Origin of the sequence: Stenotrophomonas sp. 169 (assembly GCF_014621775.1) — a bacterium.
Classification (GTDB): domain Bacteria; phylum Pseudomonadota; class Gammaproteobacteria; order Xanthomonadales; family Xanthomonadaceae; genus Stenotrophomonas.
Map to the genome: position 1 here is coordinate 115,344 of NZ_CP061204.1, position 57,414 is coordinate 172,757.

Here is a 57,414-nt window from a genome sequence, read left to right on the forward strand (position 1 = left end):
GGCTGCGAACTGGCCACCATCACGCCCAATGCCGGTTGCTGGCGACGCCCGGCGCGGCCGAAGCGTTGCCAGGTGGCTGCGACACTGCCCGGGTAGCCGTTGAGGATCACCACGTCCAGGCTGCCGATATCCACGCCCAGTTCCAGCGCGGAGGTGCTGACGATGCCGTCGATCTGCCCGGCGCGCATGGCCCGCTCGGTCTCGCGGCGCTCGGTTGGCAGGTATCCACCGCGGTAGGCGCGGATGCGCGCCGGCTTGCGCGGATCGTGGTCGAAGATGTCCTTGAGGTACTTGGTCAGCACTTCGACCATCAGCCGGCTCTGCGCGAACACCAGTGTCTTCAATCCGGATTTGATCGCGATGCGGGCGATACGGTTGCTCTGTGAGCGTGCCGATGCCCGCAGGCCGAGATCCGGGTTGACCACCGGCGGGTTCCACAGCAGTACCTGCTTTGGCCCACTGGGCGCCCCGGATTCGGTGATGGCGGTGACCGGGGCCTCGATCAGTGCCTCGGCATGCTGCTGCGGATTGCCGATGGTGGCCGAGCACAGGATGAACTGCGGTTGCACCCCGTAGAACGCGCAGATGCGCTTCAGGCGACGCAGCACGTTGGTGACGTGGCTGCCGAACACGCCCCGATAGGTGTGCACTTCATCGATCACCACGTAGCGCAGGTTCTCGAAGAACTGCGCCCACTTGGTGTGATGCGGCAGGATGGCCTGGTGCAGCATGTCCGGGTTGGATACCACGATGTCGCCGTGCAGGCGGATCGCCTGGCGGGCATCACCCGGTGTATCGCCGTCGAAGGTAAACGCCTTTACGCCCAGGTCACCGGCGCGGTTGAGCTCCAGCAGGTCGGCCACCTGATCCTGCGCCAGCGCCTTGGTCGGGAACAGGAACAGCGCCTTGGCCTTGTGCTGCATGGCCGCGCTGATCACCGGCAAGGTGTAGCACAGTGACTTGCCGCTGGCGGTGGGGGTGACGATGGCCACGTGCTCACCGCGTTGCGCTGCCTCCCAGGCCTGCGCCTGGTGGCTGTAAAGCTGGTCGATGCCGCGCGCCTTCAAGGCCGCAGCCAGTGCAGGCGGCACGCTGTCCGGAATGGGCGCGTAGCTGCCTTCGCGGCCGGGGATGGCGAAGCTGCCGGTGATGCGGTCGTGGTAACGGCGCTGCAGGCGGGTGCTGAGCAGGGCGCCATCGCGCGCCGGCAGGCCGTCGCGGGTGGCGAGCTGGTGCTCGGCGTCGGCGGTGCGCTTGGCGAGTTCGTAGGCCATGGGAACACAGATTACAGGGGGTGACATGGCACCACAGACGGGTCTCAGCGTGTGAGACACCGTGACGGAAGGGCGTGAATCATTCAGCGCAGTGCGACCCGATACGCCGTGCAGCGCGCCGGCCACGCGGACGCGCATCAACGAAATCTGAAGCCCCATGACCGTATCCTCGCCCGTTGGACACAGGCGGCACGGGGGGAGGGCGGTGGCACGACGTGCAATGCAGGGCGCAATGCTGGCGGTCTTGCTGCTGGCAGGGGGCGCGCAGGCGCAGCAGGCCGCACCGGTGGCCGCGTCCGTGCCTGTGGATGATCCCGCGACGGCGCCGGGCGCTGTGGAACGGGTCGGCGGGTCGGCCGCACAGAACGATGTCACCACCTTGGGCGAAGTGCGCGCGCTCCGGCCTGATGACGAGCAGCCACTGGACCTGTATCGCTTCAAGAACCCGATGCGCGCGGAGGACAACCGCTTCAGCCGTAACTGGAGCGAGCCGCCGTCGCCCGAGCAGGTCAGCATGAGTGGTGGCTACCTGATGATGGGTGTGGTCAAAGGGGTGGCCGCAGCGGCCAAGGGCTTGAACAAGATCACCGGCGGGCCGGACCAGATCCAGGCGGCCATTGCCCGGCCGCCGCCGGAACTGAGCGCTGAGCAGCAACGGCGCGCGCTGCAGTTCTGCGCGCAGCAGGAAGGGTGCGGCGCACCGCCACAGGAATAGGCAGTGTCCGTCGTGCCTTCACCATGAGACGACCGGAGCGCGCTTACGCCGAAGGGGCCGGCCGCCGTTCCAACCACCACAGCAGCGACGTACAGGCGACGAACGCGAGCCACCACGGCCAGCGCGGCCCCGGCACGCGTTGGCTGGCCTGCACCGGCGCCGGTTCGGTCGTGGCCAGCCGGTGCGCAGTGGCATCCATCACCGCCTGTCGATGCAGCGCACGGGCCTGATCCGGATCGAACACATAGCGCCATTGCGTGCGATCGCCGTGCTGCAGCCGCTGCCAACCGGGCTGCCGTGGCCACCAGCCCGCACAGCGCGCGTCGCCCGTCGCCGGATCAACCCGCAGCGGCACCGCCACACCCTCGCGGGTCAGCGACCGCAAGGGGGCCTGCACGCCGCACAGCGGCTGGCGCTCACCGGCCCACGCCAATGTCTGGGGCGACCACAGGCTTGCACTGCCGGCCTGCGCACGGGCGAGCGTGGCCATGACCGTGCTCCACACCTCACCGTGGCGATCCTCGCGACCGGCCAGCACCCAACGCCAGCTGTCGGTGATCGGCAGCATCCCGATGCGGCCCTTGCCGACAGCGAGCCAACCGCCGATGGCCTTGCCCTGATGGTCCTGCAGCAACGCGTGACTGCCAGGTGCCTGTAGCGCCAGAGACTCCAGCACCGGCAGCGCCGCCGTGTGGGATTCGCGGTCCGCCTCTTCGCCATCACGGGTGGGCAGGGTACCGGCGGCGACGGGGCCGCGGCGCGCCTGCCGCATGGTCGCATCCCCATCGCCGGGCAGCGTCGCCGACTGGCTGGTGGCATCGCCGCGCACGGGCAGACCCAGCTCACCCAAACGTTGGCGCGTGCTGGCCGACGGCGCGCCGGTACTACGTACCAGCACGCCCAGCCCATCGCGCAACGCCGCCCGCACCGCGGCCAGCTGAGGCGCGCCCAGCGCAGCCAGGCTGCGTTCGTCGAGCAACAGCACGTCGCTGCGCGCCAGCGTGGCCGCGTCCAGTGCCACGCTGCCATCGCCCAGGCTGACGCCCGCACCGGCGTCCGCCTGCACCTGCACCTGGATGCCGGCGTCGGTCGCCCAGCGCCGCAGGTACTTCAGTTCGGCGCCGGGCGCGCCGGCCCGCACCAGCAGCCGCAGCGGTGCCGCGGCCAGCGTCTGCTGCGGCACTGGAACGGTGTCGGCCACATGGCCCTGCGCATCGAGCAGGCGCAGCTGGAACACGCTTCGACCCTCGGCGCGGGCAACGCCGCTGAGCTGCACGCGGCCATCCGCTGGCAGCGCGGCGCGATCCACCACGGCACCGGCCGGATCCAGCAGTTCGGCCCGCGCGGCGGCAACGCCGTGTGCCCGTGCCTGCAGCTCGAAACGTGCGCCGGGGCTGGTGTCGGCGGGAGGCTGCAGTGACACCCACCCCGTAGGGGCAGGCGCAGCCTGCCAGCGCGTGTCGGCAGGCAGCACGGTGTCGCGGTCACGTGCAGCCAGGCCCGCACCGACCAGGGTCACACGGGAAGAAGGATGAAGGCGCAGCGCGGTGGCCAGATCAGGAACGCGCGCTGCACCGGCCACGTCATCGGCTTCCGGCAGCACCACGTGCGTGCCGCCGGTAGGCCGTGCGCCGGCGCTGCCAGCGTCTGCACCGATCACGACCAGCCCCCTCATGGGCACGCGCTGCGTCGGGGGCAGCAGGCAGGCGTACAACAGGGCAGCAGCCAGCACCTGCAGCGCGATGACGGCGATCTGGCGGCCGCGGCGGGCCGCGGGACGGCGCAGCTGACGCACGCTGGCGACCAGCACGATCAGCGCCAGCGCGACAGCGACCCAGGTGTTCAACGCGGATGCACTCATTGCTGCGCCTCCAATGCATCCAGGTAACGCTGGCCCATCGCATCGGCGGCGTTGCGCCGTGTCACCTGGGGTAGCGGACGTTGCACCGCACGCCACAACTGCGCACGCAGGCGCTGCCGGCATGCGTCACAGCCCGGTTCGATGCGCAGCTGTTCAATGGCAGCGGCCAAGTCGAGGGCGTCGGGCAGGAAGGCGCTGTTGCGCTGCTGCCACGCCGCCAGTGCATCCAGATCCGGCGTCTGGTCGCCGTCGCCAAGTCGCTGCCAGGCCTCCACCACCACCGGATCCGGTGGCGTGCGCGCGGTCAGCGGCAACGCCCGGCTGGCCAGCCCTGCGCGATCACCGCCCAGCCGCCGGCCCTCGTCGATCGGCGGCAGTTCCGGGCCGACGCGGGCCAGGTAGATGCGCTCGGCCTGCTGCACCTGCTTGATGAAACCGAGTGCCTTGTAGGCATGCGGCAGGGCCTGCTCGGGGCGGCCTTGGCGCAGCTCGCCCTCGGACGACCACATCTGGTCAAGCGCTGCCTTCAGCGTGGCGCGGGTCTGCGGGTCCAGCAGGGTCGCCGCTTCCGCATGGTCGTGGGTATGGCCGTACTCGGACAATACGTCGGTGGCACTGCCGAACACCGGCGGCGCTTGCGGTACGGCCGCGGCACCGCCGTGATCATGGCCATGATCGTCATCAGCGCCGGCCTGGGTGTCGTGATCGTGCGCGTGATCGTCGTCGTGTGTGTCCGCAGCGGGCACATCGCTGGTGGGCAGGTCGCTGGTTGGCGGGGCCTTCGGCGCGCCCTCGCTTTCCTCGCCGAGGAACTGGCCGTAACGCATGCGCAGGATGCGCTGGTCCACGCCGATGGCATCGCTGCGCGTCATGAAGCCGTCCGCGGCCAGGCGGCGCCGCTCACGGATCAATGCTTCGGCATCGATGATGATCTGCCGCTGGCTGCGGAAGTAGGCCGGCAGCGTCTTCTTGATGCGACCCTCAAGTTCGGCACCGCGCACGGCTTCGGTGCTGGGCAGGCGCAGGATCACACTGTTGCTGCGGCCGATCTGCGGCGCCGGTGCGTGGTTGTCGCGCACTTCCAGCTGGGCGATCACATCGTTGCCTGGCTGTGCGCCGAGGGCCGCCAGGTCGAGGGTGTGGGCAAAGCGCCGGGCCGTAGGTTCGCCCGTGCCGGTCAGCGCCACGCTGCGCCGGGCGAAGGTGATGTTCTCGCCACTGCCTTCGGTGGTGGTGATCGACAGCGTCGCCCGCGCGGCGACGCCGTGGTCGTCGCTGGCCTCGAAGCGCAGCGTCCACTGGCGCTGCCCAGGCGTGCCCAGCACCAGGCTGGAAGGCGGATCGATCACCCGCACCGTGGGCGCGCGGTCGGCGACCACGTCGAGTCGATGCAGCCGGGCGTCGGCCAGTGCGGGCTCGCTGACTATCCGGTACAGCACCGGCGTGCGGGCAACGTCCTGTGCCTGCCACTGTCCTTCGTGCTCGCGCAGCGGTAGGCGGCGGCCATCATGGAACTGCAGCCACGCGGTGCGCGGCGCCCGGTCGAAGCGTACGGACCAGGACAGGCGACTGTCGGCGGCGACCTTGGCATCGAGCGCGTTCTGCGTGCGCGCAGGTTGGCCGGTATAGGCCGGCGCTTCGATGCGCAGGCGGGTGGACTGCAGGCGCAGCGGGCCTGCTGTGGTGGGGAGCGCCTGCGTGGCAGGGACCGCCACCGGCGACGGTCCCGCGTGTGGCCAGCCCAACGCGAGCAGGGCCGTGGCGCCGCCGCCGATCACGCACAGTGCGATGGCAGCGCGCGGCCAGCGTGGGCGCAGCTCAGGCACGGCGCGTTCAAGCGTGGCCAGCACATGCGCGCGCTGGCGCCGCTGCAGGGGATTGAGCGCGGTTTCGTCGGCGAACAGCAGGTCGGCGCTGTCCTCGCTGGCACCGCTGCCGTCGAGCTGGCGCTGCAGCCAGCGTCTGTCCAGACGGCGCGCGCGGGTAATGGCCACGCCCGCGGTGACCAGCAATGCGACCGTTGCGATCACGCAGGCGATATCGAACCCGGCCACGCGCAGCGCCAGCGCGGTGGCCGCCGCGGCCCAAGGCAGGCCAAGCGACAGGGTAATGACCACGCGGCGCCGACGCGCGCGCTGCCAGGCCTGTTGCAGCGTCTTCATGCGGGTCGCCTCCGTCGCGCACTGCTGGCCATCCAGCGCTCCAGTGCGAACAGCAGCAGGATCACCAGCATCAACCAGGGGGCAAGTTCGCGCGCCGGCGGCACGGTCGGGGGCAGGGACGCGCGCTGTGGCGCCTGGTCCAGCGCATCGCCCAGGCGGGGCGACGCAGGCGGCTGCAAGGCCTGCAGCAGCTGACGTGGAAGGTGATCGTCGCGCAGCGCCAAGGTGCGGCCCGCGTCCCATTCCCCGGGCAGATACAGCACGTGTCCGCGACCCGAGCGCTGCTCCCACAGCAGCGGCGCGCCCTGTGCATCGCGGAGCAGCAGGCGGGCGCCTGCCGGGTGCGCGGCACGTGACAGGATGCTGCCCCCTTGGTCCACCCAGGCCTGCCATGTGGTGGGCAATGGGTCGGCACTGCTCCATACCCCGGTTTCACCAGGCTCCGGCAGCGCGTCAGCGGATAGCGGTGCTGCCAACGGCTGCGCCCCCCACGCGCGCTGCAGGGCCGTCAGCCAGTGTTGCGCCGCTGCGGGTGCATCGCTTTTGACGCGCAATCGAGGCGGCGCCGGAACCGCTTGTGATGTACGAGTGGCCAGCGGCTGCGGACGCCACTGCACCGGGCGCGACAGCTGCAGGCGCGCCCCGTCGAGGCCGGGCAAGGGGTCGGGCACATACACGGTCAGGGCTGTGCCGGTCGGCAGTTGGGCGTCGAGTTCGCGCAGCAGGCTGGGCAGCGAGGCATCGCCTGGCGGCGCTGGCTGTCCGATAGGGGGGAATCCGGGCGCCAGCCAGTGCCAGTTGCGCAGGTCTTCCGTGCTGCGCAGGGCGGCTGCATCCAGTCCGGGCGCAACGACGGTCCACGCGGCCGGCGCAGGTTCTGGCCCGGTCAGCGCCGGTCGCGCCAGCAGCAGGGCGAGCGCGGCCAGCAGTAACAGGCGCACCAGCAGCAGGGGCCAGTCATCGAAGCGGATACGTTGGCGCGGGCGAATCCGTGCGCGCAGCCAGCGCAGTGCGGCAAAATCCACCGGCGTGTAGGGATGGCGGCGGGCGAGGTGGATCAGCAACGGCAGCAGCCAGGCCGCGACCGCCAGCAGGCCGAGTGGGAACAGCAGGCTCACGCGGTGATCCCGCGGCCGAACAACGCCTGCAGAGGCTGGTCGAGCGGCTGGTCGAGCCAACTGGTGGCGGATGCGATGCCCCCTGCCTGCAAGCGGGACTGCAGGGCAGTGCGCGCTTCGGCGAAGCGCTGCAGGTAGTCGCTGCGGATCGCGGCACCATCACCCCGCACTTCCTCGCCGGTCTCCGGGTCGCGGAAGCGATGTCCGGCGTCGAACGGAAAGTCGCGTTCGTCGGCGGTCAGCACCTGCAACAGCACCACGTCGCGGCGCGCACGCGCCAACTGCTCCAGCAACACGACACCGGTCTCGTCGAAGCCATCGCCGATGCACAGCAGCAGGTCGCCGGGACGAACGCGTTCCCACAACGGCCGCAACCGTTCCGCGGCAGGCCATTCCCCGCGCGCGCGCAGGGCCTGCAGCTGCAGATAAACGCGATCGCGCTGGCGCGCGCCGTGGCCGGCCGGAACCAGTTGCAGGCCCTCACCGTCGATGGCCAGCAGGCCGAAACGATCGCCTTGCTGCAGCGCCAGCTCGACCACGCACGCGGCCAGCAGGCGCATGTGATCCAAGCGGCTGCGGCCGGGATCGACACGGTCGGTCTGGCCGGCCGAGGCCGTGGCATCGAGCAGCAACCAGACCGTGATCGGACTTTCGCGTTCGGACTCGCGCACGAAGAAGCGGTCCGAGCGCGCGTACAGCTTCCAATCAACCTGGCGCAGCTCATCGCCGGGTTCATAGGCACGGTACTGCGCGAATTCCAGGCCCGCGCCACGGCTGCGGCTGGCATGCTGTCCGATCCCGCTCATGCCGCTGGCCAGCCGCGGCCGCAGGCGCAGCGCACGCAGGCGCGCACGCAGGTCCGGTGGCAGCAACAGGGGCAAGCCGGTGCTCAAGTGCGGGTCAACCGGGGAATGGAACGGCCTGCAGCAGCGCGGCGACCACGTCGTCGGCACGCTTCTGCTCGGCCTCGGCGGCGAAGGACAGCACCAGCCGATGTCGCATCACCGGCGCAGCCAGTGCGAGTACGTCTTCGCGGGTGGCGGCAAAGCGCCCCTGCAACAGGGCGCGCGCTTTCGCGGCCAGTACCAGCGATTGCCCAGCGCGCGGTCCCGCACCCCATTTCACCCACTGGTTGATGGCGGCCGGCGCACCATCGCCCGGTCGGCTTGCGCGCACCAGGCGGGTGATCCAGGCAAGCACGTCGGCGCTGACATGCACCTGCCGCACGGCCGCCTGCAGGGCGAGCACTGCCTCGGCATCCATCACCTTCGGTACGCCGGCGGTGGCGCCGCCAGTGGTCTGTTCCAGGATCTGCCGTTCTTCGTCTTCGCTGGGATATTCAACCAGGACGTGCAGCAGGAAACGGTCCAGTTGTGCCTCTGGCAGGGGATACGTGCCGGCCTGTTCAATCGGGTTCTGCGTGGCCAGCACGAAGAAGGGCTGCGGCAATGTGTACGTGGTGCCGGCATAGCTGACGGTGCGTTCCTGCATGGCTTCCAGCAGGGCGGCCTGGGTTTTCGGCGGCGTGCGGTTGAGCTCGTCGGCCAGCAGCAGGTTGGTGAAGATCGGCCCTTGCTGGAAGCGGAAATGGCGGTGGCCGGTGCCGTGGTCTTCTTCCAGCAGTTCGGTGCCCAGGATGTCACTGGGCATCAGGTCAGGGGTGAACTGCACGCGCCGGAACTGCAGCTCCAGGGCGTGGCCAAGCGAGCGCACCAGAAGGGTCTTGCCCAGTCCGGGCGCGCCTTCCAGCAGGCAATGCCCGCCCGCCAGCAGGCCGATCAGCAGTTGCTCTACTACGGTGTGCTGGCCGACCACGGCGTGGGCGAGCGCGCTGCGCAGCTCATGCAGGCGCGGCAGCAGGGAATCGAGGTCGGGGGTGCTCATGGGAATGCCTGTCCTATCAATGGTTCAACGCGTACATCACGATGTTGACGCCGAAGCGGGTGTTGTCTTCGGCCAGGAAGCGTTTGTTGCGCCAGTCATAGTCCCACTCGCAGCCGTAATCCTTGTTGCTGTAAAGCAGGCCCAGCCGACCGTCCACCTCGATGCCCTTCAGGTAGTCGTGCACCAGGTCGTCACCCCAGCCGTTGAGCTCGAAGCTGGTGGCCGGTGGCCCCTCCGGAAACTGAAAGAAGCTGCGATAGAGCGCATGGGTGTTGGGCAGCTTCTTCAGGGCCTTCGGCCCGAACAGCCGCGCCATCTGCGCCTCGAACGAGGTGGCGAACAGACCGTCGATATCGTGGTTGCAGTCATCGACGAACACGAAGCCGCCATTGCGGACATAGCGCACGAAGTTCTGCCGCTCGGCGGCGTTGAATTCGACCAGCGTGTGGCCGGCGAGGTAGCAGAACGGTGCCTCCATCATGCGCGGATCGGCAAGCGCGACCACACGTTCCTGCGGGTCCACCCGCAGCGAGGTGTAATCGATCAACGAGGTGATCAGGTTGGATGGCATGCGTGCATCCACGTCCCAGTCGCCGGAGTCGTACTGCAGGCGGGTGAACCAGAAGTCGTAGCGTGAGCTGCGCGGGCCTGCCTGCGCCCATGCCGGGACCGCTGCCGCAGAAGCGGCGGCGGCGAACCAGCGCAGGCAGGCCCGGCGATCCATCAGACTGCGTCGGACAACGAGGTGAACGTGAAGTCGCGCAGGCGCATCGGCGGGATCATCATCACGAAGCTGGACTCATCACCGGCCACGCGCACCGGCTTGCCCAGCTCGTCGATGTTGTTGAGCATGATCACCGGCGACTCGTTGAAGCGGAAGTTCTTCACGGGGTGCTTGATCTGCCCGTTCTCGATGTAGAACGTGCCATCGCGGGTCAGGCCGGTCAGCAGCACGGTCTGTGGATCGACCATGCGGATGTACCACGTACGGGTGACCAGGATGCCCTTCTGCGTGCCGCGCACCAGGTCGGCGGTGCTCTTGTCGCCACCGCTCATCAGCAGGTTGCCCGGCCGCGCGTTGGCGGTCTTGCCCTGCTTCTGCGCCCAGAAGCGCGAATAGTCCAGGCTGGCGATCTTGCCGTTCTCGATGATCGCGATCTTCTCGCGCGGCATCCCGCTTTCGTCCCACGGCAGTACCGGCGCTTCCGGGTGCCACGGGTCGGCATGCAGGCTCACCCGCGAATCGTAGACCTGCTCGCCCAGCTTGTTGCCGCCGCCCTTCTTGGACAGGAAGCTGCGGCCTTCGTCTGCAGTGCGTGCGTCGAAGAACCGCATCATGAAGCTGATCAGGCCAGCCGCTGCGGCCGGTTCCAGGATCACCGTGTACTTGCCCGGTTCCAGCGCCTTGGCTTCAGCCGATTCGGTGGCCTTGCGCATGGCGATGCGCACGTCCTGGTCGGCCTTGAAGTCCGCTGCGTCCTTCAGGTTGCGGCCGACCCAGCCCGAACCACGGCCGTCTTCGGTGCGCACCGTGCAGGTGTAGTCGAAGTTGCTGGTGCGCTGGTAGCCGAAGTTGCCCTTGCTGTTGGCGGTGGCGGTGAAGCCATGGCCATCTTCGAGGAAGCCGGCGGCGATCACCCCGGCCTGGCGGCAGGGCAGGATGGAATCGGCGGCGACCTTGGCCCGGAACGCCGGATCGATCGCACCGGTGGATTCACTGAAGGTCGGCGTCGGGCGGTATTCCTGCTTGCCGATGGCCGGGATGAACTCCGGGTTTTCCGGCGCCAGGCGGGCCAAGTCTTCGGCACGGCGGACCACGCGCTCCAGCGCGGCGTCGTCGAACTCGTTGATGGAGGCAGTGCCGACGCGCTTGCCGAACGCCACTTCGACGGCCAGCGACGCATCGCTGACGATGCCGCTGGTGGAGATGTTGTTCAAGGCGAAGCGGATGTTGCCGTTGATGGATCCGGCCAGGGTGGCCGTGCACTCATCGGCCTTGGACAGGGCGATGACCTTGTCGAGGATGGCCTTGGCCTGCTGTTCGGTGAAGATGCTCATGGGTATCGGGCTCCAGACCGGTCAGCCGAGGCTGCGTGCGGTGTTGATGACGTTGATGCCATTGAAACGGGCAGTGGACGAACCGTGCGAAACCGCCGAGACCTGGCCCGGCTGGCCCTTGCCGTCGAAGAACGAGCCGCCCAGGCGGTAGTCGCGCTCATCGGCAACGGCGGTGCAGGCGTTCCAGAACTCCGGCGTGCGGATCTGATACGCCACGTCCTCCAGCATCCCGGTGATCTTGCCGTTCTTGATCTCGTAATACAGCTGGCCACCGAACTGGGCGTTGTAGCGCTGCTGGTCGATCGAGAACGAGCCGTCACCGATGATGTAGATGCCGTTCTCCACGTCCTTGATCAGTTCATCGACGCTGAGCGGCTTCTTGCCCGGCGCCATGGACACATTGGCCATGCGCTGGAACTGCACGCTGGACCACGAATCGGCGTAGCAGCAGCCATCGGACTCGGTCTTGCCCAGGATGTGGGCCTGGTCGCGGATGGTCTGGTAGTCCACCAGCTTGCCGTCGCTGATCAGGTCCCACCGCTTGCACTTCACGCCTTCGTCGTCGTACGCCACGGCGCCCAGGCTGCCTTCCTGTGTCTTGTCGGCGAAGATGTTGACCAGCTCGCTGCCGTACTGGAACTTCTGCTCGCGCTTGTCCAGGGTGGCGAAGCTGGTGCCGGCGTAGTTGGCCTCGTAGCCGAGCACGCGGTCAAGCTCCAGCGGATGGCCGACCGATTCGTGGATGGTCAGCCAGGTATGCGACGGATCCAGGACCAGATCGTACTTGCCCGGCTTCACCGAAGGCGCCTTCAGCTTCTCGCGGGCCTGCTTCGCCGCGGCGATCGCATCTTCCTTCATGTCATACGAGCTGGAGTAGTTGACCACGCCGTTGGGCGTCATGACCTTGCCCGCCGCAGCACCGTCCAGGTACTCGTAGCCCATGCCCATCGGCGAGGACAGCCCTTCGCGGGTGCGGAACTTGCCGCTTTCCTTGTCGATGGCGGTGATGGTCATCGGCACCCAGATGCGGTGCACGTCCTGATCGATGTACGACCCATCGGTGGAGGCGAAATACTTCTGCTCGTTGACCAGGAACATCATCGAATTGACGAAGCTGGCACCGGCGTTGATGGCGGCCGCATTGACGTCCAGCAACAGATCGACCTTGTCCTTGATCGGCACGTCCATGGCGTTGCGACGGATCGGCGTGCGCCAGCTGACCTCGCCCACGCCAGGCGCCGCAGCGAGCTGCACCGGGGCGGTCTGGATGCCCGCATTGGCACGGGCGATGCCCGCGGCCTGCTGCGCGGCCTTGGCGATATCGGCAACGGCCAACTGATTGGTCGCCGCGAAGCCCCAGGCCCCGTTCACCAGCACACGGATGCCGACGCCGGTGGATTCGGTGTTGACGACGTTCTGCACCTTGTCTTCGCGGGTGATCACGAACTGCCGCAGGTAGCGACCGATGCGCACGTCGCAGTAGGTGGCGCCGGCACTGCGCGCCGCCTGCAGGGCAACATCGGCCAGGCGCTTCTTCAGCGCCGGGTCGAGCATGGTCTGCAGTTGTTCGGCGGCGATGGCCTTGCCGAAGAAGGAGGGCACCAGCAGGCCGCCCGCGGTAAGCCCGGTGAGGGCGAGGAAGTCACGTCGTTGCAAGGCTGCTCTCCACGTATGGATGTTGGACAGGACTCATGCGCCGAGACTGCGCGCGGTGTTGATGATGTTGATGCCGTTGAAGCGGGTGGTGGACGAACCGTGGGAGACCGCCGACACCTGCGACGGCTGGCCCTTGCCGTCGAAGAACGAGCCGCCGAGGCGGAAGTCGCGTTCATCGCAGATCGCCGTGCAGGCGTTCCAGAACTCCGGCGTGCGGATCTGGTACGCCGCATCTTCGACCATGCCGGTGATGCGGCCCTCTTTGATCTGATAGCACAGCTGGGCGCCGAACTGGGCGTTGTAGCGTTGCTGGTCGATGGAATACGAGCCGCGGCCATGGAAGTACAGGCCGTTCTCCACGTCCTTGACCATGTCGGCCACGCTCAGCGGTGCCTTGCCCGGTGCCAGCGACACGTTGGCCATGCGCTGGAACTGCACGCTGGACCAGGAATCGGCGTAGCTGCAGCCGTGGGAGGCCTCGCGTCCCAGGATATGGGCTTCATCGCGGGTGGCCTGGTAGTCGACAAGGATGCCGTCGCGGACCAGGTCCCAGCGCTGTGTCTTGACCCCTTCATCGTCGTAGGCCACGGCGCCAAGGCTGCCCGGCTGTGTCTTGTCGGCAAAGAAGGTGACGATGTCGCTGCCCCAGCGGAAGCCGGCGTCACGCTTGTCCAGCGTGGCGAAACTGGTGCCGGCGTAGTTCGCTTCGTAGCCGAGCACGCGGTCCAGCTCCAGCGGGTGGCCGACATTCTCGTGGATGGTCAGGAACAGGTTGGACGGATCCAGCACGACATCGTATTTGCCGGCCTTCACCGAGGGCGCGGTGAGCTTCTCGCGGGCCTGGCGCGCCGCGGCCGAGGCGTCTTCGCGTGCGTCGTAGGACTGCCCGTAGCCGACCACGCCGCCGGGCAGTTCGAAACGCCCGCTGCGGTCGCCGTCCAGGAACTCGTAGCCCATGCCCATCGGCGCGGACAGCCCGTTGCGGGTGCGGAATTTGCCGCTGGCCTTGTCCACGGCGGTGGCGGTGAAGGGCAGCCAGATGCGGTGCACGTCCTGGTCGATCCACGACCCATCGCTGGAGGCGAAGTACTTCTGCTCGTTGACCAGGAACAGCGTCGAATTGAAATAGTCGGCCCCGGCGCCCAGCGCGGCGTCGTTGATGTCCAGCAGCAGGCCGACCTTGTCCTGCACCGGCACGGCCATGGCGTTCTTCTTCAGCGGCGTGCGCCAGCTGACCTCGCCGACGCCCGGGGTGGCCGCCAGCTGGACGCGGCGCGTCTGCACGCGCGCATTCGCACGCGCGATGGCCACCGCCTGCGCGACGGCCTGCACGACCTGCTCGGGCGTGCGTTGGTGAGTGGCCGCAAAGCCCCATGCACCGTCGACGATTACGCGGATGCCGACGCCGGCCGATTCGCTGTTGGTGACGTTCTCGACGGTGCGCTCGCGGGTGATGATGCCCTGGCTCAGGTAGCGGCCGATGCGCACGTCGCAGTAGCTGGCACCGGCCTGGCGTGCTGCCTGCAGCGCCGCGTCCGCCAGGCGCTTGCCCATGACCGGGTCACCCGGCTCCAGCAGCTGCTCGGCGGCGATCACGCGGCCATGCGGCAGCATCAGGCCGGCCAGGCCGGCACCGGTGAAGGCCAGGAAATCACGACGTCGCACTGCCACCACCCCACGTGCACTCAGTTGACACCCGACTTTCGCCAGCGCAATGCAATGACGCAAGTGACTGCAGTCATGGTCGTGTCACAGGCACAATGGCGTTCTGCCACTTTCGTCACGAACCATGACCGAAAAACCCTTCTCCCTCGCCTGTGAACGAAACCGCGATCCGATCGCGGCCGCGCTGGATCCGCTCATGGCCGATCGCCGCCACGTGCTGGAGATCGGCAGTGGCACGGGACAGCACGCTGCGTACTTCGCCCAGCGCTGGCCGTGGCTGCAGTGGCAGCCCAGCGACCACCCCGACCATCTGCGAGGCATCGCGGCGTGGCGGGCCGAGGCGGCGCTGCCCAATCTGCAGGCACCGTTCGCGCTGCAGGCCGAGCTGCCACCGTCGCCGCCGCTGGCCGTGCCTGCCGGAATCCCGCGTTTCGATACGGCGTTCAGCGCCAATACCCTGCACATCATGGGATGGGACCACGTACAGGCGCTGTTCGCGGGTTTGCCCGCGCTGCTGCAGCCCGGTGCCTTGCTCGCGGTGTACGGTCCGTTCAATTACGGCGGCGCGTACACCAGTGACAGCAACGCCCAGTTCGATGGCTGGCTGAAGGCCCGCGATCCGCGCAGTGGCCTACGCGATGCGGAGGCGGTGCAGGCACTGGCGGTGGCGCAGGGCTTCGTTGCGCTGGAAGACCTGGCGATGCCGGCCAACAACCGGCTGCTGGTGTGGCGGCTGGGCTGATCAGGCGTCGGCGGGTGTCTGGAACTTGCCCAGCAGACGCGTGCAGGATGCATGCAGTTCGCTGACCAGATGGTCCAGGACTGGATGCGCGATGCCTTCGGCGCGCAGGCGCGCGTTCAATTCGCGTGCGGCAGGCGGCAAGACGCTGGCCATTTCCGCCAGGGTGTACAGCGTAGCGGCGGGATCGAGCCTCATCGATTCTGCGGTGGACTGCCAGTCCTGCAGCCGGATATCCCACCACTTGTAGTGGCTGCCGATCTTCATCGCCATCTTTATCTTCCTCCGCTGCAGGCTCGGATAAGGAAAGGCGCTGGAGATGTCGTAGAGCGGTGCAAGCCTTACCGCGCCGTCGGCGCCGAACAGCAGTGAGTAGTTCTTGGCGTGGGCGTCGGTTCCGCCAATCAGGTAATTGAAGATCAGCGCGCGCATCAGTACATCAACGTCTGCACGGGGTTGGGAAGAGTGCGTCCACAGCACGTCGGCCAACGCATCCGGGCCCGGTCCACCCTGGTTCTGGTATTTGAGGTGAGGGGTGATCGACAGTGCCTGGCAGAAGTCTTCCTGATGGATTCGATGCCAAGCACCGTCCATCTCTGCGCGATCGTAACGTTGGATCAGGATGGCGGACTCGTTCTTGACGACCATCTTCTCCACGTGTGCAGCCGGTAGGCCGAGCGCACGTGCCAGCCGCAGGCAGAAGATTTCATTCTCCACAAACCCATCGTAGTCGCCGCTTGGTGGTTTGATGATGTGGGTCGTTGGCAGGCGGCCACCCGGAATGGCCCATCCGCCGTCTGGCCTCTTCATCAATGCGATTTTTGACTGTGCCCCGGCGAGGCTGAAGTGACCAACTTCGTCATTCGGGCGTCCGACTCCTCGGGTCTGCCGTAACCCGGCCAGACGGGCGGCAACCTCTTCGTCGCTCAGTAAAATCACGGCATCATCGGCGCCACCCAGGACGGCCGCGAGCCTGTCGTCGCTGACGAACTGGACCGCGCCCGCGCAATCCTCCCCCACATGGGCCAACAGTGCAGCAGGGTTACGAGGCGAGACGTGGAAGTGCGAAGCCCAGCGCTGGAGGAGGTCTTCGTTATCGGGCAGCAGTCCCCACAGAACTGCTGTAACGTCCTGGTGTGCGAACTGCGGTCGCAGCAAGGGCAGGCTCAGCGACAACGGGTAGGCAGAGGGGTTCGCCAGCCACTCTCTGGTATACGCGAACTGGGGATTGCCGTGGGCATCAGCGTTTAGTGTCCCTGCGATCTCGCCGGAGAGAAGTACAGTCAGGGCCATCGGTGTCCTCGGAGACGTGTGCAGGATCATTTGACCGTACGGATGGAAACATCCGGAGTGACTCAGCGTGGTCGGCGAGCGGGTTTTCCCGCCGAAGATACCGGCTGGCTCAGGGCATTACTCGATTCAGCGCTGCCCTTTCCTGCCGGACCTCTCGAATCCGCATGCGCGAGCCAGTTACCAACGAGATCGGCGACGGCAATGGTTCCAGGGAGGGATGACACAGACGCAACCTTGTTCTGATCAATGATCCGGTCGATGTCGGGACGCGGAATCACACGCGGTACGTGGCCGTCCGGCAGGTCGGACGATGTCGCGTCCAAGCGAAGGCCGAGCACGTTCAAGGTGCGAAGTATCAGGCTCAGTTCTGCGCCCGGCTTTCCTTTTTCGATCTCGATGATCCATCGTCGACTGACGCCGACCTCATGCGCGAGTTTGGCCTGATCCCAGCAAAGCGCTTTGCGCCTCTGTCGGATGAGACTTCCAAGGTCGTCGGGTGTCTTGAGCTGCGCCATGCCGCGAATGTAACCGAAGACTCACATCAATCCATAGTGCGCGAACGGTTACTTCTTCAAGAAGTAATCGAACGGTTACATTTTTGACGGCCAGCGGCCGCCACTACCGTCAGGCGACCTGCACGATATGCAGCGCGCGCGGGTTGCGCCACTGCGCCAGCAGGGTGGCTTCGCGGGCCTTGGCGGTGTGCAGGTGCGCTTCCTTGACGTGGCCATAGCCGCGGATGTGTTCCGGGATGCTGGCGATCTCCACCGCCAAGGCAAGCCGGTGGTCGTCCAAGCCGTCCAGCAACACTTGCACGGTGGATTCGTAGTCGCTGATCAGCTGGCGCTCGCCCACCCGTTCGGCGGTGCGGCCGAAGGGATCCAGCCGGCCGCCTCGCAGGAACTTCAGCTTCGCCAGCATGCCGAACGCTTTCAGCATCCACGGACCGTATTCTTTCTTGATCAAACGCCCCTGATCGTCCTTCTTCGCGAACAGCGGCGGCGCCAGGTGGAAGCGCACCTGGTAGTCGCCTTCGAACTGCTGCTGCAGCTGGCGCTGGAAATCGCCACTGGTATACAGCCGCGCCACTTCGTACTCGTCCTTGTAGGCCATCAGCTTGAACAGGTAGCGGGCGACGGTTTCGGTCAGCGCAGTGGAGCCGCCCAGCGTGTCCTGCTCGGCCGTGCGGACGCGCTCGATCAGTGTGCGGTACCGGTCTGCATAGGCCTGGTCCTGATAATCGACGAGGAACGACGTGCGACGCGCGATCATTTCATCCAGCGAGCGCGACAGGCGGGCATCATCCAGCGGCAGGAAAGCCAACTCCCCACCACCATGCCCCGGCAGGCCACGCAGTTCACGCTCGTCGCTGCTGTTGCGCGGCGCGGCCGTGGCGCCCCCTTCATTGCCTTCCCACTCTCCCGGCGGCAGCGCATGCAGCGGGCCGGGCGTGTCTTCCGTGTCGGTGTGGCGATTGCGCACCAGCCCGGCGGCTTGCTGCACCGCCTGCGGATCGACCACGGCCAGGCGGCCCCAGGCGAAGGCCTGCTGGTTCATGGCCACGGCCGCGCCATTGAGCTCGATGGCGCGCATCAGTGCGTCGAACGACAGGGGCACCAGGCCCTGCTGCCACGCATAGCCGAGGATGAACAGGTTCGCCGCGATGGCGTCGCCCAGCAGTGCGGTCGCCAGCTGCGTGGCATCGAGCAGCAGCGGTTGTTCGCCACCCAGGGCCACGCGCACGCCGGCGATGATGTCGGCGGCGGGGAACTGCATGTCCGGCCGTGTGGTGAAGCCGCCCGGCATCGCTTCGTACGTGTTGAGCACCACCTGGGTGCGGCCGGCGCGCACCTTGGACAGCGCCCAGTAGTCGTTCACCACCACCATGTCGCAGCCCAGCACCAGGTCGGCTTCGCCGGCTGCGATGCGCACGGCATGGATGTCGGTGGGCGCTCGCGCGATGCGGATGTGGGTGGTCACCGCGCCGCCTTTCTGTGCCAGCCCGGTCTGGTCCAGCACGGACGAACCCTTGCCTTCCAGATGGCCGGCCATGCCGAGCAGTGCGCCGATGGTCACCACACCGGTGCCGCCGACACCGGTGATCAGGATGTTCCAGGGTTGCTCCAGCGCGGTTCGCACAGGCGGTGCCGGCAGGTTGTCGAGCAGGGTGGACGCCTCGCGCTTGCTGCCCTTGCGCGGCTTGCCCCCGTGCACGGTGACGAAGCTCGGGCAGAAGCCGGTGGTGCAGGAGTAGTCCTTGTTGCAGTTGGACTGATCGATGTCGCGCTTGCGCCCGAACTCGGTTTCCTTCGGCAGCACCGACACGCAGAAACTCTTCTTTCCGCAGTCGCCGCAGCCTTCGCAGACCAGCGAGTTGATCATCACGCGCTTGGGCGGATCGACCAGCTTGCCGCGCTTGCGGCGGCGGCGTTTTTCGGTGGCGCAGGTCTGTTCGTAGATCAGGATGGAGACGCCCTTCACTTCGCGCAGCTGCTTCTGCACCGCGTCCAGCGCACTGCGGTCATGGAACTCCACGCCGGTGGGGAACTGCTCGCGCTGCTTCGTCCATACCTCGATGTTGTCCGACAGCACCACGATGGTCTGGATGCCTTCGGCGCGCATCTGCCGGGCAATGTCCGGCACGCTGAGGGGGCCGTCCACCGGCTGGCCACCGGTCATCGCCACCGCATCGTTGTAGAGGATCTTGTAAGTGATGTTGACGCCGGCCGCCACGGACTGGCGGATCGCCAGCGACCCACTGTGGAAGTAGGTGCCGTCACCCAGATTCTGGAACACGTGCGGCGTGTCGGTGAACGCGGCCTGGCCTGCCCACGTCACGCCTTCGCCGCCCATGTGGGTGAACGTGTCGGTGCTGCGGTCCATCCAAGTGACCATGTAATGGCAACCGATGCCGCCCAGCGCACGCGAGCCTTCGGGCACGGTGGTGGAGGTGTTGTGCGGGCAGCCGGAGCAGTAATGCGGAATGCGCGGGAAGGCCGCGCGCGGCAGCGCCAGCTCCGCTTCCTTTTCGCTCATCCACTGCAGGCGCTGGGTGATCGATTCGTTGTTGAAGAAGCGCTGGATGCGCCGGCCGATCACGCCGGCGATGGTGGCCGGGGTCAGCTCGCCGGTGGACGGCAGGATCCACTCGCCGGCCTCGTCGTACTTGCCGACGATGGACGGACGCGCGCCCCAGCTGGCCGGCCAGTTGAAGAACTGCTCCTTCATCTGGCGCTCGATGAAGGCACGCTTCTCCTCCACCACGATGATGTCTTCCAGGCCCTGTGCGAAGCGCGCGATGCCCTGCGGTTCCAGCGGCCAGGTCATGCCGACCTTGTACACGCGGATGCCGATGTCGGCGCACGCGGCTTCATCCAGGCCCAGGTATTCCAACGCCTGCAGGACGTCCAGGTAGCTCTTGCCGGTGGTGACGATGCCCAGCCGCGCGCGCGGTGAATCCAGCACGGTGCGGTCGATGCCGTTGACCCGGGCGAAGGCCTGCGCGGCACTGACCGCGTAGCGGTGCAGGCGCATTTCCTGGTCCAGCGGCGGGTCCGGCCAGCGGATGTTGAGACCGCCTGCCGGCATCTCGAAATCATCCGGCAGCAGGATGCGCCGTGCCAGCGGATTCACTTCCACCGAAGCAGACGACTCCACCGTTTCAGCGATCGTCTTGAAGCCGATCCAGCGCCCGGTATAGCGGCTCATCGCCCAGCCCAGCAGACCCATGTCCAGGATGTCCTGCACGCCGGCCGGGTTGAGCACCGGCATCATCGCGCTGACGAACTCGTCTTCGCTGCCGTGCGGCAGGGTCGAGCTCCGGCACGCATGGTCGTCGGCGGCCAGTGCGAGCACGCCGCCCAGTCGCGAGGTGCCTGCCGCATTGGCATGCTTGAACACGTCACCGCAGCGGTCCACGCCAGGGCCCTTGCCGTACCACATGCCGAACACGCCCTGCACGTTGGCGCCGGGGAACAGGTTGGTCTGCTGGGTTCCCCAGACCATGGTCGCGCCCAGGTCTTCGTTGAGGCCGGGGGTGAACTTCACCTTGGCCGCTTCCAGCGGCTGGCGTGCGCGCCACAGTTCCAGATCGAAGCCGCCCAGCGGGCTGCCACGGTAGCCGCTGATGAAGCCGGCGCTGTCTATCCCGGCCGCCTCGTCGCGCAGGCGCTGCATCAGGGGCAGGCGCACCAGCGCCTGGACGCCACTCAGGTAGATCCGTCCCTCGCCACGGGTGTATTTGTGGTCGAGCGTGTAATCGCGGTCTAGCAGGTCGGCGGACGCCGGTGAGGTGAGCTGCGCGGTGCTGGTCATGGCTGGCCTGGTTCGGATCGGCTGGCATCGGCGCTGCGGCTGCAGACCCGAAGGGCGCGGATTGTAACAGTGGGGCCGTTGTGGGCCGGTACTCGCATCCGGGACCGAAGTCCGGTTAGGATCGGGGCGTGGGAGGTTGTTGTTGCAACCTGGGGAAAACACGATGTCATTTGCAAGAAAGTTCCTGGCCGGCATGTTGCTGGCTTCGGGGCCGGCCGCTGCATGGGCCGCGCCCGCATTGCCTGCACCGCAGGAGTTCTATTTCGACGCCGATGCCGCCGCTGCACCTGTGCAGGTGGTTCAGGGCGAAGGCGATGAGTTGGTCAGTCAGTTGCTGCGCCAGCGCGAACGCGGGCGTAAATCGCTGGAAGCCACGGTGCAGTTGGCCGGTGTGGCCATTGGCCAGGGCCGCGCCGAGCTGGGCCAGCAGCTGTACGCCGAGGCGCTGCAGGCGGCACCGGCGGCCTCGCCGTCCGGCCGCATGGTGCGCTGGAACCACGGCTGGGATCTGTACCGACAGGGCCAGGCGGACGCCGCACTGACGCAGTGGCAGGAAGCGGCCAGCGGGCTGCGCGGCAACCCGTCGTGGGTGCCACCGACGTACGCCTTGGCGCTGTGGCAGATCGGGCAGAAGGACGATGCGGTGAAGTGGTACGCCGCGGCGGTCCGCACCGAGCCGGCGCGCTGGAGCACATCGGCCAACTACGCCGCCCTGCTGCCAACGTGGCGCGACAGCGAGCGCGAGACCCTGGCGCAGGTGCAGAAAGCCTGGGCCACCAATCCCCCGGCGTGGCCGTAACGCGCAGGACGGCGGGGTAACGGCGACGGTGGCGGCGACGGGTAGAGCCGACGGGTAGAGCCGACTTCAGTCGGCTGGCATTCGCACGCCAACGGCAGCGGACTGAAGTCCGCTCTACCAGAGCCCACCGCAGGCCAGAGCAGCGGGCACACCGCGACCGGAACGGGCCGGCGGCGCCTCAATCGTCGGCATTCACCGTGCGCGCCGACGCCCACTCGCGCAGGGCGTTCACCTGCTCGGCCATCAGCACGGACAACGGGCGGCTGCCGCGGATCTCCGCCATCAGCAGCGGCGTGTCCAGTGGGCGTTGGTCGGCATGCGCGGCGTACATGCCTGCCACGATGGCCTGCTCGATCTCCGCGCCGGAGAACCCGTCCGCTGCCGCTGCCAGAGCCGGCAGGGCGAAATCGTCGGCATTCAACTGACGTCGCGCCAAGTGCAGGCGCAGCAGCTCCACGCGCACATCCGGGCTGGGCAGGTCGACGAAGAAAATCTCATCGAAGCGGCCTTTGCGCAGCAGCTCGGCAGGCAGTTCGTGCACCTGATTGGCGGTGGCGACGATGAAGACGGGCGCCTTGCGTTCGGCCATCCAGGTCAGCAACGTGCCCAGCACCCGGCGGGACACGCCACCGTCGTCCCCCCCCGTCGCCAAGCCCTTTTCGATCTCGTCGATCCACAGCACGCAGGGCGCCAGCTGCTCGGCCGATGCCAATGCCTGGCGCAGGTTGGATTCGGTCTCACCGTGGTACTTGTTGTACAGCGCGCCCACGTCCATGCGCAGCAGGGGGACGCCGAACCCGGCGGCGGTGGCCTTGGCCAGCATCGACTTGCCACAGCCCTGCACGCCCAGCAGCAACATCCCGCGTGGCGGGTCCAGGCCAGCCGGCGCAGCGCCAGCAAGGAACGCGATGCGCCGCTGGCTGATCCAGCGCTTGAGACGGTTGGCACCGGCGACATCGGCAAAGCGTGCCGTGTCGTATTCGTAGAACAGGTGTCCGCTGCGGTTGAGCAGCTCGAACTTCAGCTTGGCCAGCTGCGGCAGGTCGTCATCACCCAGGGCGCCGTCGGCGTAGATCAGCTGGCGGGCAATCCGCCGCGCATCCACCAGGCTCAGGCCCTGCAGGTTGCGCAGGATCTTCTTCACCGCCTCGCTGTCCACCTCCACCCGCCGTCCACCGTGCTCGCGCGCATACCCGGCGGCCTCTTCGCGCAGCATCTTCAGCAGCGCATTGGCGTCGGGCAGGCGGGGGTTGAAGCGGGTGGCCAGGGCTTCCAGCTCCGGCGGCAAGGTCACTTTGGCGCCGATCAGCACCAGCACGTGCGGTTGGCTGTGGCGACGCTGGATCAGATCGCGCAGCGCGCGCTGGTGGCTCGCGTAGCCCAGGTACGGGTGGAAATCGAGCAGCAGGTAGATGCCGCGCTGGTCGGCCTGCTGGATCATCTGCAGCGCCGCGCTGGCGTCGGGCGGCCCCACCGGCTCGTCTTCGCGGTCCAGGTCGATGCGACGCAGGCCCTCGGTGATCGACCAGCGATGCAACGCACGCCACACATGCAGCAGCGTCTGCCGGAACAATTCGATGATGCGACCCTCGTCCTGGGTCTCGATGACGATCAGGGGCGTATTGGCGCGGATCAGTGCGCTCAGGTCCTGCAGTTCGCTCATGCCGGTTCGATCCTTCGGGGGCGCCACCATAGCAAAGGCACGGGCCGGGTGGTTCAGCCGCGCGACTATCTCCGTCACCTGCACCGGTGTACGCTCGGGCGACGTTCTCCCGGAAGCGAGGCCTGCATGAAGACCATTCTGGTGGCCGGTTCAAAGGGTGGGGTGGGCAAGACCACCATCGCCACCCATCTGGCCGCGCACGCGGCACTGCAGGGAAGGCGCACGGTGATCGCCGATGCCGACCCGCAGGGGTCCAGCACGCGCTGGGCACAGCGCCGTTCCGAGCTGGAAAGCGCCGTACTGCCGCTCGATGTCTACAAGAAGAGGCAATGGCTGCAGAAGGTTCCCGATGGGACCGACACGGTGATCATCGACGCCCCGGCCGGTGCGCTGGCCGACGATATCCCGCATTTCCTGGACGCGGCCGACGCCGTGGTAGTGCCGGTGCTGCCCTCCGCGCTGGACATTGAAGCCATCGTCGGCTTCCTCAACAGCCTGTCGAAAGTGGCCCGGGTGCACAAGCGCAAGCTGCCGGTCGGACTGGTGCTCAACCGCACCAAGCCATGGACCCAGACCTCGCAGCAGGCCATCCAGATGCTGTCCGAGTGGCCTTACCCGGTGATCACCCAGCTGCGTGACAGCCAGAGTTATGTGGTCATGACCGGCATGGGCCGCAGCCTGTTCGACTACCGCTCGGCACAGGTGCGCGAGCACCAGGCCGACTGGGAACCCCTCCTGCACTGGCTGGACAAGGCATGAGCCGCCTCCGCCACCCCTCCAACAAGGGAAGACTCCGATGCGTGAACTGATCCTGCTGCGCCATGCCCATGCCGAACCGGCCAGCACGGGCCAGGCCGACCTTGACCGCCCGTTGTCGGCGGTGGGTCTGGCCGAAGCCGAGGCCGCCGGCAAATGGTTGAAAGACAACAAGCTGCAGCCCGACTGCGTGCTGTGTTCCCCCTCCCGCCGTACCCGCGAGACCTTGGAAGCCGTGGTCGGTGTGACTGGCTTCTTCGAGCACAAGCTGGAAGACAAGGTGTATGACGCCACGCCCGGTACGTTGATCGGGCTGGTCGATGACCGCAAAGACGTAGAGCGCCTGATGATCGTTGGTCACAATCCCGGCCTGGAGCGCCTGGTCGCCCTGTTGAACACCGGCGAGACCAGCGACTACCGCGGCATGCCGCCGGCCGGTATCGCAGTGCTGCAGTTCCCGAAGGACGTCAGCATCGAACCCGGTGTCGCCATCCTCAACGCGTTCTGGTGGCCGTGATCCGATGACCGCGTGGCAGAGGGGGCTGCTGCTCGCATTGATGGGACTGCCGGCGGTGGTGGCGGCGCAGCCATCTGCGCTGCCTGCGGTGAAGGTGACCCACCGCGCGCCGATGTACCTGGACACGGGCCGCTCCCAGCTGGGCTTCGAGGTGCGCAGCCGCCTCGGCCAGCGCATCGAAGGCAATTTCCCGCAGTTTGAAGGGCGTATCGAGGTGCTGTCCGATGGGCGCCACCAGGTCCACCTGAAGATGTTCACCCGCACGGTGGAGATACCCGGCAAGGTCCGCTACACCGGCTGGATGCGGGGGCCCGACTTTTTCGATGCCGAGCGCCACCCGGTCGTGGAGTTCGACTCGCTGCCCTATGATCCGGCGCGGGTCGACCAGGGCGGTGACATCCAGGGACGCCTGATGCTGCGGGGGGTCAGCCACCCGGAAGTGCTGCGGGTGGAGAAAGCGGAATGCGCCAGACCCGGCTATGATTGCGACGTTGTGAGCCGTGGGACTGTCCTGCGAGGCCGTTACGGCATGGATAACTGGCAGTTTGCCCTGAGTGATCGAGTGACCTTCGTACTGCGCGCGCGCCTGACCGGGGTGCCTGAACCGTGAATCTGATGCTGCGCCTGATGGCGCTGGCAACGCTGTTGCTGGTCGGCGGCTGTGCGTCGCTGTCCAACAGCGAGCGCGCGCGTGCGGCCAACATCGCCGTGCAGGCACGCTCCACCGTCGTCGAGTGCGACCAGGCCGACCGTTGCGCGCAGGAATCACCGCTGCGCGCGCTGGCCGGACGGGCATTCAGCGAATCCGCGCCTGGCCAGCCCCGCCACTACGCCACCATCCTCGATGAAGGCGAAGAAGCCCTGGTCGCCCGGCTGAACCTGCTGCGCAGCGCCACCCGCAGCATCGACCTGCAGACCTACATCTTCGACAAGGACGACAGCGCGCGGCTGGTCCTCGACGAGCTGCTGGCCGCCAGCCGCCGCGGCGTGAAGGTACGCCTGCTGATCGACCAGCTCTCGGCCATTTCCGATCTGCAGATCCTTGGCGCGCTGTCCTCGGCGCACCAGAACTTCGAACTCCGCGTCTACAACCCGACCTTCGGCAAGGCCCGGCTGAATTACTTCGACTACGCCGGCAGCGTGCTGTGCTGCTTCCGGCGCTTCAACCAACGCATGCACAACAAGCTGCTGGTGATCGACGACGCCATCGGTGTGGTCGGGGGCCGCAATTACCAGGACGACTATTACGACTGGGATGCGGAGTACAACTTCCGCGACCGCGACGTGCTGGTGGCGGGGCCGGAGGCGCGGACCATGGCGGCCAACTTCGAGGCGTTCTGGCTCGCGCCGCGCAGCGTGCCGGCCGAGCGCCTGAATGACGTCGGGCGGATCCTGCTCGACAGCGGCCCACCGCAGATGCCGCCGGTCGACTACCGGCGACCGGAGCGCGTGCAGCGCGTCATCGCCGAGGCCACCGACACCGCGTGGATCACCCGCAGCTTCGTCGATACCGCATTGCCGGTGGCATCGGTGCGTTACGTCGCCGACCTGCCGCGCAAGCACCGCCGCGAAAACCCCGAGCATCCCCGCAACGGCCAGCACGTCACCGAGCCACAGCTGGATCGGTTGATCGCCGAGGCGCAGTCCGAAGTGCTGCTGCAGACGCCGTACCTGGTGCTGTCCAAGCCGGCCCGCAAGCTGTTCGCTGATCTGCGCCAGCAGCCTGATCCACCGCGCGTGCTGGTGTCGACCAACAGCCTGGCCGCTACCGACAACCCGATCGTCTATGCGCTGTCCTACAAGTACAAGCGCCGCAACATGCGCGAGCTGGGCTTCAACATCTTCGAGTTCAAACCGTTTCCGCTGGATGCCCCGGTGGACTACCGCAACCTGATGTCCGATCCGATCGCCGGAGACTACCCGGAGGGGCGGCGCGGCAGCATGCTCGGCGGTAGCGCGGCAGGCAGCAACGCGCGCCCGCCCGGCAGTGGTGGCAGCACCCGCTCGGCCGATGCAGGCGTGGGGACAGGTGCCGGCCCGGTCGTCGAGACACCGGCAGCGCGTAGCAATCCGCGCACCGGCAGTGCCTACCAGAATGCCCGCGAACGCCGTCGCGCATCGGGCAGCGAAGTGGAGCGCGACCTGCTGCGTACCGAGACCCGGCCCTCCTTCCTGGGCAGCCGGGCGGTCAACCGACCGCTGCCGGTAACGCGATCCGGTGCCCGCATGGGGCTGCACGCGAAGTCCTTGGTGGTCGACCGCCGGATCGGCGTGATCGGCACGCATAACTTCGATCCGCGCAGTGAAAACTACAACACCGAAGGCGCGGTGATCATCGACGATCCGGTGTTCGCACAGCGGCTGGCTGACAGCATCCTGCGCGATATCGATCCCCAGAATTCCTGGACCGTGGCACCGCGCAGCAAGCCGCCGGTGCTGTCCGGATTGAACTACAGCATGGGCAAGGCATCCGAAGCGTTACCGATCCTGGACTTCTGGCCGTGGCGCTATGCCACCGATTACGAGTTCCAGCCGGGCCCGGACTGTCCCGAACCGCTGCCGCGGCAGCATCCGAACTTCCGTTCCTGCTATACGGCGGTCGGTGACTTCCCGGAAGTGAATGTCGGCCCCAAGCTGCTGCTGGTCCGCATGCTCACCGCCTTCGGTGCCGGCCTGGTGCCCATTCTCTGACTGGAGAGCAGCATGTCATCCATTTTCCGCCAGCCGGTTGTGCTGGAAACGCTCAATTCGCTCAGCGCCAACACGGTGATCCAGCAGTTGGGCATCGTATTCACTGCGGTAGGCGATGACTGGCTGCAGGCCACCATGCCGGTGGACGCACGCACCCACCAGCCTTACGGGATCCTGCACGGCGGTGCGTCGGTGGTGCTGGCCGAAACGCTGGGCAGCAGCGCCGGCAACCTGTGCGTGGACAATGCCCAGCAGGTCTGCGTCGGGCTGGAGATCAACGCCAACCATGTCCGCGCCAAGCGCGAGGGCGTGGTGACCGGGACCGCGCGCGCCACCCATGTCGGCCGCAGCACGCAGATCTGGGACATCCGCATCGAAGACGAACAGGGCCGTCTGGTCTGCACCTCGCGGCTGACGCTGGCCGTGGTCGCTGCCGGTCACGGCTGAGGCATCGCACCGGATATCGCAGGCGGCGTTCGCATTGTGCCGCGCGAGGTTGCACGGGGCTGACGGCGAAGGGCTGCACGTGGCCGCACGTTGCCGTGGGCGTGGGACGGCACTTGGTCGCACGTTGCCGTTGGGGCGGGACTGCACTTGGTCGCACGCTGCCTTTGCGGTTGCCCTGGACTGGACGCACGTTGCCGGTGGCGTGGGATTGCATTTGGTAGAGCCGACTTCAGTCGGCTGCGGTTGCGGTAGCGATTGCTGCCAGCCGACTGAAGTCGGCTCTACCAGGGCGTTGCGGTTGCGGTTGCCGCCAGCCGACTGAAGTCGGCTCTACCCGGGCGTTGCGGTTGTGGTTGCTCCCAGCCGACTGAAGTCGGCTCTACCGCAGGGCGCGGGGGCGCGGGTGCGGACGGAAGAGCTGCCACAGCGGTGCCCACCGCATACTGCAACACACCGTTGCCCGCCAATGGCCAGCTCGCGCAATGCGTTTGGCCACATCGCGCTGGCAGCCACTGCGGCGCTCGGGTATCGTTCCCGCATGAATTCCCCCACTCCGGCCTCACGTGGCGGCGTGGCGCGTGCGTGCCGTTACCTGTACCGCGTTCCGCTGCTGCTGGTCCATCTGCTTGTTTTCCTGCCGCTGATCCTGGTCGGCATGCTGCCGCCGTGGGGCGAGCTGCGCATCGGCCAGGAGCCGTTGGCCTACAAAGTGGTCAACTGGTGGTCGGCCGGCTTGATGTGGATCTTCGGCTTTCGCCTGGTGCGCATCGGCCAGCCCTTGCGCGGTGCAGTGCTGTTTGTCGCCAATCATGTCAGCTGGATCGATATCTGCGCACTGCACAGCCAGCGCATGATGGGCTTCGTCGCCAAGCGCGAAATCGCCGGCTGGCCGGTGGTGGGCTGGTTGGCGGGACGTGGGCAGACCATTTTCCACCAGCGCGGCAGCACCGAATCGCTGGATGGGGTAATGCAGCAGATGGTCGTACGCCTGCGCGAAGGCAAGGGGGTGGGCGTGTTCCCTGAAGGACGCACGCGTGGCGGCCACGACGTGGGCCCGTTCCATGCACGCATCTTCCAGGCAGCGGTGGAAACCGGGGTGCCGGTGCAGCCGGTGGCCCTGCGTTACGGCGCCGGTGGTAGTGCACAGACCATCGTGGCCTTTGGCGCGCGCGAAAGCTTCTTCGCCAACTTCCTGCGCCTGCTGGGCGAGCCGGCGCGCCGCGCTGAAGTGCATTTCCTTGAGCCGATCCGCAGCCAGGACATCGAAGGTCGACGCCGCATCGCCGAGACATCGCGTGCACGAATCCTTGCTGCGATGGGCGGCGCCTGAGCCGACGGTGTCCGTTCCCGCGCCCGCGCTGTCGTTCGATCCCGGTCCGCCGGGACTGCTGACTGCGGCCGATTACCAGCCGCCGCGCTGGCTGCGCAACGCGCACCTGCAATCGATGCTCAGCTCCAGCAAATTGCGCCTGCGCCGTGGCCAGGAACTGCTGGCCGCTACCGGCGCGCGTCATGAAGAGCTGATCGTCGACGCGGGCGAGGGCGTCCGCCTGCAGGCCTGGCACAGCACGATCGAGGGCCGCCCGGCACGGGGCATGGCGCTGCTGCTGCATGGCTGGGAAGGCAGTGCCGAGTCCAGTTACATGCGCATGACGGCAGCCCGCATGCTGGCCGAGGGCTTCGATGTGGTGCGGCTGAACTTCCGCGACCACGGCAACACCCACCATCTCAATCCGGGCATCTTCCACTCCAACCGCATCGAGGAAGTGGTCTGTGCCGCAGCGGACATCGCCCGCCGCTGGCCGGATCTTCCGCTCGTTGCCGCGGGCTATTCGTTGGGCGGCAATTTCGTGCTGCGTCTGGCCCTGCGCGCGCCGGATGCCGGTATTCCGCTGCAACGCATCGCGTCGGTGTGCCCCGTGCTGGATCCTGGCCTGACCATGGACAGCATCGAAAACGGTCCGGCGATGTATGACTGGTACTTCCGCCGCAAATGGGCCGGATCGCTGCGTCGCAAGCGGGATCTGTATCCCGACCTGAGCGACTGGGACGAGCGCGTGCTGCGGCTGGATATACGCGCACTGACCGCCTGGCTGGTGGAGCACCACACCGATTACGGGTCACTGCAGGCGTACTTCGACGGCTACTCGATCGCGGGCGAACGCTTGGCGGGCCTGCAGGTGCCCGCCGATATCCTGATGGCCAAGGACGATCCGGTGATTCCCTTCGTTACCTTCAACGACTGGCACCTGCCGCGTTTGGCGCGCCTGGAAACCGCCGAGTGGGGCGGACATTGCGGGTTCCTGGAAAACTGGCGCGGTGACGGGTTCTCCGAACGCTGGGTCGCCCAGCACCTGGCACAGGCCGCGCTGCCGGTCTGACGGCATGCGGTGGCGGTGGACGCCTCCTGCGGCAGGGCGTGAAGGGATCGGCCACCGCGCTCCGGCCATGCGCGACCGGGGCCGTTACAATGCGGGATTGCTCTCCAGCCGGACCCGCCATGCAAGATCAGATCCTCCAAGCCCTGCGTCGCCAGGACGCCGACCAGGCCGTGCAGCTGGCCAGTGCATGGGCCGTTGCCGAGCCACGCGAGGCGCAGGCCCATCGCTGGCACGCTCTGGCGCTGCAGCAGCAGGGCAACCTGCAGGCCGCCGCTGCCAGCATGCAGACGGGTTTGGACCTGGCGCCGGATGATGCCGACCTGCACCTGCAGAATGCCGGCCTGCTGTTGGCGATGCACCAGTTCGACGACGCGCAGGCCGCGCTGTCACGCAGCAGCGGTGCCAATCCCAACGAGTTGTCCGCGTATCTGATGCAGGCGCATCTCGCGTTGGCGCGCAACGATGTAAACGCGGCGGACCAGCAGGTTCGGCTGGCCGCACGCGTGGACGAAGACAGCCCGGACGTGGCTGCCCTGCGCGGCATGGTCGCGCTGCGCCGTGGTGCCCTTGACGAGGCGCTGGCCCAGCTGACCACCGCCAGCCGAGCGTTGCCTGACGATCCACGCATCCTGTACGCGCTGGGTTTCGCTTACATGGGCAAGGACATGCTGGCCTTCGCCGAGCAGGCCTTCCGTCGGGTGCTGGCGCTCAATCCCGCATTGACCGCATTGCACGGTCTGCTGGTGCAACTGGCACTGCGACAGGAGAATCCTGCGGCGGCGGCGGAGATCGTCGACCAGGCGCTCGCGCAGCCTGGCCAGGACAGCATCCCCATGCGCCGGTTCGCCGCACAGCTGGCGCTGCAGTCTGGTCAACCCCTGCAGGCACTCGAGCACCTGCGTCCGCGTCTGGCCGAAAACGCGGGTGACCCCAAGCTGCTGCAGCTGCTGCTGGGTGCCTGGCAGCGCCTGGGCCGCGATGAGGAAGCACGCACCGAGCTGGACGCCGTGCTGGTCGACAACGATCAGCTGCACAACCTGTGGTTGGCGCGCCTGTCGGTGGAAGCGGTCGGCAGCGAAGGTGCCGTTGCGGTAGGTGATCGCTGGCTTGCTGCCATGCCTGCGCACGTGCAGGCGATGGAGACGCGGATGCGCCTGCATGACATGCGCGGTGAGCACGACGCCGCCGAAGCGATGGCCGAGCGCATCGTCGCGCTGGAACCGGGCCGCATCAGCGGCGAGACCCGCTTGGTGGATGGTTTGGTGCAGCGGGACCCCGACGCCGCGGCCGCACGCGTACAGGCGCTCGTCGATAAAGCCGAAGGCCACCGGCGCCTGGACCTGCGTACCTGGCTGGGCGAAGTGCATGACCGTGCCGGTCGTCCGCAGGAGGCATTGCGGGTGTGGCTGGACCTGCACGCGGAGCTGCTGAGCCAACGCCTGCCCTTGCCGCCGCAGGCCAAGTCGCCGTCCAGCTGGCCCGCACTGGGTGAGGTGGCGGCGGACATCGCGTCGCGCCCGATGTTCATGTGGGGCGCGCCCGGCGCCGGCGCGGAGCGTGTCATGAGCGCGCTGACTGCCGCCACGCCCCTGGTGCGCATCGATCGATTCGGACCGACCCCGCCGGGCGACCCCTTCCAGAACTACAACACCCTGCAGGAACTGGCGAGCGGTGCACTGGAGCCGGATGCACTGGTGGCGCGCTGGCGCGAGCTGCTGCCCGCCCGCGGTCTGGCCAACGACACCGTGATCGACTGGCTGCCGTTCTGGGACATCGCGCTGTTGTGGGCGATGCGCCCGGCGCTGCCGCAGGGGCGGCTGTTGGTCGTGCTGCGTGATCCGCGCGACATGCTGCTGGACTGGATTGCGTACGGTTCGGCCGCGCAGATCGGCCTGCCCAGCCTAGCCGAGGCGGCCGAGTGGCTTGCCCGCTCGCTGACCCAGGTCGCACTGCTGAACGAGCAGGATCTCTACCCGCACGTGCTGGTGCGCATCGACGAGGTACAGAACGATCCGCGCGCGATGGCCGCCTTGCTCAGCGGGGTGTTCGGCGCCGAGCTGCCGACGGCCCAGCACATCGGCCCGCCGCGTCTGCCCAGCGGTCACTGGCGTGCGTACCGCGAGGCGATGTCGTCGGCCATCGAGCTGCTGACGCCGGTTGCGGTTCGTTTGGGTTATCCGGAAGCGTGAGGGCACAGACCATGAAACTGAGCAGCAACAGCCTGCGCGACGGCGCACCGATCGACCGCGAATTCGCCGCCGGCGACGCGCAGGGGTTCGCCCCGGACCGCAATCCGCATCTGGCATGGAGCGAGGTGCCGGACGGCGTCCGTTCGTTTGCCCTGGTCTGCGTGGATCCGGACGTGCCGACCGTGCCGGACACGGTCGGACGCACGGACATGACCATTCCGCGCGACCAGCCGCGCTGCGATTTCGTGCACTGGGTGATGGCGGATATCGCGCCCGACGTGCGCGAACTGGCCGCAGGCAGCTGCAGCGACGGCTTCGTGGTGAAGGGCAAGGCCTATCCGGCCGGCCCGGCCGGTAGTCGGCAGGGACTCAACGATTTCACCGGCTGGTTTGCCGGCAACCCGGACATGGCCGGTGCCTATCTGGGCTACGACGGCCCGTATCCGCCGTTCAATGATGAGCGCCTGCATCGCTACTTCTTCAGAGTGTTCGCCCTGGATGTTGCGACGCTTGACCTTCCGACGCCGTTCACGGCAGGCGACCTGCATCGTGCGATGCAGGGTCACGTGCTGGCGGAAGCCACGTTGCATGGCACGTATACGTTGAACCCCGCACTGTAAGGGGGGGATGGCCGGGCCTGCGGCCCGGCACCCGCTCGAGGCAACGGCAACAGCAACAGCGACGTCAAAGGCTGCAGGGCTGCGTGCAGGTGGGGCGGGATAGGTTGGCGGGGGACGGCAAGGGCCGCATCCATGCGGGCCTCGTTTCGTGCCATCCATGGCACGGGTCCACGTCATCGCATTCGCGCTGCCGCTCCCACGCTTTGCTGCGCAAACCGCGGGCCCCGTCTCACCAGCATCCACACCCCGCCGCTTCGCGGCCGCCCCTGACTCAGGGGCTCCTTCCACCCGACGGGTCAACGGGGCCTGGGGTAGCGCCGACCCATGGTCGGCGGAGTGTTTCCGCCAACGGCCCGCTGCGCTCGCCGACCATGGGTCGGCGCTACCGCTTTTCTTCTCTTTTCATACGCGGCGGGCGGCCACGGAACCTGTCAGGGGGCCGGGCGGTGGGGCTGGGCGGGGGCGTTGAGCGCCATGGATGGCGGGTCCACGTCATCGCATTCGCGCTGCCGCTCCCACGCTTTGCTGAGCAAACCGCGGGCCCCGTCTCACCAGCATCCACACCCCGCCGCTTCGCGGCCGCCCCTGACTCAGGGGCTCCTTCCACCCGACGGGTCAACGGGGCCTGCGGTAGCACCGACCCATGGTCGGCGGAGTGTTTCCGCCAACGGCCCGCTGCGCTCGCCGACCATGGGTCGGCGCTACCGCTTTTCTTCTCTTTTCATACGCGGCGGGCGGCCACGGAACCTGTCAGGGGGCCGGGCGGTGGGGCTGGGCGGGGGCGTTGAGCGCCATGGATGGCGCGAAACGAGGCCCGCATGGACGCGGCCCTTGCCGGTCCCCGCCAAGCCCCACCGCCCGGCCCCAAGCAAGCAGCCTGCTGTCAGAGTCAGCCGCGAGGGGGTCCACCCGTTCGCGCTTACTTCTCGTCCGCCGACTCCACCACCATGTCCAGCACGTACGCCTGCGACGAGGCGTCGGCGGGCGGGTTGTCGATCTTGAAGCGCTTCACGCGCAGCACGTTGCGGATGCCCGCTTCGTGCGTGTACCCCTCGATGCCGTCGTAGAAGTTCTCGAACGCACCCGGCTCGCCCTGCTTCACGCCCTGGTCGTCGAAGCGTACTTCGCGTACCTGCAGGCACTGCTTGTCCTTGATCAGCGGGTGCGGGCACGGCTTGGTCTGCGCTGCCACTTCGAAGAACACCGTCTCACCCGGGCCACCGTAGCGGGTCTCCGCGCTGGCCTCGGGCAGGAAGACCAGCACATCGCCGTTCGCCGGGCGCAGGGTCAGCTCGCCATTGTCGGCGACCTCGGCTTTCACTGCTCCTTGCAGCCGGCTGCTCAGCGCTTCATCCAGTGCCATCACGGCCGGTTCGCAGGCCATGCGCGTGGACGCCATCTGCTGGAAGGTCAGCGTGCCATCGGCCAGGGTGTAGCCACCGCTCATGCGATTGCAGGTGTTGGACACCGCCAGGCGACCGTCGGTGAAGTCGAGCGTGACCGGCTTGTCGGTCTGCGCAAACAGGGCGTCGATGCGCTTGCCTTCCGCGGTGGTGGCGTCCTTCAATAGCCAGTGCTGGCCCTGCAGGCGCTGCGCCTGCAGGTGCGCCGCCGTCTTCAGTGCGGCCGCAGCGGCCGGCGCGCGCGCCAGGTCGTCGGCGTTGCCGGCCGGCGCCGGGTTCTCGCTGCAGGCAGCCAGCAGCATCAGGGGGAGGGACAGGATCAGCTTGCGGTTCATCGGATTCTCCTTGGATGACCTGTTTCAGAACGGATGCGCGTGGCCAATGGGGTCACGCGCAGGCGAGGGGGTTCAGTTGCCGGCCGGCAACCACAGCAGCAGCGCCGCACCCAGCGCGATGCGATAGATCGCAAACGCGGTGAACCTGTGCGACTTGATGTAGCCCAGCAGCCACTTCACCACCACGAAGCCGGTGATCACGGCCGCAATGAAGGCCACGCTGACATCGGTCCAGTTTTCAGTGGCCAGCTTGCCCTCCTTGGCCAGCTCCAGGAACGCGTACGCGCTGGCGGCGAACATGGTCGGGATGCCGACCAGGAACACGAACTCGGTGGCGGCGGCTCGACGGCTCAGGCCGAGCAGCATCGCCAGGAAGATCGCCGATGCCGAGCGCGACGTGCCCGGAAATACGCCCGCCACTACCTGCGCGATGCCCACGCCGATGGCCACCGTCCACGTCACCTGATCGCGATCAGGCAGGCGGGCGGTATACGCCTCCACCAACAGCATCCAGATGCCGCCGATGATCAGCGCCCACGCGACCGGGCTCACCGTCTCGGGCAGTTCCCAACCGGCCAGGCGGACCGGCAGGCCCAGCACCGCGGTGACCAGGAACGCCGCGCCGAGCTTCATCACATAGTCGCGGTTCTCACGCTGGTGCAGGCCAGTGGCCAGGGTCCACAGGCGCTGGCGGAACACCAGCGTGATGGCCAGGATCGCGCCGGCCTGGATGATGATGTTGAAGAAATCCGAGCGTGCACCCAGCCAGTGCTGGGCGATCAGCAGATGCCCGGTGCTGGAGATGGGCAGGAATTCGGTAACGCCTTCGAGGATGCCCAGCAGCAGGGCGGAGAGCAGGTCGGACATGGGGTGGGATGGAATGGCTGACGGCAAAAGGTGCCGAAGAGGATAGACCATCTGCCCACGCACCAACCCAGTGCACGGGCCAACACACGCACCACGATGGTGCAGCATGCGACGCACCCTTCAAGCGCACGCTCATGCAAATCAAGGGCTTGTGATGAGAAAAAAGTTGGCACGGTGTGTGCTGAGGTAACCTCAGGCATTCAATTCCAACCGAGGTTGCACCCGATGTCCGTTGAAAACGTTGAGAAGCTGGTCAAGGACAACCAGATCGAGTTCGTCGATCTGCGTTTCGTCGACATGCGCGGCATCGAGCAGCACGTCACGTTCCCGGTCAGCATCATCGAAGCGTCGCTGTTCGAAGAAGGCAAGATGTTCGACGGCAGCTCCATCGCCGGCTGGAAAGGCATCAATGAATCGGACATGGTCCTGCTGCCGGATCCGTCCAGCGCCTATGTCGATCCGTTCTACGCTGATCCGACCATCGTCATCAGCTGCGACATCCTGGACCCGGCCACCATGCAGCCGTACGGCCGCTGCCCGCGCGGCATCGCCAAGCGCGCCGAAGCCTTCCTGAAGTCCAGCGGCATCGCCGAGCAGGCCTTCTTCGGTCCGGAGCCGGAGTTCTTCATCTTCGATTCGGTGCGCTTCGCCAACGACATGGGCCACACCTTCTTCCAGGTCGATTCCGAGGAAGCGGCATGGAACAGCGGCGCGAAGTACGACGGCGCCAACAGCGGCTACCGTCCGGGCGTCAAGGGCGGCTACTTCCCGGTGCCGCCGACCGATTCGCTGCACGACCTGCGCGCGGAAATGTGCAAGACGCTGGAGCAGGTCGGCATCGAAGTCGAAGTGCAGCACCACGAAGTCGCCACCGCCGGCCAGTGCGAAATCGGCACCAAGTTCAGCACCCTGGTGCAGAAGGCCGATGAGCTGCTGCGCATGAAGTACGTGATCAAGAACGTGGCGCACCGCAACGGCAAGACCGCCACCTTCATGCCCAAGCCGATCGTCGGCGACAACGGCAGCGGCATGCACGTGCACCAGTCGCTGTCCAAGGGCGGCACCAACCTGTTCTCCGGTGAAGGCTACGGCGGCCTGAGCCAGATGGCGCTCTGGTACATCGGTGGAATCTTCAAGCACGCCAAGGCCATCAACGCCTTCGCCAACGCAGGCACCAACAGCTACAAGCGCCTGGTGCCGGGCTTCGAAGCACCGGTGATGCTGGCCTATTCGGCACGCAACCGTTCGGCCTCGTGCCGCATTCCGTTCGTGACCAATCCGAAGGCGCGTCGCATTGAAATGCGCTTCCCCGATCCGATCCAGTCCGGCTACCTGACCTTCACCGTGTTGATGATGGCCGGCCTGGATGGCATCAAGAACCAGATCGACCCCGGCGCACCGAGCGACAAGGATCTGTACGACCTGCCGCCGGAAGAAGAGAAGCTGATCCCGCAGGTCTGTTCCTCGCTGGACCAGGCGCTGGAAGCGCTGGACAAGGACCGCGAGTTCCTGAAGGCCGGCGGCGTGATGGATGACGATTTCATCGACGGCTACATCGCGCTGAAGATGCAGGAAGTCACCAAGTTCCGTGCGGCGACCCATCCGCTGGAATACCAGTTGTATTACGCCAGCTGAGCACGCGCGGCGGTGGCGGAGGATACCCCTCCCACCTTCGTCATCGCCGCATCTTTTCCGGCTGGGGAGCCGGAAAGGATGAAGCCTGCAGATGCTGCTGAAGTTGTTCCACCCGTCCAGGGGCAAGAGAGACCGGACGCGCGTCCTGGGCCTTCCTCCCTCCCGCGTCACCGGCTGTGTTTGGAGAGAGACACAGCCACCAGGGCCCAGACCACGTTCGGCGCAACAGCCACGGCCATCAGCATGATGGCCCGTGGTTGCCTGACGCCACGGCATGCACGCGCCGTGGATCCATCCACCATCGGGATATGCGCATGAAACTGATCTCCGCCATCATCCGACCGTTCAAGCTCGACGAGGTCCGCGAGGCCCTCTCCGACGCAGGCGTGTCGGGCATCACCGTGACCGAAGTAAAAGGTTTCGGTCGCCAGAAGGGGCACACCGAGCTGTACCGCGGCGCTGAGTATGTCGTCGACTTCCTGCCCAAGATCAAGATCGAAACCGTGGTGACCGACGAGCGCACCGACGCGGTGATCGAAGCGATCCAGAACGCGGCAGGCACTGGAAAGATCGGCGACGGCAAGATCTTCGTCACCCCTGTCGACCAGGTCATCCGCATCCGCACCGGCGAAATCGGCGCTGACGCGCTGTAACCACTCGGAGATCTCCCGCATGAAGATTCGACTGTTCGCCGGGTGGCAAGCCCGGTTCCATATGGTGTGCCTGATGATGCTGCTCAGCGCACTGGCCGTCGGTGCCTTCCCGGGCACGGCGCATGCCCAGGCACAGGTCACGCCCGTGCCGACGGAAGAGGTGGCCGTCGAGCCGCTCCCCGTTGACGCACCTGCCGCACCGGTCGCCGAGGCCACCGTGGCTGCACCGGCCTACGACCATGGCGACGTGGCCTGGATGCTGACCTCCACGCTCCTGGTGCTGCTGATGGTCGTGCCCGGCCTGGCCCTGTTCTATGGCGGCTTGGTGCGCTCGAAGAACGTGCTGTCCGTGCTCAGCCAGATCCTGGTCGTGTTCTCGCTGGTGATCATCCTGTGGGTGGCCTACGGCTACAGCGCGGTGTTCAGTGAGGGCAATCAGTTCTTCGGCTCGTTCACCCAGTTCGCCTTCCTCAAAGGGTTCACCCCGGACTCGGTGGGCAACACGCCGATCGCCGGCCTGCCCGACTATCTGTTCGTCGCCTTCCAGTCGACTTTCGCCGGCATCACCACCGCACTGATCGTCGGCGCATTCGCCGAACGCATCAAGTTCAAGGCGGTGATCCTGTTCTCGGCCCTGTGGTTCACCCTGAGCTACATCCCGATGGCGCACATCGTGTGGGGCGGTGGCTATCTGGGTGAACTGGGTGCGATCGACTTTGCCGGTGGCACCGTCGTGCACATCAACGCAGGCGTGGCCGGCCTGGTCGGCGCGTACTTCGTCGGCAAGCGCATCGGCTACGGCCAGACCGCATTGAAGCCGCACAACGTGGTGTTCACCTACATCGGCGCGATGCTGCTGTGGGTCGGCTGGTTCGGCTTCAACGCCGGTTCTGCCGCCGCTGCCGATACGGTCGCATCGCTGGCCTTCCTCAATACCATCCTGGCCACCGCCGCGGCGGTAGTGGGCTGGACGCTGGTGGAAGCGATCACCAAGGGCAAGCCGTCCGCACTGGGCGCCGCATCGGGCGCAGTGGCCGGCCTGGTCGGCATCACCCCCGCCTGCGGCACCGTGGGCCCAATGGGCGCATTGGTCATCGGCGTGGTGTCCGGCGCGCTCTGCGTGTGGGGCGTCACGGGGCTGAAGCGCTTGCTGAAGGTGGATGACACCGCCGATGTGTTCGGCGTGCATGGCATCGGCGGCATCGTCGGTGCGCTGCTGACCGGTGTGTTCAGCGCGCAGTCGCTGGGCGGCACCAAGGCCGACCTGGATATCGGGCATCAGGTCTGGGTGCAGTTCGTCAGCGTGGCATTCACCATCGTCTGGTGCGCCGTGGTGACGACGCTGATCCTGCTGGTGGTGAAGGCGGTCGTCGGCCTGCGCGTGACCGAGGAAGCCGAACGTACCGGTCTGGATGTCACCTCGCACGGTGAATCCGCCTACGAAGTCTGATCCATGCTGATCTGTTGATGACGCACGCATTGCGTCGTGACCGGCGGTCCGGGGGCCGCCGGTTTTTTCATGCCCTACAATCGGGGCATGACCCTCATCCGCCGATCCGCCCTGTTGCTTTCCTGTGCCCTGCTGGCCGCCTGTTCCGGGGCACCGGTGGAAGAGCGCAATCCGCTGGCCACGTGGGTGCCATCGAGCAACCACAACGCCCGCATGCCGGTGGTCATCGTGCTGCACCACACCGACCAGCACTCGGTGCAGCAGAGCCTGGATACGCTGCGCAGCGCCAACAGCGGCGGCAAGGTCAGTGCCCATTACCTGATCGGCGCCGACGGTGCGCGCTATCAACTGGTGGCCGACGATCGCCGCGCCTGGCACGCAGGTCCCGGGCGCTGGGGCACCATCACCGACCTCAACTCGGCCTCCATCGGCATCGAGCTGGACAACGACGGTGATACGCCTTTCAGCGAGGCGCAGATCCAGTCGCTGATCGTGCTGCTGCAGGACCTGAGTACCCGCCTGCGCATTCCGCCGTCGCAGGTGATCGGCCATGCCGACCTGGCACCGTCGCGCAAACAGGGTCCGAGCCGCTTCTTCCCGTGGCAGCAACTGGCGCAGGCCGGCTTCGGTGTGTGGCCGCGTGACAGCGACGGCATGCCGCCTGCCGGCTTCGACGCCTGGCAGGCGCTGGCCACCTTCGGCTATCCGCTGGACGACCGTGATGCGGCAGCACGCGCCTTTCATCGCCGCTTCCGCGGCAGCGATGACTTGCCGGCCGTGCTCGACACCGAAGACGCCCGCATCCTGCACTCCCTGCAGCAGCAGGCCACGACCCGGTAGAGCCGACCAGGTAGAGCCGACTTCAGTCGGCTGCCCCTCTCCCCGCCCTGACTCACCCACACGCCTGGCAGCGCCTCCTGACCCACATCAGCGCGCTTGCGCCGTGAATCCACCGGCATCCCCTGATGGGCCACGGCCAGGCCACGCAAGAGACTGGCGCAGGGCAGCTCCGCCCTGCACCACGACACATCACCATGAAGCCTCTCACCGCGCGAGCGCATCACCTTGCCGTTGCGCTGCTCATCTCGCTTGCCCCCGCATCCGCGTGTGCGGCGGATCAGTCTTTCCTGGTCCACTCCGATACCCAGTACCAATGGTCTGACGATGGCAGAAACCGTGACCCGATGGCCACCCTTACGGCGCAGAGCAAAGCAATTGCCCTGTGGCTGGCGCGACAGCCGAAGGCCGCGCCTGTATTTCTCAATGGTGACGTCACCGCCTATGGGCATGGCGACGAGTGGGAGGTCATGCTCCGCGACCTCGGCCACCGATTGATCCCGAACCGCTACTGGGGCTTGGGCAACCACGACTACGACAACAACATCAGGTTGCCCGACGGCTCGGGCTGCTTCAACAACGGGTGCGCGCGCGACTCGATCTACCACCTCGACGCGGCAACGAAGCACTGGGATCTCGATGCGTTCGACTACAGAACCCGCGATGACGGGTTGTTTCGCTATCACGACGGTAGCTTGGCCTACAGCAAGACCATCGGCGACATCACCTTCATCCAACTGCACAACCATTACGCGTACCAGGACGAGTTCAAGAGCACCGTAGGCCTGCGCAACTATGTTTTCAGGATCACCCCCTCGCTGCATTGGTTGGGTGGCGTGCTTGAAAAAGCGAACGCGGCAGGGAAATTCGTCGTCATCAACATGCACCGTCCGCCCCTGGGGTTTGGCAGTGGCCCCGAAGCAGAGGCAGCACGGGCGCAGTTCAAAAAACTTGTCACGGATCATCGGGTGCTCGCGATATTCCATGGCCACACCCATGTCGCGGGGATAGAAGAGCCTATTGGTGATACGCCTGTGTTCAATTCCGGTGCGTCGTTCCGCAAGACCTTCCTGACCGCAGACCTGGATCTGCGCGCCAACCAACTGACGGTGTATCAGGCAAACGACAACAAGGTGTCCCGGACCCCCTTGCAGACAGTGCAACTGACGAAGGTGTTCGCCCCTGAGGTGGTGCTGAGGCCCACGCCCCTTGGAGAGCCGGCCCTGCTCTTTTCCTTCGGTAATACGCGTAGGGATCTGCGCGTCGGCTGGATCAAGGTGAAGCTGAGCGGAGAAAGTACAGAGCGGGAAGGGCCCCCGAACCAGCAGATGAACGGGCTGACGCCCAAGCACGATTACAACTACGTGCTCACGGCGTATGACGCCCGGGGTGGGCAGGTGCTGGCGACATTCACCGGCAGCTTCAACTCCGGTAACGCCCAGTATCCGCCGACCGATCTCTGCTTGGGGAAATGGGACGTGGACCAAGGCCATCTCACGCTGCACTGGGAGCGCCCATTGAACTTTCCGGCCGTCCATTACAGCTTCGTGGAAGGCTACAGCGTGGACAGCGGCGAATGGTTCCGATTCCGCAGCCCCAACGACACGAACCAAGGCAGTACGGAGCAGACCATCTACTACACAGATCGCGGTATCGCCGATCCGACGCGGCTGAACTACGCGGTCTATTACTGGTCTTCATCCCGGGGCCACACCCCTGCGGCCCTGCTCCGGGGTGAGGACTTCTTCAAGGGTGCTGGCTGTCTGCCGAAATGAGCTGACGAGGGCGACCGAGGCCCTGTTCTCACGATGTCATCATTTCCGTGAACAGGGCTTCGGCAACGTCTTACTTTCCTCACTCAGGAATGTGATCACGCCCCATAAACTGCAAAAAAAAGCACAGGGGCTGCTGAATGAACCGTAGCATCGTCGCTACCGGCACAACCGGGCTGGATACCATTCTTCGGGGAGGGCTGCCCGCGTCCAGACTGTACCTGCTGGAGGGGCAGCCCGGTTCCGGCAAGACCACGCTCGCTCTGCAGTTCCTCCTCAAAGGCGCAGAGCTGGGTGAAAGCTGCCTCTATGTTACGTTGTCCGAGACCGCAGACGAACTGGCCGAAGTCGCGCACTCGCACGGGTGGTCACTGGATGGGTTGCACCTGTTCGAACTGGCCGCTGCCCAGAACGTGTTGGGCGATGGCCAGCAGCAGTCCGTGCTGCATCCGTGGGAAGTGGAACTGGACGGCACCATCAAGCTGATCCAGGCCGAAGTGGAGCGCTTGAAGCCGACCCGGATCGTGTTCGATTCCCTTTCAGAGCTCCGCCTGCTGGCGCAGGATTCGCTGCGCTACCGCCGTCAGGTCCTTGCGCTCAAGCAGTACTTTTCGCCGCGCAACATCACCGTGTTCCTGGTGGACGACCTGACCGGTGGTGAGCGCGACGCGCACCTGCACAGTCTCTGTCACGGTGTGATTTCCCTTGAGCGGGTCACTCTGGATTTCGGCGCCGCACGTCGCCGCATGCAGGTGCAGAAGCTGCGCGGCGTCAACTTCATCGCCGGCTATCACGACCTGGCGCTGGTGAAGGGCGGCATGCGTATCTTCCCCCGGTTGATCGCATCGGACCACCACGTGCCCTTCGTCGGCGATCCGATCTCCAGTGGCGTTGCGGGTATCGATGCCCTGCTCGACGGCGGACCGCTGCGTGGCACCAGTACGCTGTTGACCGGCCCGCCAGGCAGTGGCAAGACGAATGTGGCGCTCAAGTACGTCGCCACCGCCTGCGAGCGTGGAGAGCGCTGTTGTGTGTTCGAGTTCGACGAGCGCACCGGCACCCTGCTTACGCGCGCGAAGGCGCTCGGCATGGACCTGCAGGCGCACATAGACAGCGGACTGCTGGAGCTCCGTCAAATGGACCCGGCCGAGCTGTCGCCGGGCGAGTTTGCCTGGGCCATACGGGAGTGCGTCGAAGAGCGGGACTGCAAGTTGATCGTGCTGGACAGCCTGAATGGCTACCTGTCCTCGATGCCGCAGGAAAAGCAGCTGATGCTGCAGATGCATGAGCTGCTCTCCTATCTCAACCAGAGTGGCGTGGTGACATTCTTCATCAACCCGCAGAATGGCTTGGTCGGGTCGATGTCGACCGGCAACCTCAATGTGTCCTACATGGCCGACACTGTGATCATGTTCCGCTACTTCGAGGCAGGCGGCCGCATACGCAAGGCGATCTCTGTCATCAAGAACCGCAGTGGCGCGCACGAGGATTCCATCAGGGAGCTGCGGATCGATGCGGAAGGCCTGCGCCTGAGCGAGCCGCTGAAAGACTTCAGTGGCATCCTCACCGGCACGCCGCAGTACGTGGGTGAATCAGGACCGCTGTTGGACAGCAATGCAGACCAGCGCTAGTTCCGATTCGCCAACGGTGCTGATCGTTGCGCCCTTCGGACGCGACGCCGAGACCATTGCCAAGCTGGTCGAGAAAGAGCTGGCCACGCCGAAGCGGTGTGCCACACCTGACCATGCAGCCGCCCAGCTGGACGCGAGCATCGGCGCCATCGTGCTCACCGAGGAAGCGCTCTTCGGTGACGACGCGGCGATGCTGGAGGCCGCACTGCACGCCCAGCCGGCATGGTCCGATGTGCCGGTGGTCGTGCTGCGTGCGGCGAAATCCAGGCTCGCACCGGCGCGTCCCCTGCCTGGCCACTACTCCAATCTGGTAGAGGTGGAGCGGCCGGTCGGTGCGGCGACCCTGATCAGTACGATCGCATCGGCGTTGCGCGCCCGGCAGAAGCAGTACGTCATCCGTGACCAGGTACAACGCCTGAGCCAGAACCAGGAAACCCTGGCGCGTAGTGAGGCGGAGCTGCGCCTGATCGCCGATGCGCTGCCGGTGCTGATTGCCTTTGTCGATCCGTCACTGCGCTATGTGTTTGTCAACAAAGCCTACGAAGCGTGGCTGGACGCTCCTACGACGGAGATTGTCGGACGGCGCCTGCCCGACATTCTCGACGCGCCCACGTGGCAGCAGCGCAAGCCCTACGCAGAGCGCGCGCTCGCCGGCGAGGCGGTGCAGTTCAGCGTCAACTGGCCTACCCGCAGCGGCGAACGCCGCGCGTGCGATATCCGCTACCTGCCGCGCCGCGACAGCGCGGGCCGGGTCGACGGGTTCCATATCTTCGTCGCCGATGTCACCGCCAAGACCCTCGCCCTGGAGGCCGTGCAGCGCCAGGCCGAAGAGCTCGAGCAGAAAGTGGCCGAGCGGACCGCCGAGTTGCAGGCGCAGGTGGTCGCGCGCGCATCGACGGAGTCGGCCCTGCACCAAGCGCGCAAAATGGAGTCGGTCGGCCAGTTGACCGGTGGTATCGCGCACGACTTCAACAACATGCTGACGGGCATCATCTCGGCGCTGGACCTGATCCGGATGCGTGCCGAGAGCGGGCGCGTGGATGGCGTGGAGCGCTGGATCGACGTGGCCTCGGCATCGGCACACCGGGCCGCGGCGTTGACCCAGCGCCTGCTGGCATTTTCGCGGCGCCAGTCATTGAACTCGCAGCGCCTGTTGGTGAATGAGCTGGTCCATTCGCTCGATGACCTGATGCGCCGTACCCTGGGTGAGAAGATCCGGCTCAGCATGGACCTGGGCCACGACGTGCCCCTGGTACGCGCCGATTCCAACCAGTTGGAAAGCGCCATTCTCAACCTCACCATCAATGCGCGCGATGCCATGCCGCAAGGTGGCCAGCTGGAGATCCGCACCCGGCGCCAGGTGGTGGAAGAAGACGAGGCTGGGACCGGGGAAGACCGGCTGCGCGCAGGATGCTATGCCGTGCTGTCGGTGACTGACACCGGCGAGGGCATACCGCCGGATGTGATCGAACGGATATTCGAGCCCTTCTTCACCACCAAGCCGATCGGGCAGGGTACGGGGCTCGGCATGTCGATGATCTACGGCTTCATGCAGCAGTCCGATGGCCATGTGCGCATCGATTCCGAAGTAGGCTGCGGCACCACCGTCCGTCTTTACCTGCCCGAGTCGGTGGCCGACAGCGCGGGCGAAGGTGCCGGCGACGCACCGCAGGCGCCGCCCGAGACCGCCACGCCCACCGGTGCTGGACAGCAGCTGCTCGTGGTGGAAGACGATGCACAGGTTCGAACGCTGGTGACCGAGGTGCTGACCGAACTGGGCTATGCGGTGACGGTAGTCGAGGATGGAGATGCGGCGCTGAAGGTCCTGCAATCCCGGCGCGTGGATGCACTGGTCACCGATGTCGGGCTGCCGGGCCTCAACGGACGCCAGCTCGCGGAGATCGCCCGGCAGACCCAACCCACGCTGCCGGTGCTGTTCATGACCGGCTATGCCGAGGCAGCGCGGGATCAATCCGAATTCCTGGAGGCGGGCATGCACATGATCGGCAAGCCCTTCTCGTTGAGTGCCTTCGGCGATGCGGTCGCGCAGCTGTTCCTGCCGTGATGGGGCGGCGCTGACGTTCACTCTCGTCGCCGTTATGCACTACATTGGTGCAATGACTGCTTCTTCTCCTGCGCCGGCTATCGACCAACTCGGCACGCCCCTCGCCTGGGCGGATGCCGAAGGTCGCATTACCGGTTGCAACCCGGCGTTTGCGCGTTGGCTGGGGGTCAGTGGTAGGAGGTTGATCGGCAAGCCACTGGTCGCGCTGGAGACGCAGGGCGAAGCGCTGGCGCATTTCCTGTCACGTGACGAGCGCGACAGCCTGCGCCTGCATCGTCTGGCACTGGGCATGCCGGGTGAGGGCGCACGCTTTGCCGAAGGCTGGATGAGCCGCCTGGATGACGGCGGGTGGTTGCTGGAGGCGCATCCGGTGGATGAGTTCCCCGGTCTCGACCCGACCACCGCGCTGCCGAGCGCACTCAGCGCCGCCTTGAAAGGACTGGCCCACGAACTGCGCAACCCCTTGGCGGGATTGAAGGGTGCCGCGCAGCTGCTGGCGCGCCGGGTGCATCACCGGGATGCCGATGAGCGTGAACTGGTGGAGCTGATCGGCACGGAGATCGAGCGGCTGAACAGCCTGCTGGATCAACTGCTGTCACCCGTGCCGGCGGCGCCACACGCCGCACTGAACATCCATGCGGCGTTGGAACAGGTCCTGCGCCTGGCAGAAAGTGAAGCCGGCTGGGCAGTGCGCCTGCAGCGCGACTACGACCCCAGCATCCCCGAGTTCAGTGGCGATGCCGATCGACTCAACCAGGCGGTGTGGAACCTGGTACGCAACGCCATGCAGGCGGGTGCCGGCGGCATCACCCTGCGTACGCGCGTGGAGCATGGCGTGCGCATCGCCGAGCAGTTGCACCCGATGGCGCTGCGGCTGGAAATCGCCGACGACGGCCGGGGCGTACCGGAGGAGCTCGCCGAGCATCTGTTCCTGCCGCTGGTCAGCGGGCGTGCGGAAGGCACGGGCCTGGGCTTGGCACTGGCACAGCAGGTGGCACGCGAGCACCGCGGCACGCTTACCTATCGCTCGCGACCCGGGCATACCGTGTTTACGTTGCTGCTTCCGATCAGCACTCCTTCCTTACGCGAGGACGCCGCGCATGGCTGATCTGCCTGACACCGCGCATGGCGGCCACCGCGTATGGGTGGTCGATGATGACCGTGCCGTGCGCTTTGTTCTCAGCACGGCCCTTCGCGATGCCGGCTACCGCGTCGAAAGCTTCGACAGCGCCGCCGCCGCGCTCGACGCGTTGGACCGGCAAACGGTGCCTGCCCTGCTGTTCACCGACGTGCGCATGCCGGGCGATGACGGCCTGGTGCTGCTGGATAAACTGAAAGCGGCGCACCCGCAGCTTCCGGTCATCGTCATGTCGGCGTATACCGATGTGGCCAGCACAGCGGGTGCATTCCGCGGTGGCGCACACGAATTCCTCTCCAAGCCGTTCGATCTGGACGACGCCGTCGCGCTGGCCCGCCGTGTGCTGCCTGATGGCGAAGCCGAAGCCGAGTTGACCGACACGCCGTCGCCGGCCGATGCCGCTACCCGGGACCAGGCTCCGCAACTGGTGGGCGATACCCCGGCGATGCGCGCGCTGTTCCGTGCCATCGGCAAGCTGGCGCAGGCACCCTTGGCGGTCCTGATCACCGGCGAAACCGGCACCGGCAAGGAGCTGGTGGCGAGCGCGCTGCACCGTGAATCGCCACGGGCGGGTGCGCCCTTCGTGGCCCTGAACACGGCCGCCATTCCGGCCGAGCTGCTGGAAAGCGAGCTGTTCGGCCATGAAGCCGGTGCGTTCACCGGTGCCCAGCGCCGCCACATCGGCCGGTTCGAACAGGCCGACAAGGGCACGTTGTTCCTCGATGAAATCGGCGACATGCCGCTCGCCCTGCAGACCCGGCTGCTGCGCGTGCTGGCGGAGGGCGAGTTCTTCCGCGTAGGAGGGCGTGAGCTGATCCACGTCGATGTGCGGGTGGTGGCGGCGACCCACCAGGACCTTGAAGGGCTGGTCGCACAAGGGCGTTTCCGTGCCGATCTGTTGCACCGGCTGGATGTGGTGCGCTTGCAGCTGCCGCCTCTGCGCGAGCGTCGCGACGACATCGGGCAGTTGGCGATGACGTTCCTCGCGGCCGCCACGCACAAGCTGGAGGGTCCCCCCAAGCGGCTCACCGCAGCAGCACTGCAGGCGCTGCGCGAACATGAGTGGCCGGGCAACGTGCGTGAGCTGGAGAACGTGTGCTGGCGCATGGCGGCGCTGGCGGCGAGCGACACGATCGGCGTGGCCGACGTGGAGATGGCCGTGAACCGGGGCGGCACGCGCAGCGCTGCGCGCCCGGCGGTCACCGATCCAGGCCAATGGGAAGTGCTGTTGTCGCAATGGGCCAAACAGCGTCTGGCCGAGGGCGCTGAGGGCCTGCATGCCCAGGTGCGCGAGCGTGTCGACCATGCCTTGCTGGACGCCGCATTGCAGCTCACTCACGGCCGCCGCGCCGAAGCCGCAGCCCGATTGGGCTTGGGCCGGAACACATTGACCCGCAAGCTGGGTGCCGGCCGCCGCCGCAGCTGACCTCATTTTTCCGTCCCTGCGCGTCCGCACGACGTGGCGTTGATGCGCCATGGACAGGGATGCCCGTAACGTGCCCAGCAAGGAGTCCACCATGACCTCAATCCGTTTGATCCTGCCGGCTGCGGCTGGCCTGTTCCTCGCAGCCTGCGGCACCACGCCGTCCCCGCCTCCCGCGCCGCCCGTGGCCGTCAGCGTGGTCAGCACGGCGCAGATGGCCGAGAGCAATCTGTCACCGGCCTCCGCCAGCATCGTCAGCGGCCGCTTGGCCCTGGTGCCGGAAGCGGGCGGCGTGCATGTCACCGGCATGATCGGCGGGCTGCAGCCGTTGCAGCAGCCTGGCTTCCACGTACACGAGCGTGGCGATTGCAGCGCCGTGGATGCCAGCAGCGCCGGCAATCATTTCAACCCAACCCAGCAGCCGCACGGCGCACCGGGCACGGGGCCGCATCACCTTGGCGACATGCCGAACCTGCGCGCCGATGCGCAGGGACGTGCCAACGTCGACATCCATCTGCGAGGCGTCACCCTGGGGGGAGGCGCTGCCAATGACATCGGCGGACGTGCCCTCATCGTGCACGCCCAGCCCGACGACCATCGCAGCCAGCCGGCCGGCAATGCCGGCGCCCGTATCGCCTGCGGCATCATCCGCATCACGAAGTAGGACTTCGCTGCAGGTTTCGTACTCACCTATCTGGAGAACCACCCGATGCGCCTGATCCATACCTCGATGTTCGTCGCGCTGGCCGCGTTTGGCCTGACCGCCTGCAACAAGCAGCCCGACAGTGCCACCGACAGCATGGCGCCGGCCACCCCTGCCGAAGCCACCGCCACCACCACGCCTGCTGAAGCACCGCCGCCGATGATGGAAGCCGCCGCGGCGGCCACTGCCGTTGCCGACCTGGCGCCGACGCAGGGCAATGAAACCAAAGGCTCGGTCAGCTTCAAGGTGGTGGACGGGCGCGTGCACGTCACCGGCCAGGTCAGCGGCCTGAAGCCGGGCAGCGAGCACGGCTTCCACATCCATGAAAAGGGCGATTGCAGCGCACCGGACGGCGCCAGCGCCGGCGGCCACTTCAATCCCGGCACGCAGGATCACGGCAGCGTGGCCAGCGATCCGCATCACGGCGGCGACATGCCGAACATCAAAGCCAACGCCGAAGGCATCGCCACCATCGACGCACCGGTGTCGACCAACGTCAACATCGGCAAGGGGGATGGCTTTGACATCATCGGCCGCGGCCTGATCGTCCACGCCGATGCAGACGACTACAAGACCCAGCCCACCGGCAACGCCGGCGCCCGCCTGGCCTGCGCAGTCATCAAGGCGCAGTAAGCCTCTCGTAACAACGCAGCAACCCGAAAAAAGGAACGCCGGCGAAAGCCGGCGTTCCTTTTCTGCTCCTGCTCTTCCTGCCCTACCGCGTGCGCAGCCAGCCAACTGACAGGAGGCGGTGGGCATGCCATTGCAGGACCTTGTGAGGCAGGAGCCGAACATGAGCCCCCATGGACGGGTTCACGGCGTGTCCTGCAATGGCATGCCCACCGCCTCATCCACTGAGAACGAGGCGCGAGCACGCAAAAAAACTAACGTTCCAACAGCGCCCGCGCGTCCTGGCCTGCCTCGCAGTGCACGAACAGCACCGGCACGCCGTGGGCTTCCAGCACCGCCGCCATCTGCCGCTGGCGCATCAGGTACTGCTCATAGATACCCTTCAGCCGCTCGCAGTCGTTCTTGCCGTGCGAATAGTGCGCGCACCACCCGGCCGGATCGAACAACGCCATGCGTGCCTCGCCGTGGGTATAGCGCAGCAGCGGCTCCGGCGCGGCGTCCAGCCACTCATCGGTGCCTGCCTCCATGATCGCCGTTTCGATCAACGGCCACAGGGCAGCCAGTCCCTGGTTGTCGTACTGCATCGACATCATCGCCGCCAGGTCATTCACGGTGAAATAGCGCGCGTGTTCCACGCGGGCACCAAACGCCTTCTGTGCCAGCAACGCGGTATCGGCGTGTGCCATGCCTTCCGCCAGCAGCAGCGTTTCCAGCGCATCGGACACGGCGGCCGTCGCCGCCGCATCGCTGCCCGTCAGCAGGAACGGCACCACCCGCAGTCCACCCCCCTTCAAGGAGGGATCCGCCTGGAAAGGCAGTGGCACGTCGCCGCTTGCATCCGCGCCGAACGCCAGCAGGCGCGGGCCCTCGCTGCGGCCGGGTGCGCGCATCTGCAGTTCTTCCAGGCGCCGATGGATCGGCCAGCCCGGGCGCAGCACTTCGGCGGGATCGAAATGGGCGGCGGCAAACACCAGGTCCAGTTCACTGGCCTGTGGCACCAGCTTGGCCAGATCGCGACCTACGCGCTCGGCCAGTTCACCGGATTGTTCGGCGGTGAGTGCGGCGTGGCGGGGCGACTCGCCATCGGCGAGCTCAAGGGCGAGCACGCCGAGGGCGTTCATGCCGGGGTTGGTTTTGCTCATGGTTTCACGGTTGGCCCATCACAGGGCGGCAGCTACACTTGGGACCATTATGCCTGCGCCTTCGTGCAGGCCATGTTGCAGACACCCTATCCCATGCCAGGTATGTCCATGCCCAACGCCCGACCCGTCGCCATCCTCGGTGGCGTCCGTATTCCGTTCTGCCGCCAGAACACCGCGTATTCGGACGTCGGCAACCTCGGCATGTCCGTACGTACGCTCGGCGCCCTGGTCGAACGGTTCGGCCTGCACGGCCAACAGCTCGGCGAAGTAGCAATGGGAGCGGTGATCAAGCACTCCAGTGACTGGAACCTGGGCCGCGAGGCCGCGCTTTCGTCCGGACTGTCCCCGCTCACCCCCGGCATCACCATGCAGCGTGCGTGCGGCACCTCGCTGGACACCATCATTGCGGTGGCCAACAAGATCGCCCTCGGGCAGATCGAGTCCGGCATCGGCGGCGGTTCCGATACCACCTCGGATGTGCCGATCGTCTATGGCAAGAAGCTGCGTGCACGCCTGCTGGCTGCCAACCGTGCCAAAAGCACCGGCGACAAGCTGCGTGCCTTGACCAGCGGTTTCAAGCTCAGTGAACTGAAGCCCGAGTTTCCCGGTGTGGCCGAGCCGCGCACCGGCAAGAGCATGGGCGACCACTGCGAAGACATGGCCAAGGAATGGAACATCTCGCGCGATTCGCAGGATGAGTGGGCCGTGTCGTCGCACAAGAAGCTGGCGGCCGCGTACGAACGCGGCTTCTTCACCGATCTGATCGCGCCGTTCCGCGGCGTGGAGCGCGACAACATCCTGCGTGCCGATACGTCACTGGAAAAGCTGGCTACGCTGAAGCCTGCCTTCGACCGCGTGTCCGGCCGTGGCACGCTGACCGCCGCCAATTCGACGCCGCTGACCGATGGCGCATCTGCCGTATTGCTGGCGAGCGAAGAGTGGGCGCGCGCGCATGGCCACACGCCGTTGGCCTACCTGCGCGATTCGCAGGTGGCCGCCGTGGATTTCGTGCACGGCGAAGGACTGTTGATGGCCCCGACCGTGGCCGTGCCGGAAATGCTGAAGCGCAATGGCCTGACCTTGCAGGACTTCGATATCTACGAAATCCATGAAGCGTTCGCCGCCCAGGTGCTGTGCACGCTGCGCGCTTGGGAGAGCGAGGATTACTGCCGGAATCGCCTGGGCCTGGATGCCCCGCTGGGTCGCATCGACCCGGAGAAGATCAACCCGTTGGGTTCTTCGCTGGCGACGGGCCATCCGTTTGCCGCCACCGGTGCCCGCGTGATCGCCACGGCAGCCAAGCAGCTCGCCGAACGCGGCGGTGGCCGCGCGTTGGTATCGATCTGCACCGCCGGCGGCATGGGCGTGGTGGCGATCGTCGAACGCTGACCAGCTGACCGGGTGGTAGCGCCGAGCCATGCTCGGCGAGCGCAGCGGCAGCGCGATCCAGCATTCCGCCGAGCATGGCTCGGCGCTACCAAGGGTCTGTGCGAGGGTAGGGGTCTGCGCGCGGGTCAGGGAACGCGCGGGAACCCGTTTTCGTCGCGTGGTTCGCGGGCGTCGTACACCGGCGGTACCGGAGTCATGACCTGCTCTTCCACGGTGGCACGCGGCGCGCTTGCCAGCGCGTCGGTACGCACCAGGGCGACGCTGTCTTCGCCACGCTGCTCACGCAGCGCATTGGTCAGGCACTGAGCCGCCAGCTGCGGTTCGCCACGGGCCAGCAGTGAGGCACCCAGTGCTTCCCATGCCGACGCCCCAGCACCGCCCGCAATCGCTTCGTGCAGCAGCACTTCGGCTTCTTCATGGCGACCCTGTGCCAAGGCGACGCGACCCTGTGCCAGCAGCAGCGCAGACGAATCGCCGTGGGTCCGGCGCCAGCGCACCAGGTTGGCGTCACGCGTGGCCAGGCGTGATGCCGGCAGTACGCCATACAGTTCCACCAGCTCATCGCTCCAACGCTGGTCCAGCGCCTGTTCCAACGCGAGCAATGCAGGCTCATCCCAATCCAGCGCCACGGCGCGGGCGGCATACGCCGACACCACCGCCGGATCCGAGCGCAGCGTCTTCGGCATGGTTTCCCACTGTGCAGCAAGCGCGTTCACATCCGGCGCTTCCAGCAACGCCTGCGCGGCGAGTCGGGCTTCCAGCGTGGTCAATGCATCGGCGGGCAGCACCTTGCTCTGGCGCAGCGCACCCAGTTGGCCATACGCCTCATGCGCCCGCCCGGCACGCGCCAGCGCTTCGCTGCGCAGCCACAGGCCGCGCGGCGGCAGCGGCTGCAGGTTGGCCGCATCCAGCGTGTTGATCGCATCCACCGGCAGGTCATCGGCCAGCTGTTGCTCTGCGCGCAGCAGGGCCTGGCTGGTCGCATCGGTCGTCGCCAGACGCTGCAGGTAAGCCTGGCTGGTCACATCGTCGCCGCGCGCACGCGCGCTGCGTGCCGCATTGGTCAGCGCAATGGCGGTCACCTCTTCATCCTGCGCGGCGCCGTCGAGCAGCTTCTCAGCACGTTGCCACTGGCCATGTTCATAGGCCTGCAGGCCATCGACCAGACGCACGCGCCCCTGCTTGCGGCGATAGCGGCCCCAAGCGCGGAACGGTGAGGCGATCAGGCTCCACAGCAGCCACAGCACCAGCAGCACCACCAGGGTCAGCAACACCACCTGCGGCAGCGTGCTGCGGTAGTCGGTGCCGCCATGACGGAAGATCACTTCGCCGTACTGGCGGAGGTCATTGGCACCCAGCCACTGGGCGCCGATCACGCCCACCGCCACGGCCAACAACAGCACGATCAAGGATTGCAACGGCTTCATAACGGGGTCTCTCCATCTCGCAAAGTGCGCAGTTGCTGCAGGGTGCTGCCCAGTTCCGGCGCGTCCAGGCGCAGCGGCGCCGAGCGCAATGCAGTGAGTTCAGCACGCTGCCTGCGCAGGGCCGGTGAATCTGGCCAGAGCGCGGTCATCCCGCGTTCAATCCGGTCCAACGCCTGCCGCAACGCGGGGCGATCCCCGCGCTCGACGGCAGCGCGGGCAAGGGTCAATTCCAGCTGCAGCGCATCGGCAGCGACCGCACGGTCGGCAGCGGTCAACGGGCCGTTGACCGCGCTGGGCGTTATTTCGACGAAGGCGGCCAAGGCGATCTGCCACCACGGCCGTGCATCGCCCGTCGCCGTGCCACTGGCCTGCGTCGCCGCCCCGTGCACCGGCAGGGTCTGCATGGCCTCTGCCAGCGAGGCCAACCGCAGGCGGGCCTGCGCGCGCGGGCCGGTACCCAGCGCGTCCAACGCATTGCGCTCCTGCATCAGGGCCTGGCGAAGGTTCAGAGCGTCCGCAGAAGGCAGGTCATCCAGTTGCGCCGCCGCCAGCGCGTACAGCCGACGGGCACCGTCGAGATCATCGGCCGCGTCCAGCCGTTGCGCGGCCTGGGTGAGCAGCAGCTCGGCCTCGTCACGGTGCAGGGCCTGGCTGTCCTGGCGGGTCGTTTCCGCCAGCCGCGCCAGGTTTTCCTCGAGCAGCGCACTGCGCTGGCCGAGTCCCAGGACCTCATCGCGCAGCACGCGGTTGGCACTGGCCGCATCCTGCAGGCGCGCGCTGGTGGCGCGCTGATCGCGACGCAGCGCCTCGACCGTATCCAGCAGACCCTGCAGGCGCACCGCGTCGGCCTGCGACTGCAGACGCGCCCGTTCCTGCCCTTGCTGCCAGGCATGCCAGCCCCAGCCGCTCGCGGCGACGAGCAGCAGCACGATGATCAGCGGAGCGATCCAGCGCAGCGCGCGGCGCGGGGGAAGCGGAGTGGGGGTTTCGTTCATGCACGGCGTCTCAAACGGCCGCGTCGACCAACACGGTACGCGGCGCAGCGCACAGCATCACCGTTGCACGCAGAAGCAGCAAGCGGCCCGCCTCCGCCGCAGCCCGGTAGAGCCGGCTTCAGCCGGCTGCACCCCGACCCAGGTAGAGCCGGCTTCAGCCGGCTGCACGTCGATCCGGACCCGCCGGAACGTATGGCGGAGAGCAGCCGACTGAAGTCGGCTCTACCCTTCCGGCATCGCCCCTTCCGCCACCGCCCCGTCCGTCATCGCCCGGTGGGCGAGCTGACGGCACGCGGCCGCCATCTGCTGCGGGGTGGGGCCGTCCGCCACGACGACGTGCGCAAAACCCAACCCCTGCACCTGGACGCGCAATCGCTCGCTCGCCACGACCACGTCCATCCGTGCCTGCCACCTGGCCTGCCAGTCCGGCGTCAGCTGCGCCCATACACGCTCCAGCGCCTCGCCACTGCTCACCGCCAGCACCCACGGCTGCGGCGAACGCGACAGCCGCGCCAACCCCCGCGGCGACACCCGCAGCGGCACCCGCTGATACACATCGGCACGCACCAGCTGCGCTCCGCGCTCCTGCAGTTGTGCGGCGATCAGCCCGCGTCCGCCGGGAGCGGTCACCAGCCCCACCGTCTGCCCGCGCACCGCTGCCAGCGCCGGCAGCGCCAACAGGCCCTCGCTGTCCATCCGTTGCGGAGCCAGGGCGTGATGGATGCCGACCGCCCGCAGCGCGCGCAGCGTGCCCTCACCGACCGCCAGCCAAGGCCGCGATGGCGCATCCTGAAGCGGGAGTGCGCCGGAAGCCGCCACCACCGCTGCCGGGCTGGTGAAGATCACCCGGGAGGCCTGCAAGGCCTGCTGCAGCTGCCGCAAAGCTGGGTCGCCAAGCCGCCGTTGCAGTCGCCACGGCGACAGCGCGATCATGAATGCGCACGGATCGGCCAAGGCGTCAGCCACTGCGCCGTGCTGTCCCTGCGGTCGCAGCGACACCAGTGTCCAACCACACGGTTTCGTACGTTTATCCATTGCCGTCATTATGCGTGCCCGCGTTGTTGCAGGTGTAACTGCTGATGTCCGCCGAACCCGTTTCATCCTCGCTGCTGGTCCTGCAGGACGTGCTGGACAGCATGCCGCCGGTGCGTGCCATGCAACTCCGCCTGGAAGGCTATGCCGATGGCCAGCTGCAGCTGAGCGCGCCCTTGGCGGTCAACGTCAACGACAAAGGCAACGCCTTCGGTGGCAGCCTGGCCTCGGCGATGACCCTGTCCGGCTGGGCGCTGGTCACCCTGCGCCTGCGCCTGGCCGGCTTCGAGGCCGAGGTCTACGTAGCCGACAGCCAGCTGCGCTACCGCGCGCCGGTGTATGGCGATCTGCACGCACAGGCGGAAATCGCCCCGGACAGTGACTGGGACACCTTCCTGGCCACCTTCAAGCAGCGCGGCAAGGCGCGCATCGGCGTGGTGGCCGTGCAGCCGGGCAGCGATGGCAAGCCCGCCGCCGAGCTGAGCGGCCGTTTCGTCGCCTTCGCCAAAGGGTAGGATGGCACCCTGATGCCTTGGGGAGCCTACCGTTGAAGAACCCGCACCTGCGCCGACTGACCCAGTTCTTGATTCTGACCGGCCTGCTGCTGGCCTCGGTGGCGACAATGGCGGCTGATATCAGCCGCAAACAGCGCAAGCAGCTGGAAGAGATCCAGACCTCCTACGGGTCCACGATCCGTTGGGGCACCATGGACGAAGCCCTGGGCTATCTGGACCCGGCGCAGCGCAAGGCCAATCCGCCTACCGAATTCCAGCTGCGACGCTATTCGCAGCTGCGCGTGTCGTCCTACCGCGAAAGCACCACCGCGCAGTTGCCCGATGGCACCGTGGAGCGCCGCGTCCTGGTGGGCGTGATCAACAACAACACCCAGTCCGAGCGCACCGTCGGTGTGGTTGAACGCTGGCGCTGGGATGCCCAGGCCAAGCGCTGGTGGCAGACCAACGGCCTGCCGGATCTCTGGGAAGGCCAGTAACGACCGCCGCGGGCCAAGCACTAGCGGCCGCTGGCCCGGTAGTGACGGCCGCTGGCCGTCAGCAGTGACTACTCGCCTAACGCAGCTCGGCCCATAAAGACGACAAACCAGCAAAATCCCTGCCCGAATCGGCTTGTGCGACAATCGGCGCCCGCTTATCGACCCGTGACCTGCGTGAATTACGAAGAGTTGGTGGCCTTTGCTGGCCGAAACCCGATGTTGTCGATCGCCCTGGTGGGCCTGACCGCCGCCATCATCGTCACTGAAATCCGTCGCCTGTTCCGTGGCTACAAGTCGCTCAAGCCCGGCGAACTGGTCCAGGTCATCAACGGCGGCGACGCCGTGGTCGTGGACCTGTCCTCCAGCAGTGATTTCGAGAAAGGCCATATTGCTGGCAGCAAGAACGTGCAGGCCAGCCAGTTCGGCCCCGAGCACAAGCTGGTGGCCGCGGCCAAGCAGCGCCCCGTGGTGCTGGTATGCCGTGCGGGCACCGCATCGGAAGCTGCGGCCAAGACGCTGAAAAAAGCCGGCTTCGAGCAGGTGTCCGTGCTCGACGGCGGCCTGCCTGCATGGCAGCAGGCGGAGCTGCCGCTGGTCAAGGGCCGTCACTGACGCTGATCGCATGACGGGGGGTTGTGCGCTGCATGCCCCGCCCCCATCGCTGTTGATGCAACATATCGTCTAAACATTACGTTCAACGAATTCATCTGGAGCAACAGGAAATGTCCGAAGAAAACACCAACGGCGCAGCTGCGCCGGTCGACGCCGCCACCGGTCCCGCGTTCACCGTCGAAAAGATCTACGTCAAGGACGTTTCCTTCGAATCGCCGAATGCTCCGGCCATCTTCAACGATCAGGTACAGCCGGAACTGCAGCTCAACCTGAACCAGCAGGTGCAGCGCCTGGGCGAGAACGCCTTTGAAGTCGTGTTGGCCGTGACCCTGACCTGCAAGGCCGAAGACCGCACTGCCTACGTGGCGGAAGTGAAGCAGGCCGGCGTGTTCGGCCTGGTCGGCCTGGATCCGCAGTCGGTGGACGTGCTGCTCGGCACCCAGTGCCCGAACATCCTGTTCCCGTACGTGCGCTCGCTGGTC

The 57,414-nt window shown here is 66.8% G+C and carries 48 protein-coding genes (2 of these 48 running past the window's edge); 28 read left to right on the forward strand and 20 right to left on the reverse strand.

What is annotated here, in order from left to right:
- Positions 1-1,274, reverse strand: partial view of a DEAD/DEAH box helicase gene (locus tag ICJ04_RS00460; protein ID WP_188325625.1) — the 5' portion only. It extends 1,216 nt beyond the left edge of the window; 1,274 of the gene's 2,490 nt are visible here — the first part of the coding sequence; it begins with the start codon at positions 1,272-1,274; its stop codon lies beyond the left edge, outside the window.
- A 232-nt stretch (positions 1,275-1,506) separates the two neighbouring features.
- Between ICJ04_RS00460 and ICJ04_RS00465 the strand changes: the two genes are divergently transcribed.
- Positions 1,507-1,989: a hypothetical protein gene (locus ICJ04_RS00465; protein ID WP_223202947.1), complete on the forward strand. Its 483-nt coding sequence runs from the start codon at positions 1,507-1,509 to the stop codon at positions 1,987-1,989.
- A gap of 43 nt (positions 1,990-2,032) precedes the next feature.
- Here the strand turns inward: ICJ04_RS00465 and ICJ04_RS00470 are convergent, their stop codons facing one another.
- Genes ICJ04_RS00470 through ICJ04_RS00510 form a run of 9 tightly spaced genes read right to left on the reverse strand, consistent with a single transcriptional unit; the run spans position 2,033 to position 14,393 of the window.
- A complete protein-coding gene (locus tag ICJ04_RS00470; protein WP_188325626.1) occupies positions 2,033-3,850 on the reverse strand; it encodes a hypothetical protein in 1,818 nt (605 codons plus the stop codon).
- The gene (locus ICJ04_RS00475) at positions 3,847-6,012 is read right to left on the reverse strand and encodes a hypothetical protein (protein WP_188325627.1); all 2,166 of its coding nucleotides are present in this window, start codon (positions 6,010-6,012) and stop codon (positions 3,847-3,849) included. The genes ICJ04_RS00470 and ICJ04_RS00475 overlap by 4 nt, the downstream gene beginning before the upstream one ends.
- On the reverse strand, positions 6,009-7,130 hold the full coding sequence (locus ICJ04_RS00480) for a BatA domain-containing protein (RefSeq protein WP_188325628.1): 1,122 nt from the start codon (positions 7,128-7,130) through the stop codon (positions 6,009-6,011). Before ICJ04_RS00480 ends, ICJ04_RS00475 begins: the two co-directional genes overlap by 4 nt.
- Positions 7,127-8,023 (reverse strand): DUF58 domain-containing protein, encoded by an 897-nt coding sequence (locus tag ICJ04_RS00485; protein ID WP_188325629.1) that lies wholly within the window; start codon positions 8,021-8,023, stop codon positions 7,127-7,129. Before ICJ04_RS00485 ends, ICJ04_RS00480 begins: the two co-directional genes overlap by 4 nt.
- 7 nt (positions 8,024-8,030) lie before the next feature.
- Positions 8,031-9,014: a MoxR family ATPase gene (locus ICJ04_RS00490; RefSeq protein ID WP_188325630.1), complete on the reverse strand. Its 984-nt coding sequence runs from the start codon at positions 9,012-9,014 to the stop codon at positions 8,031-8,033.
- 16 nt (positions 9,015-9,030) lie between these two features.
- Positions 9,031-9,738 (reverse strand): DUF4159 domain-containing protein, encoded by a 708-nt coding sequence (locus ICJ04_RS00495; RefSeq protein ID WP_188325631.1) that lies wholly within the window; start codon positions 9,736-9,738, stop codon positions 9,031-9,033.
- Positions 9,738-11,072: a TldD/PmbA family protein gene (locus ICJ04_RS00500; protein ID WP_188325632.1), complete on the reverse strand. Its 1,335-nt coding sequence runs from the start codon at positions 11,070-11,072 to the stop codon at positions 9,738-9,740. The genes ICJ04_RS00495 and ICJ04_RS00500 overlap by 1 nt, the downstream gene beginning before the upstream one ends.
- Before the next feature lie 21 nt (positions 11,073-11,093).
- The gene (locus ICJ04_RS00505; protein ID WP_188325633.1) at positions 11,094-12,728 is read right to left on the reverse strand and encodes a TldD/PmbA family protein; all 1,635 of its coding nucleotides are present in this window, start codon (positions 12,726-12,728) and stop codon (positions 11,094-11,096) included.
- Positions 12,729-12,761: 33 nt separating this feature from the next.
- Positions 12,762-14,393 carry a TldD/PmbA family protein gene (locus tag ICJ04_RS00510; RefSeq protein ID WP_188325634.1) on the reverse strand — a complete coding sequence of 544 codons (1,632 nt, stop codon included), beginning with the start codon at positions 14,391-14,393 and terminating at the stop codon, positions 12,762-12,764.
- A 124-nt stretch (positions 14,394-14,517) separates the two neighbouring features.
- On the opposite strand from ICJ04_RS00510, the gene ICJ04_RS00515 reads away from it, so the two are divergent.
- Positions 14,518-15,135, forward strand: a complete 618-nt coding sequence (locus ICJ04_RS00515) for a DUF938 domain-containing protein (protein WP_188325635.1) — start codon at positions 14,518-14,520, stop codon at positions 15,133-15,135.
- Here the strand turns inward: ICJ04_RS00515 and ICJ04_RS00520 are convergent, their stop codons facing one another.
- From ICJ04_RS00520 to ICJ04_RS00530, 3 genes are all read right to left on the reverse strand, one after another.
- The gene (locus ICJ04_RS00520) at positions 15,136-16,425 is read right to left on the reverse strand and encodes a type II toxin-antitoxin system HipA family toxin (protein WP_188325636.1); all 1,290 of its coding nucleotides are present in this window, start codon (positions 16,423-16,425) and stop codon (positions 15,136-15,138) included.
- Positions 16,426-16,487: 62 nt separating this feature from the next.
- A complete protein-coding gene (locus ICJ04_RS00525) occupies positions 16,488-16,940 on the reverse strand; it encodes a helix-turn-helix transcriptional regulator (RefSeq protein WP_188325637.1) in 453 nt (150 codons plus the stop codon).
- 109 nt (positions 16,941-17,049) lie between these two features.
- A complete protein-coding gene (locus tag ICJ04_RS00530) occupies positions 17,050-20,739 on the reverse strand; it encodes an indolepyruvate ferredoxin oxidoreductase family protein (RefSeq protein ID WP_188325638.1) in 3,690 nt (1,229 codons plus the stop codon).
- A gap of 163 nt (positions 20,740-20,902) precedes the next feature.
- Between ICJ04_RS00530 and ICJ04_RS00535 the strand changes: the two genes are divergently transcribed.
- Positions 20,903-21,538 carry a tetratricopeptide repeat protein gene (locus tag ICJ04_RS00535; protein ID WP_188325639.1) on the forward strand — a complete coding sequence of 212 codons (636 nt, stop codon included), beginning with the start codon at positions 20,903-20,905 and terminating at the stop codon, positions 21,536-21,538.
- A gap of 178 nt (positions 21,539-21,716) precedes the next feature.
- Here the strand turns inward: ICJ04_RS00535 and ICJ04_RS00540 are convergent, their stop codons facing one another.
- Positions 21,717-23,201, reverse strand: coding sequence for an AAA family ATPase (locus ICJ04_RS00540; RefSeq protein WP_188325640.1), 1,485 nt, complete (start codon positions 23,199-23,201; stop codon positions 21,717-21,719).
- A gap of 126 nt (positions 23,202-23,327) precedes the next feature.
- Between ICJ04_RS00540 and ICJ04_RS00545 the strand changes: the two genes are divergently transcribed.
- The 9 genes from ICJ04_RS00545 (at position 23,328) to ICJ04_RS00585 (ending at position 32,802) form a co-directional block, all read left to right on the forward strand.
- A complete protein-coding gene (locus ICJ04_RS00545; protein ID WP_188325641.1) occupies positions 23,328-23,960 on the forward strand; it encodes a ParA family protein in 633 nt (210 codons plus the stop codon).
- A 37-nt stretch (positions 23,961-23,997) separates the two neighbouring features.
- Positions 23,998-24,474: a histidine phosphatase family protein gene (locus tag ICJ04_RS00550; protein ID WP_188325642.1), complete on the forward strand. Its 477-nt coding sequence runs from the start codon at positions 23,998-24,000 to the stop codon at positions 24,472-24,474.
- Between the two features lie 112 nt (positions 24,475-24,586).
- On the forward strand, positions 24,587-25,084 hold the full coding sequence (locus tag ICJ04_RS00555; RefSeq protein ID WP_223203096.1) for a YceI family protein: 498 nt from the start codon (positions 24,587-24,589) through the stop codon (positions 25,082-25,084).
- Entirely contained in the window at positions 25,081-27,165 is a 2,085-nt protein-coding gene (locus tag ICJ04_RS00560) for a phospholipase D family protein (RefSeq protein WP_188325643.1), read from the forward strand. The genes ICJ04_RS00555 and ICJ04_RS00560 overlap by 4 nt, the downstream gene beginning before the upstream one ends.
- 12 nt (positions 27,166-27,177) lie before the next feature.
- Positions 27,178-27,612 carry a hotdog fold thioesterase gene (locus tag ICJ04_RS00565; protein ID WP_188325644.1) on the forward strand — a complete coding sequence of 145 codons (435 nt, stop codon included), beginning with the start codon at positions 27,178-27,180 and terminating at the stop codon, positions 27,610-27,612.
- A 538-nt stretch (positions 27,613-28,150) separates the two neighbouring features.
- Positions 28,151-28,942 carry a lysophospholipid acyltransferase family protein gene (locus ICJ04_RS00570; protein WP_188325645.1) on the forward strand — a complete coding sequence of 264 codons (792 nt, stop codon included), beginning with the start codon at positions 28,151-28,153 and terminating at the stop codon, positions 28,940-28,942.
- A gap of 115 nt (positions 28,943-29,057) precedes the next feature.
- A complete protein-coding gene (locus ICJ04_RS00575; protein WP_188327148.1) occupies positions 29,058-29,993 on the forward strand; it encodes an alpha/beta fold hydrolase in 936 nt (311 codons plus the stop codon).
- Positions 29,994-30,112: 119 nt separating this feature from the next.
- Complete coding sequence (locus tag ICJ04_RS00580; RefSeq protein WP_188325646.1) at positions 30,113-32,182, forward strand: tetratricopeptide repeat protein; 2,070 nt, start codon at positions 30,113-30,115, stop codon at positions 32,180-32,182.
- A gap of 11 nt (positions 32,183-32,193) precedes the next feature.
- Positions 32,194-32,802: a YbhB/YbcL family Raf kinase inhibitor-like protein gene (locus ICJ04_RS00585; protein WP_188325647.1), complete on the forward strand. Its 609-nt coding sequence runs from the start codon at positions 32,194-32,196 to the stop codon at positions 32,800-32,802.
- A 919-nt stretch (positions 32,803-33,721) separates the two neighbouring features.
- On the opposite strand, the gene ICJ04_RS00590 is transcribed toward ICJ04_RS00585, so the two are convergent.
- Both ICJ04_RS00590 and ICJ04_RS00595 read right to left on the reverse strand, forming a co-directional pair.
- Positions 33,722-34,540 carry an META and DUF4377 domain-containing protein gene (locus ICJ04_RS00590; protein WP_188325648.1) on the reverse strand — a complete coding sequence of 273 codons (819 nt, stop codon included), beginning with the start codon at positions 34,538-34,540 and terminating at the stop codon, positions 33,722-33,724.
- Positions 34,541-34,612: 72 nt separating this feature from the next.
- Entirely contained in the window at positions 34,613-35,407 is a 795-nt protein-coding gene (locus ICJ04_RS00595) for an undecaprenyl-diphosphate phosphatase (RefSeq protein WP_188325649.1), read from the reverse strand.
- 225 nt (positions 35,408-35,632) lie between these two features.
- Here ICJ04_RS00595 and glnA point away from each other — a divergent pair, with 225 nt between their 5' ends.
- From glnA to ICJ04_RS00650, 11 genes are all read left to right on the forward strand, one after another.
- Positions 35,633-37,042 carry a type I glutamate--ammonia ligase gene (gene glnA / locus ICJ04_RS00600; RefSeq protein WP_188325650.1) on the forward strand — a complete coding sequence of 470 codons (1,410 nt, stop codon included), beginning with the start codon at positions 35,633-35,635 and terminating at the stop codon, positions 37,040-37,042.
- Positions 37,043-37,356: 314 nt separating this feature from the next.
- Positions 37,357-37,695: a P-II family nitrogen regulator gene (locus ICJ04_RS00605; protein WP_188325651.1), complete on the forward strand. Its 339-nt coding sequence runs from the start codon at positions 37,357-37,359 to the stop codon at positions 37,693-37,695.
- A 19-nt stretch (positions 37,696-37,714) separates the two neighbouring features.
- Positions 37,715-39,145 carry an ammonium transporter gene (amt, locus tag ICJ04_RS00610; protein WP_188325652.1) on the forward strand — a complete coding sequence of 477 codons (1,431 nt, stop codon included), beginning with the start codon at positions 37,715-37,717 and terminating at the stop codon, positions 39,143-39,145.
- Between the two features lie 87 nt (positions 39,146-39,232).
- Complete coding sequence (locus tag ICJ04_RS00615; protein ID WP_188325653.1) at positions 39,233-39,985, forward strand: N-acetylmuramoyl-L-alanine amidase; 753 nt, start codon at positions 39,233-39,235, stop codon at positions 39,983-39,985.
- Between the two features lie 194 nt (positions 39,986-40,179).
- Entirely contained in the window at positions 40,180-41,757 is a 1,578-nt protein-coding gene (locus tag ICJ04_RS00620; RefSeq protein ID WP_188325654.1) for a metallophosphoesterase, read from the forward strand.
- A gap of 137 nt (positions 41,758-41,894) precedes the next feature.
- Positions 41,895-43,385, forward strand: coding sequence for an ATPase domain-containing protein (locus tag ICJ04_RS00625; protein ID WP_188325655.1), 1,491 nt, complete (start codon positions 41,895-41,897; stop codon positions 43,383-43,385).
- Positions 43,369-45,450, forward strand: a complete 2,082-nt coding sequence (locus ICJ04_RS00630) for a PAS domain-containing sensor histidine kinase (protein WP_188325656.1) — start codon at positions 43,369-43,371, stop codon at positions 45,448-45,450. Before ICJ04_RS00625 ends, ICJ04_RS00630 begins: the two co-directional genes overlap by 17 nt.
- A 52-nt stretch (positions 45,451-45,502) precedes the next feature.
- On the forward strand, positions 45,503-46,558 hold the full coding sequence (locus tag ICJ04_RS00635) for an ATP-binding protein (RefSeq protein WP_188325657.1): 1,056 nt from the start codon (positions 45,503-45,505) through the stop codon (positions 46,556-46,558).
- A gap of 1 nt (position 46,559) precedes the next feature.
- Positions 46,560-48,014 (forward strand): nitrogen regulation protein NR(I), encoded by a 1,455-nt coding sequence (gene ntrC / locus ICJ04_RS00640; RefSeq protein WP_188327149.1) that lies wholly within the window; start codon positions 46,560-46,562, stop codon positions 48,012-48,014.
- A gap of 91 nt (positions 48,015-48,105) precedes the next feature.
- On the forward strand, positions 48,106-48,675 hold the full coding sequence (locus ICJ04_RS00645; protein WP_188325658.1) for a superoxide dismutase family protein: 570 nt from the start codon (positions 48,106-48,108) through the stop codon (positions 48,673-48,675).
- A 45-nt stretch (positions 48,676-48,720) separates the two neighbouring features.
- Entirely contained in the window at positions 48,721-49,347 is a 627-nt protein-coding gene (locus ICJ04_RS00650; protein WP_188325659.1) for a superoxide dismutase family protein, read from the forward strand.
- Between the two features lie 251 nt (positions 49,348-49,598).
- On the opposite strand, the gene ICJ04_RS00655 is transcribed toward ICJ04_RS00650, so the two are convergent.
- A complete protein-coding gene (locus ICJ04_RS00655) occupies positions 49,599-50,486 on the reverse strand; it encodes a hypothetical protein (protein ID WP_188325660.1) in 888 nt (295 codons plus the stop codon).
- 93 nt (positions 50,487-50,579) lie between these two features.
- Here ICJ04_RS00655 and ICJ04_RS00660 point away from each other — a divergent pair, with 93 nt between their 5' ends.
- Complete coding sequence (locus ICJ04_RS00660; protein ID WP_188327150.1) at positions 50,580-51,875, forward strand: acetyl-CoA C-acetyltransferase; 1,296 nt, start codon at positions 50,580-50,582, stop codon at positions 51,873-51,875.
- A gap of 125 nt (positions 51,876-52,000) precedes the next feature.
- On the opposite strand, the gene ICJ04_RS00665 is transcribed toward ICJ04_RS00660, so the two are convergent.
- The 3 genes from ICJ04_RS00665 to ICJ04_RS00675 form a co-directional block, all read right to left on the reverse strand.
- Complete coding sequence (locus ICJ04_RS00665; protein WP_188325661.1) at positions 52,001-53,302, reverse strand: heme biosynthesis HemY N-terminal domain-containing protein; 1,302 nt, start codon at positions 53,300-53,302, stop codon at positions 52,001-52,003.
- Positions 53,299-54,297 carry a uroporphyrinogen-III C-methyltransferase gene (locus ICJ04_RS00670; RefSeq protein WP_188325662.1) on the reverse strand — a complete coding sequence of 333 codons (999 nt, stop codon included), beginning with the start codon at positions 54,295-54,297 and terminating at the stop codon, positions 53,299-53,301. Before ICJ04_RS00670 ends, ICJ04_RS00665 begins: the two co-directional genes overlap by 4 nt.
- A gap of 222 nt (positions 54,298-54,519) precedes the next feature.
- Complete coding sequence (locus ICJ04_RS00675; protein WP_188325663.1) at positions 54,520-55,332, reverse strand: uroporphyrinogen-III synthase; 813 nt, start codon at positions 55,330-55,332, stop codon at positions 54,520-54,522.
- A 44-nt stretch (positions 55,333-55,376) separates the two neighbouring features.
- Here ICJ04_RS00675 and ICJ04_RS00680 point away from each other — a divergent pair, with 44 nt between their 5' ends.
- The 4 genes from ICJ04_RS00680 to secB all read left to right on the forward strand — a co-directional run.
- A complete protein-coding gene (locus ICJ04_RS00680; RefSeq protein ID WP_188325664.1) occupies positions 55,377-55,844 on the forward strand; it encodes a YiiD C-terminal domain-containing protein in 468 nt (155 codons plus the stop codon).
- Between the two features lie 32 nt (positions 55,845-55,876).
- Positions 55,877-56,320: a hypothetical protein gene (locus tag ICJ04_RS00685; RefSeq protein ID WP_223202948.1), complete on the forward strand. Its 444-nt coding sequence runs from the start codon at positions 55,877-55,879 to the stop codon at positions 56,318-56,320.
- Between the two features lie 174 nt (positions 56,321-56,494).
- Positions 56,495-56,932, forward strand: coding sequence for a rhodanese-like domain-containing protein (locus tag ICJ04_RS00690; RefSeq protein WP_188325665.1), 438 nt, complete (start codon positions 56,495-56,497; stop codon positions 56,930-56,932).
- A 110-nt stretch (positions 56,933-57,042) separates the two neighbouring features.
- A protein-coding gene (gene secB, locus ICJ04_RS00695) for a protein-export chaperone SecB (protein WP_188325666.1) crosses the window boundary here: on the forward strand, positions 57,043-57,414 show its 5' portion. It continues 147 nt past the right edge of the window; the window shows 372 of its 519 coding nt (coding positions 1-372); it begins with the start codon at positions 57,043-57,045; the stop codon falls past the right edge of the window.

What these genes read in the sequence shown, in the direction of transcription:
- ICJ04_RS00630 (WP_188325656.1), top strand. Translation starts at nt 43,369, where the DNA reads ATGCAGACCAGCGCTAGTTCCGATTCGCCAACGGTGCTGATCGTTGCG.
- ICJ04_RS00645 (WP_188325658.1), top strand. Translation starts at nt 48,106, where the DNA reads ATGACCTCAATCCGTTTGATCCTGCCGGCTGCGGCTGGCCTGTTCCTC.
- ICJ04_RS00615 (WP_188325653.1), top strand. Translation starts at nt 39,233, where the DNA reads ATGACCCTCATCCGCCGATCCGCCCTGTTGCTTTCCTGTGCCCTGCTG.
- ICJ04_RS00550 (WP_188325642.1), top strand. Translation starts at nt 23,998, where the DNA reads ATGCGTGAACTGATCCTGCTGCGCCATGCCCATGCCGAACCGGCCAGC.
- ICJ04_RS00605 (WP_188325651.1), top strand. Translation starts at nt 37,357, where the DNA reads ATGAAACTGATCTCCGCCATCATCCGACCGTTCAAGCTCGACGAGGTC.
- ICJ04_RS00555 (WP_223203096.1), top strand. Translation starts at nt 24,587, where the DNA reads ATGTACCTGGACACGGGCCGCTCCCAGCTGGGCTTCGAGGTGCGCAGC.
- ICJ04_RS00675 (WP_188325663.1), bottom strand. Translation starts at nt 55,332, where the DNA reads ATGGATAAACGTACGAAACCGTGTGGTTGGACACTGGTGTCGCTGCGA.
- amt (WP_188325652.1), top strand. Translation starts at nt 37,715, where the DNA reads ATGAAGATTCGACTGTTCGCCGGGTGGCAAGCCCGGTTCCATATGGTG.
- ICJ04_RS00520 (WP_188325636.1), bottom strand. Translation starts at nt 16,425, where the DNA reads ATGGCCCTGACTGTACTTCTCTCCGGCGAGATCGCAGGGACACTAAAC.
- ICJ04_RS00515 (WP_188325635.1), top strand. Translation starts at nt 14,518, where the DNA reads ATGACCGAAAAACCCTTCTCCCTCGCCTGTGAACGAAACCGCGATCCG.
- ICJ04_RS00495 (WP_188325631.1), bottom strand. Translation starts at nt 9,738, where the DNA reads ATGGATCGCCGGGCCTGCCTGCGCTGGTTCGCCGCCGCCGCTTCTGCG.
- ICJ04_RS00470 (WP_188325626.1), bottom strand. Translation starts at nt 3,850, where the DNA reads ATGAGTGCATCCGCGTTGAACACCTGGGTCGCTGTCGCGCTGGCGCTG.
- ICJ04_RS00565 (WP_188325644.1), top strand. Translation starts at nt 27,178, where the DNA reads ATGTCATCCATTTTCCGCCAGCCGGTTGTGCTGGAAACGCTCAATTCG.
- ICJ04_RS00635 (WP_188325657.1), top strand. Translation starts at nt 45,503, where the DNA reads ATGACTGCTTCTTCTCCTGCGCCGGCTATCGACCAACTCGGCACGCCC.
- ICJ04_RS00545 (WP_188325641.1), top strand. Translation starts at nt 23,328, where the DNA reads ATGAAGACCATTCTGGTGGCCGGTTCAAAGGGTGGGGTGGGCAAGACC.
- ICJ04_RS00535 (WP_188325639.1), top strand. Translation starts at nt 20,903, where the DNA reads ATGTCATTTGCAAGAAAGTTCCTGGCCGGCATGTTGCTGGCTTCGGGG.
- ICJ04_RS00465 (WP_223202947.1), top strand. Translation starts at nt 1,507, where the DNA reads ATGCTGGCGGTCTTGCTGCTGGCAGGGGGCGCGCAGGCGCAGCAGGCC.
- ICJ04_RS00665 (WP_188325661.1), bottom strand. Translation starts at nt 53,302, where the DNA reads ATGAAGCCGTTGCAATCCTTGATCGTGCTGTTGTTGGCCGTGGCGGTG.
- ICJ04_RS00475 (WP_188325627.1), bottom strand. Translation starts at nt 6,012, where the DNA reads ATGAAGACGCTGCAACAGGCCTGGCAGCGCGCGCGTCGGCGCCGCGTG.
- ICJ04_RS00525 (WP_188325637.1), bottom strand. Translation starts at nt 16,940, where the DNA reads ATGGCGCAGCTCAAGACACCCGACGACCTTGGAAGTCTCATCCGACAG.
- ICJ04_RS00585 (WP_188325647.1), top strand. Translation starts at nt 32,194, where the DNA reads ATGAAACTGAGCAGCAACAGCCTGCGCGACGGCGCACCGATCGACCGC.
- ICJ04_RS00680 (WP_188325664.1), top strand. Translation starts at nt 55,377, where the DNA reads ATGTCCGCCGAACCCGTTTCATCCTCGCTGCTGGTCCTGCAGGACGTG.
- ICJ04_RS00625 (WP_188325655.1), top strand. Translation starts at nt 41,895, where the DNA reads ATGAACCGTAGCATCGTCGCTACCGGCACAACCGGGCTGGATACCATT.
- ICJ04_RS00490 (WP_188325630.1), bottom strand. Translation starts at nt 9,014, where the DNA reads ATGAGCACCCCCGACCTCGATTCCCTGCTGCCGCGCCTGCATGAGCTG.
- ICJ04_RS00650 (WP_188325659.1), top strand. Translation starts at nt 48,721, where the DNA reads ATGCGCCTGATCCATACCTCGATGTTCGTCGCGCTGGCCGCGTTTGGC.
- ICJ04_RS00590 (WP_188325648.1), bottom strand. Translation starts at nt 34,540, where the DNA reads ATGAACCGCAAGCTGATCCTGTCCCTCCCCCTGATGCTGCTGGCTGCC.
- ICJ04_RS00620 (WP_188325654.1), top strand. Translation starts at nt 40,180, where the DNA reads ATGAAGCCTCTCACCGCGCGAGCGCATCACCTTGCCGTTGCGCTGCTC.
- ICJ04_RS00580 (WP_188325646.1), top strand. Translation starts at nt 30,113, where the DNA reads ATGCAAGATCAGATCCTCCAAGCCCTGCGTCGCCAGGACGCCGACCAG.
- ICJ04_RS00655 (WP_188325660.1), bottom strand. Translation starts at nt 50,486, where the DNA reads ATGAGCAAAACCAACCCCGGCATGAACGCCCTCGGCGTGCTCGCCCTT.
- glnA (WP_188325650.1), top strand. Translation starts at nt 35,633, where the DNA reads ATGTCCGTTGAAAACGTTGAGAAGCTGGTCAAGGACAACCAGATCGAG.
- ICJ04_RS00575 (WP_188327148.1), top strand. Translation starts at nt 29,058, where the DNA reads ATGCTCAGCTCCAGCAAATTGCGCCTGCGCCGTGGCCAGGAACTGCTG.
- ICJ04_RS00595 (WP_188325649.1), bottom strand. Translation starts at nt 35,407, where the DNA reads ATGTCCGACCTGCTCTCCGCCCTGCTGCTGGGCATCCTCGAAGGCGTT.
- ICJ04_RS00530 (WP_188325638.1), bottom strand. Translation starts at nt 20,739, where the DNA reads ATGACCAGCACCGCGCAGCTCACCTCACCGGCGTCCGCCGACCTGCTA.
- ICJ04_RS00660 (WP_188327150.1), top strand. Translation starts at nt 50,580, where the DNA reads ATGCCAGGTATGTCCATGCCCAACGCCCGACCCGTCGCCATCCTCGGT.
- ICJ04_RS00670 (WP_188325662.1), bottom strand. Translation starts at nt 54,297, where the DNA reads ATGAACGAAACCCCCACTCCGCTTCCCCCGCGCCGCGCGCTGCGCTGG.
- ICJ04_RS00570 (WP_188325645.1), top strand. Translation starts at nt 28,151, where the DNA reads ATGAATTCCCCCACTCCGGCCTCACGTGGCGGCGTGGCGCGTGCGTGC.
- ICJ04_RS00500 (WP_188325632.1), bottom strand. Translation starts at nt 11,072, where the DNA reads ATGAGCATCTTCACCGAACAGCAGGCCAAGGCCATCCTCGACAAGGTC.
- ICJ04_RS00540 (WP_188325640.1), bottom strand. Translation starts at nt 23,201, where the DNA reads ATGAGCGAACTGCAGGACCTGAGCGCACTGATCCGCGCCAATACGCCC.